This window comes from Microvirga massiliensis, from assembly GCF_001006805.1.
Classification (GTDB): Bacteria; Pseudomonadota; Alphaproteobacteria; order Rhizobiales; family Beijerinckiaceae; genus Microvirga; species Microvirga massiliensis.
Map to the genome: position 1 here is coordinate 363,769 of NZ_LN811351.1, position 55,146 is coordinate 418,914.

Below are 55,146 nucleotides of genomic sequence, written 5' to 3' on the forward strand. Positions count from 1 at the left end.
AAGCGCTCGAACATGAGCCTCGGCAGCGGGCTCGGACAGCTGGCCGATCGGGTATTCCGGATCGGGCATCTCGGGGATTTTCACGAGCTGATGGTCACGGGCACCCTGACCGGCATCGAGATGGGGCTCTCCGTCTGCGGCATCCCGCACCGGCCTGGCGGCGTCGACGCCGCCATGAGCTACCTCAGCGGAAGCGTAAGACCCCTCAAAGAAGCGGCCGAATAGACAGTTCGATCCTTACAAGAAGACCGGAGTTCATCCGGCGCTCGGTGACCTTCCAAGACACCTGTAGAACCAAGGGAGTGAAGCATGAGAAAGATTCTCGCCATTTCGATCGGCCTGGCGGTCGCCGGCAGCGCCTACGCAGCGGAGCCGATCAAGCTTCGCGTTGCCGGAAACCTGCTTGCGACCGGCCTCATCCAGCAGAAAAAGGAAGAGCCGTTCTTCGAAAATCTCGCCAAGACGACAGGGCTTCCGCTCGAAGTCGACTACAAACCGATGGATGTCATCGGCATCAAGGATGCCGAGGGACTTCGGGTTCTGAAATCCGGCCTGTTCGACATCGTGACGCTCCGCATCGCGCAGGTGTCGCGCGACGAGCCGTTCCTTCTCGGCGCCGATATCGTCGGGCTCAACCCGAACTACCAGGTCACCCGCAAAGTTGTAGACGCCTATCGGGAAGCTTTCGACAAGCGCCTTCAAGAGCGTTTCAATGGCAAGCTGCTCGGAATTTGGCCCTTTGGTCCACAGGTCGTGTTCTGCAACACGCCGATCCAGGGCCTGACTGACCTAAAGGGCAAGAAGGTTCGCGTATACGACCAGTCGCTGGCGCAGTTCATCGAACGGATCGGTGGTGTTCCCGTCACGATCTCATTCGGTGAGACGCAGCAATCGCTCCAGCGCGGCGTGGTGGATTGCGCGATCACTGGGCCGAGCTCTGCCAATTCCGCCGGCTGGCCCGAAGTTTCGACGCATTTCATGCCGATCGGCTTCCAGACTGCGCTCAACGCCTATGCGATCAATCTGAACACCTGGAAGAAGTTTACGCCGGAGCAGCAGGCGACGCTCACGGACGCCTTCAAGAAGCTCGAGAACGATATCTGGGCCTATTCGGAGGAACTGTTCGATGATGCCGTGCGCTGCAATGTCGGCAAGGAGCCGTGCACGACGGTCAAGAAATACAACATGACCGAGGTTCCCGTGCGCGAGACTGACCTCAAGCTGGTCCAGGATGCCGTCGCGAGCGTATCCTTCCCGGCTTGGTCCGAGGTCTGCAACAAGTCATATGCCGGCTGCGGTGAGACCTGGAAGAAACTCCTCGGCCCGATCGTCGGGATGAAGTGAGATTCAGCAAGCGGCCTCTCGAAACCAGGAGGCCGCATTTTTATCTCTCCAGACGGACCACCGCCATGCAGAACGCCCCGACGACAACCTTCAAGGATGTGACGCCCTTGCCTGCGCGGAAATCGAGCCTGCCGGATCATCTCCAGAGTGTCGGTGGCTTCTTCGCCATCATCACCGGCTATATCCTGCTCGCGCTCACTATACTGGTCACGATCGAAACGCTCGGCCGGAAGCTCTTTGACTTCTCGCTCCAGGGCGTCGACGAGCTCGGCGGATACGCGCTCGCGGTGGGCTCGGCGCTGGCTTTCACGACCGCGCTCGTGGATCGCGCCCATATCCGGATCGAGCTCTTCCATCTGATGCTACCGGTCCCCGTGCAGATGGCCTTGAACTGGCTCTCGATCGTGACGCTCGCTGCCTTTGGGGGGCTGCTGGCCTGGGTCTGCCTCACGATCCTCGAGGACTCGTTCGCCTATAACAGCACGGCGCCGACTCCCTGGGCCACCCCGCTGATCTATCCGCAGAGTCTCTGGTATGCGGGCATCGTCATCTTCGCCGTGGTCTCCGCCATCATGGCTCTCCACGCAACTTATCTGCTCGTGACCGGCAACGCCGCCGCGCTAAACCGCCTCTACGGTCCCAAGGAAGCCGTCGAAGAAATCAAGGACGAGCTCGACAACCTAGCCCGTCGCTGACGGTCGAGGCTTCGCGGGGAGAGAGCCCATGGCAATTTCAACGATCTCAATTTCATTCTTCGTCGCCCTGGTCATCCTCATGCTGGGTATCCCGGTCGCTGTCGTCATGGCCGGCATGGGCGTTGTCGGCGGGCTCGCCACGGCCGGTGCGCCGATGATCGAGTCGCTCGGCAGCGTGATCTGGAGCGTCCAGAACGAAAATCTGCTGACCGCAATCCCACTCTTCATCCTGCTCGGCGAGATCCTCTTGCGGAGCGGGCTCGCGGACAGGATGTACATCGCCCTCTCGGTCTGGCTTGGCCGGCTTCCAGGTGGATTGCTGCACGCCAACATGTCCTCCTGCGCCCTGTTCGCGGCGACCTGCGGCTCGTCGGTTGCAACGGCCGCCACGATCGGTACCGTCGCCCTGCCGGCCCTCAAGGATCGCGGCTATGATATCCGTCAGACGCTCGGGTCGCTGGCCGCCGGCGGCACGCTCGGCATTCTAATTCCGCCGAGTGTGGCCATGCTGGTCTATGGCTCGATCACCAACAACTCGATCGGCAAGCTTTTCATCGCAGGCGTCATTCCAGGCATTCTGCTCACACTTCTCTTCATGACGTACATCGCCTATGCGAACTGGCACCGCGGTGAGCTCGTGGAAGTGCGACTTCCGCTGAAAGCGCGTCTTTACGAGTCCCGGTATCTGATCCCGCCGTTCGTTATCTTCGGCGTGGTTATGGGCAGCCTCTACATGGGATGGGCGACCCCGACGGAATCGGCGTCGCTCGGCGTGATCATCGCGATCGGGTTCGCGCTCACCGTTGGGCGCTTCGATCTCGCGACCCTGCACCATTGCTTCCGACAGACGGCGACGATCACCGGCATGATCATCCTGATCATCTGTGGTTCGTTCATCCTCAACGTCACCCTGAACTTCCTGAGCATTCCGCAGGTGCTGACGAAATTCGTCACCTCGCTTGGAGTCGGGCCAACCGAGATAATCTTCCTCCTCATCGTGTTCTACCTGATCCTCGGCTGCTTCCTCGAAGTGCTGTCGATGCAGGTGACCACGATCCCGATCGCCTATCCGATCGTCACCCACCTCGGCGTAGATCCGATCTGGTTTGGGGTGTTCATCGTGCTGATGAGCGAGATTGCGATGATCACGCCTCCCGTCGGAATGAACCTCTACGTGGTGCAGAGCATCCGCCGCGACGGCGGCTCTATCAGTGACGTGATCGCAGGCGTGTGGCCCTATGTCGTGATGATGCTCGGCTTCACGGTGTTCCTGTGGTACGTGCCGCAGATCGTGCTCTGGCTTCCGCAGCAGATGTTCTGACGAGGATCGAATGTCGCTCTGGACTCTGTCGGCCTCCGAACTCGCCTCCGCCTATGCCGACCGGCAACTCTCTCCCGTGGAAGTCCTCGACGCCGTCCTCGCGCAGTCGGAGACGGTCAACCCGCGGATCAACGCCATCGTCACCTTCGATTTCGAAGGAGCCCGGCGGGCCGCACGGGACAGCGAAGCCCGGTGGCGTAGCGGGCAGGCCCGCGGCCCGCTCGATGGAATTCCGATCACGGTCAAGGACAACATCCCGGTCCGCGGCCTTCGCACAACCTGGGGCAGTCGCGTCCTCGGCGAATACGTGCCCGACGCAGATGAGCTGCCCGTGGCGCGCCTGCGTGCCGCGGGAGCCGTAATTTTCGGCAAGACCAACGTCCCCGAGTTCACGCTGCAGGGCTACACCGATAATTCTCTTTTCGGGACGACCCGCAATCCGTGGGACGCCCGTCTCACGCCGGGAGGCTCGAGCGGCGGCGCCGTCGCGGCCGTCGCTGCGGGCCTCGGCCCGCTCGCAATCGGAACGGATGGCGGCGGATCGATCCGCCGGCCGGCAGGGCATACGGGACTGGTAGGTCTCAAGCCCAGCACGGGCCGCGTGGCGCGCACGCATGGGCTTCCCGTCATCCTGCATGATTTCGAGGTCATCGGCCCGATTGCCCGCACAACGGCCGATGCTGCGATGCTGTTCGCGGCAATTGCGGGGCCGGATCCGCACGACCGCGCCTCGCTCGCATTTCCGGAGCGTCCGCGCTGCACCCTCGAGGATCCTCCGCCCCTACGAATCCTTTACGTCCCGCGGTTCGGCGGGGCGCCGGTCGATCCCGAGATCGCGGCCAATGTCGCCGAGGCGACACGTCGGCTCGAAGCCCTGGGGCATCGCATCGAGGAGGGCGACGCGCCTTTCGATCTCGCGGCGCTCGACCGGATCTGGGGCGTGGTCGGTGCGGCCGGCCTCGCGTGGTTCCTCGAGGGAAAGCCCGGCTGGGAGAGATTGATCGGCGAGAAGCTTCGGCCGCTCGCAGAGCACGGCGCGGCGTTGCGCGCGGCGGACTACGTAGATGCGCTCGACAAGGTCACCCAGATCCGTGCGCAACTCGCCGACGCATTCGAGCGCCACAACGCGATTCTGACACCGAGCTTCGCGGCGCTGCCCTGGACAGCCAATGTCACGCATCCGGAGACGATCGATGGTCAGCCGGTTGGGCCGCGGGGTCACGCCGTCTTCACCGCTTTCGCGAATGCCGGCGGCCTTCCGGGTATCAGCTTTCCCTGCCGTCCGTCGCGCAGCGGGTTGCCGGTCGGCGTTCAGGTCGTCGGCCCCTATGGTGGTGACGAAAGGCTGCTGCAGCTCGCAGCCCAGTACGAGCGGGCCCATCCCTGGGCCAATCGCTGGCCGGCGATTGATTGACTCTTCCAGAATAAGGTTTGTTCCCATGCGTTTCGATGTCGAACGGGCTGCTTCTCTACTGGCAGAAGGCCGTCGCCTGCGACGTCAGGTGCAGCCATTCCTGCCAGGGCCCTCGGGATCGGAGGAAGCCTATGCTGTCCAAGCCGCCGTTGCGAGGCAGTTTGGACCGATCGGCGGTTGGAAAGTTGGTGCAAAGTCTCCCAATGAAACCCCAAATGTCGCGCCGATGTTCGCAGAATTGATCCGGCCGAGCCCGATCGAATGGCCGAAGGAGACACTTCACATGCGTGGTGTCGAGGCCGAGATCGCGTTCCGCATCGGTCGGGACATTGCGCCGCGCGCGGAGCCGCTCAGCGAGGATGAAGTCTTTGCGGCAATCGACTCGGTCCATGTCGCAATCGAGGTCGTGGATACGAGGCTCGCCGACTGGAAGAATGCGGATCGCCTCTGGGTGCTCGCCGACAATCAGAGCAATGGCGGCTTCGTCTACGACCCGGTGGGTGTTCCATGGCGCGGGCAGGATTTCACCGATGCTCCGGTCAAACTCACGATCGACGGGCGCGTTGCGGTGGAGGGCAGGGGAGGCAATCCGGCTGGCGATCCGCGCTGGCTGCTGGTCTGGCTCATCAATCACTGCGCGCATCACCGTGGTGGTGTGAGCGCCGGTGCCTTCGTGACGACGGGCTCGTATACGGGCATGATCTTCGTAGATCCGGGCGCGACCGTCGAGGCCGAATTCCCGGGCTTGGGACGCGCTGCCGTCCATTTCGCGTGACGCGACCGTCGCGCTTTCTGCAGTCACAATGGGGGAGAAACGAACATGTCGAAGAGTTACAACATTCTGATTCTGGGCGCCTCGTATGGCTCGCTGCTCGGGACGAAGCTTTCGCTGGCGGGCCATGATGTGACGCTGGTCTGCCTGCCGGCTGAGGCCGAAGCGATCAACCGCGATGGCGCGCGGGTGCGCCTGCCGGTGCGCGGCCGCGATCCGGTCGAGCTCGACTCGCGCCAGGCCCCGGGCCGGCTCGTGGCGGCCGGGCCGTCTGCAGTCGATCCGAAGAGCTTCGATCTCGTGGCGCTCGCGATGCAGGAGCCGCAATACGGGTCGGCCGGGGTGCGCGAGCTCCTCGAGGCGGTGGCGCGCGCGCAGGTGCCGTGCATGTCGCTCATGAACATGCCGCCCCTGCCGTATCTGGCGCGCCTGCCCGGGCTCGACACGCGCGCCCTGACCGGAGCCTTCACGGACCCGAGCGTCTGGCAGCACTTCGACCCCGAGCTCATGACCCTGTGCAGCCCCGACCCGCAGGCGTTTCGGCCCCCCGAGGAGGCCGCCAATGTCCTGCAGGTGACGCTGCCGACCAACTTCAAGGTGGCGCGCTTTGCCGACGAGGCGCACACGGCCATGCTGCGCCGGCTGCAGGCCGACATCGAGGCGGTGCGCTTTGAAACCAGCTCCGGCCCGGTCGAGCTGCCCGTGAAGCTCAAGGTGCATGACTCCCTCTTCGTGCCGCTCGCGAAATGGGCGATGCTCTTGACCGGCAACTACCGCTGCGTGACCGCCTCCGGGCCGCGTTCGATCCAGGAGGCCGTGCACTCCGACCCCGAGGCGTCGCGGGCGGTCTATGACTTCGTCCGGGAGGTGTGCCTGAAGCTCGGAGCAGCCCCTGAGGATCTGGTGCCGTTCGAGAAATATGCGGCAGCGGCGCAGGGGCTGGTGCGGCCGTCTTCGGCAGCCCGCGCCCTGTTTGCCGGGGCGCAGGCCATCGAGCGGGTCGACCGGCTCGTGCAGGCGGTCGCGGCCCAGCAGAACATGCGCCACCCCGTGATCGACGAGACCGTCGCGCTCGTCGATGCCCGGCTCGCCGCAAACCGCAAGAAGGCCGCCTGAACGCAGCCGCTCATCTCAGCAGTAGGCCGCAGAACACGAGGGCCGGTTCCAACCGCCGAAAACGGCCCTCGTGTTCCGCCGACACGCGGCGAGGCCGAAGGGCAGGTCGTGCCCTGGTGGTCCTGTAGCCGACTTCGATGTCTTGGCAGTCTCGAACTCGTCGCCCGCCCACTCGGTCGATACGTGGATGCGCTCGGCGACGATGTCGGCGGCGAGCGCGCTGATCTGGGAACGCACGTCAGGCGGAATTCGATCGGAAACTGTCAGGCGAACCGCCTCGGGCTGCTCGAGTCCGATCTGCTTCGTCATGCCGGGCTTGAATGAGCCCTTCACCAAGTCCTCGGCAGCATTGAACAGTGCACGGCCGGAATCGGCGACGGCGGAGGCAATAGAGACGTCGGGCATGGTGGCCACCCAGTCGCCGATATTGCCGATCTGCGGCACGTTCCGCTCGCGGCAGGCGTCGATCGCGCCCGTTCGCCCGGCGTTGAGCATGGTGAAGATCGCATCGGAGCCGGCGTCGATCATTGCGTCTGCCACGCGCTTCGAGAGTGCATTGTCGTCCTGATTGCCCGAGAATCGCGCAGCGGCGTGGGGTCAGTCTCGCTCTGCAGCGGGAACACGAGGCGCCGGCCTGCCTCTGCGATGACCGGCTCGTCGCGGCGCTCTCAGCCTCCGCCGCGCGCCTCGGGCTGACCTTCCTGCGCCTGCCCTCGGGCGCCGGCCATGACGCGATGGTGCTCGGTGGCTTGTGCCCCACGGGCATGCTCTTTGTCCGCTGCGCCGGCGGGATCAGCCACAATCCCGCAGAGGCGATCACCGCCGAGGATGCCGAGGCTGCGGTGCGGGTCCTCCTGGACTTCGTGATGCACCTCGATCCGCGCACCCTGTCACTCAAATTTTGAAGAACGGACTCTCCTCATGAACATGATCACGCCGGTCTCCACGCTGCCGTCCATTGTCGATCGCTTCCACCCGAAGCAGGTCGCGTTCCTGGCCGAACTCGTGAAGGTTCCCTCCGATAATCCGCCCGGCGACTGCCGCCCGCATGCGGAAGCCGCAGCCGGGCTCCTGGAAGCGCTCGGCTTCACGGTCGAGCGTCACCCGGTCCCGGAGGAGGTTGTGCGGGCAAACGGCATGATCAGCGCCACTAACCTGATTGTGCGCCATCGTTTCGGGCCCGGGCCGACGGTGGCGCTCAACGCGCATGGCGACGTGGTGCCGCCCGGCGCGGGCTGGACCGCGGACCCGTATGGCGCCGAGATCCGCGACGGGGTGATGTATGGCCGCGGCGTGGCGGTCTCGAAGTCGGACTTTGCGGCCTACGCCTTCGCGCTCAAGGCCCTGATCGAGAGCAAGGCACGACTCGCGGGCACGGTCGAACTCCACCTGACCTATGACGAGGAGATCGGCGGACTCATCGGGCCCGGCTGGCTGCTCGATCAGAAGCTCACGAAACCCGACTACGTGCTGAGCGCCGGCTTTTCCTACAACATCGTGGTGGCGCATAACGGCTGCCTGCATCTCGAGGTCAGAGTCGAGGGCAAGTCCGCGCATGCGGCGCGCCCCGACACCGGGGTCGATGCGCTCGAGGCCGCGACGAAGCTGCTCGCTTCGCTCTACGAGCTGCGCGAGGCCTACAAGGCGATCCGCTCGCAGGTGCCCGGCATCGAGCACCCGACGCTGGTGGTCGGCCTCATCGAGGGTGGCATCAACACCAATGTCGTGCCGGATGTCGTGACGCTGCGGGTCGACCGGCGCATGATCCCCGAGGAGATGCCGGAAATCGTCGAGCGTGATCTCGTGGCGCAGATCGCGGCGGTGGCGGCGCGTCTGCCCGGCGTGACGGTCACGACGCAGCGCATTCTGCTCGCCCGGCCGTTGCAGCCGCAGCCCGGCCATGAGCGGCTCGTGTCGACGATTCAGCGTCATGCCAGCATGGTGCTCGGCGAGGACATTCCGGCCAACGGCGTGCCGCTCTACACGGATGCGCGGCTCTACAGCGCGGCCGGCATTCCGACGGTGCTCTACGGGGCCGGGCCGCGCTCGCTGCTCGAAGCCAACGGGCACCGGGCCGACGAAAAGCTGGCGCTCGAGGATCTCCGCAAGGCCACGAAGGTCGTCGCTCTCACGCTTGCGGACCTGCTCTCGACACCCCGGGCCTGAAGCTTGAAGGCGGCCCGGACGGACGGGTGCCATTCGCAGGCCGACGAGACTTTGGCGCTGGCCATCGACCAGCACGCACTCAATCGCAAGATGGCCGCTTGAGCGGCGCGCCGACCCCGTTTGCAGCACCGGCGAGGGCCGTTTCCGCCAGCCCGGAAACGGCCCTCTCGCATTGAGAGGCCGGTCCGGGCGGTGGGGCTCGCGCATACTCACTTTGCTCGGCTGCACGCAGAGGCCAGTCACGAAGTTGCCCGCCGCTGACCGCCAGCAAGCAACACCGGAAGCTGGCCGAAACGAGGTGATCTAGATGGCAAAACGATATTGCACACAGCTATTTATCGGGAAATTGCATGCAACATGCAAAAATTGCTTGCAATCGGTCGCATGCTTGGTCAAAAGTCCGAGCATCCCGGATGATCGCCCCGCTGGGGGAGGGGCTCGCATCCCAAGAAGAAAAACTTCGCTGCAAAGCTCTTTCGGAGGAGCCACATGAACGCTCACGCCCCAGCCATTCACGCGCCCACCACAGCGGGAACTTCCAACGTTCGCTGGAAGATTTTCCTGCTGATGCTGTTTCTGATCTCGATCAACTACATCGATCGAGCTTCCCTTTCCGTCGCGATGCCGCTCATTGCCAAGGAGTTCAACCTGGATCCTGCCATGCAGGGTCTGCTTCTGAGCTCGTTCTTCTGGACCTATGCCTTCATGCAGGTCCCGGGCGGCCTTCTTGCCGACCGCTACAAGCCGCGGATTGTCATCGCTGCCGCGACCGCTGGCTGGGGATTCTTCCAGGCCGTCGCCGCGCTCGCGCCGAACTGGATTGTGCTCCTGCTCACGCGTCTGGGACTCGGCGCCTCGGAGGCTCCGATCTACCCGGCCGGCGGCAAGCTCAACGCAATCTGGATGACCCAGAACGAGCGGGCGCGCGGTGCGACTCTGCTCGATGGTGGTGCGCCGCTCGGTGCTGCCCTCGGCGCGATCGTCATCGCTTGGCTCATCGCTGCATTCGAGTCGTGGCGCGCTGCCTTTGTGGTCGCGGGCGTTGGCACCATGCTGTGCGGCCTCTGGGCTTGGTGGTACATCCGCAATACGCCGCGTGAGCATCCCTCCGTCAGCGAAGCCGAAGCGCGCTATATCGAGGAGGCCCATGCCCGCGAGGACGCAGAAGGTCCCACCGGAGGAAAGGGTCGCTGGGCGGACTATTTCCGCTTCCGCTCGGTCTGGTGCATGTGCCTCGGCTGGATGTTCTTCAATACCGTGTTCTATGGTCTGCTGACCTGGATGCCGACCTACCTCTTCAAGGTGCACGGCTTCGACATCAAGACGCTAGGTGGCGCTTCCTTCGTGATCTTCTTTTCCGGGTTCGTGGGCGAGCTCGTCGGCGGCTGGATCGCGGATCTCTGGCGCGCTCGTGGCGGTCGTCCGAATACGATCTTCCGCACGCTGTTCGGAATCGCGGCGGTGTTCGCCACGGTCTCGATCTTCTCGGTCGCCTACGTGAAGGATCCGATTGTCGTTGTTGCGCTTCTGTCGACCACGCTGTTCTTCCTGCGCTGGTGCGGGATGTACTGGGCGATCCCGTCGATCCTGGCTGGACGCGAGCGGTCCGGTCTTCTCGGGGGCTGCATGAATCTCGGCGGCAACATCGCCGGAATCTCGGTGCCGATCATCGTCGGGCTCATCGTCCAGGCCACCGGCTCATACTTCCTGGCGCTGATGTTCTTCGCCGCCGCGGGCGTTGCGCTCCTCGCCTGCTCGACCGCGATCGACTACAGCCGCAGGCTGCCCGTCTGAGCACTCTCACGGGGCGGGGCCGTCGAAGTCCCGCCCTGCACCGAAACTTTCAGGATCGCGCCATGACCCGCACCATCCGACTCGGGATGCTGACCCCGTCCTCCAACACCGTGCTCGAGCCCGTGACGACGGCGATGATCGCGGAACTGCCCGATGTCAGCGCTCATTTCTCTCGCTTCAAGGTGACCGAAATCGCCTTGTCCGAGCAGGCGCTCGGACAGTTCGACGATACAGAGATCCTTCGCGCAGCGGAGCTTCTCGCTCACGCCCGGGTGGACGTGATCGCCTGGAACGGGACCTCTGCGAGCTGGCTCGGTTTCGACCGTGACGAGCGCCTGTGCGAGAGGATCCTGTCCGCAACCGGGATTCCGGCATGCACGTCAGTTCTGGCCTTCCGCGAGATCTTCGAACGAACGGGGAAGAAGAAGATCGGACTCGTCACGCCCTATCGCGGCGATGTGCAAGCCAAGATCATGGCGAACTGGAAAGAGTCGGGCTTCGTTTGCTCGGCCGAGCGTCATCTCGATCTTCAGGACAACTTCTCATTCGCCACTGTGGGTGAGGAGACGCTTGCCGGCCTGATCGGTGCCGTGGCCAGAGAGGGTTGCGATGCCGTTGCGATCGTGTGCACCAATTTGCGGGGCGCCTCCGTCGCCGCAGCCACGGAGCGCGAGCTTGGGCTTCCGATCTACGACTCGATCGCCACAACGGTCTGGAAGAGTCTCGGTCTTGCGGGTATCGACGGCTCGCGCGTGACGCAATGGGGCTCGCTCTTTCGCGACCTGCGTCCCACGCCTTGGTCTTCGGGACGACCGCCGCAGAATGATGCCGAAACCGCCTCTTCGACCAAGTTATCCGCCGAGGCACGGGGCTGACGATGCATGGGAGGTCTGAGCGCGATTTTCGCCGGACCGGAGGCGACAGGAGCACCAATCTCGGCGACATCGAGATATTCGCGCGCGTCGTTGCGGCCGGGAGCATGACTGCGGCCGCAGGCGAACTCGGGCTCGCGGTTGCTGCCGTCTCGAAGCGCATCCAGCGTCTCGAGGCGAAGCTCGGCGCACGGCTGATCGAGCGCACGACTCGTCGTCTGATCCTCACGGAAGCCGGTAAGGGATTCCACAACCGCATCGTCCGCGTGCTCGAAGCTTTCGAGGAGGCAGTCGGATTCGCCTCCGACAGCTCGATGTCGTTGACGGGAACCTTGCGCATCACGGCCCCGACGCTGTTCGGCCGGTTGCACGTTGTTCCGCACCTGCCGCGATTTCTCGAAACCCATTCATCGCTCGAGATCGAGCTCGATCTTTGCGACCACTATGTCGATATCGTCGAACACGGATTCCATCTGGCAATCCGCATCGGCGACCTCGCCGACTCGCCTCTGATTGCGCGCAAGCTGGCGCCCATGCATTGCATCCTGTGTGCAGCGCCCGACTATCTCACCCGGTTCGGTGATCCTCAGGATCTGGATGAGCTCTCGCGCCACCACCTGCTGGCTACCGAGGGCGAGGAGTCCTGGCACCTTCGAGGGCCGGACGGCGAGCGTCACCTGAAGGCGCGTGGGCGCCTGCGTACCAATTCGAGCGAGGCCATGCGCGAGGCCCTGCTGGCGGGCTTGGGGATTGCGCTGCGCCCAACATGGGAGGTGGGGCAGGATCTTGCCGCTGGTCGGCTGCGACGCGTGCTGCTGGGCTATAGTGCCCCCAGCCGTGCCGGCCTGTTCGCCATTTTTCCCAGCAAGGAGCTAATGCCCCTCAAGGTCCGGCACTTTATCGATTTCCTCTGCGAAACCCATGGTCCGAAGCCCTCTTGGGAGCGCGCTATATTGAAGATCGAGCCTCATGCAGTTGATGGTGCTCCGGCTCCGTCTCTGGACGCCTGCCGCGCTGATCTGGCGGCCCTCATGGAGTCTCCGGACACATGCGGGCGTTGAGGTGCAGAGCGGATGAAGCGGTCCTCGAGCGTGTACGATGGGAGGGACCGATATCGATCCGATCATTGATCGAGCGAGACCAACCATGACCCAAGCGAGAGCAAAGCCGAAGCTTCGGAGAGGAGGCAAGGTCCTCAACGGCCGGCGCCTGCGCGTCGCGCGTACAGGGCTGCACGAAGAGGCCGCAAGCCGGCTCCGCACCCTGATCGTGCGGGGGAGCCTCGCGCCTGGAGAGCAACTGAACGAGGTTGGGCTTTCGGAAGCTCTCGGCGTGTCACGGACGCCCTTACGCGAAGCGCTCAAGCTCCTTGCTGCCGAGGGCCTCGTCGAGCTCCGGCTCAACCGCTCTGCGATCGTGGCGTCGCTCCGACATGAGGAGATCGAGGAACTGTTCGAAGCGGTGAGCGGCATCGAGCGGATCTCGGCGGAACTCGCAGCGCTTCGCATGACCGGTCGGGACTTTCAGAAACTGAAGTCGCTCCAAGAGCGACTGGAGCGTCACCACGACCGCCGAGAGCTGCGCGAGTATTTCGAGCTTAACCAGCAGATCCACAGTTTCATCGTCGCTTGTGCCCGCAACGCGCCGCTCAAGGCGACGCACGAGGCGCTGCTGGCCCGAGTCGAGCGGGCACGGTTCTTTGCCCTCTCATCGCAAGGACGGTGGGAGGAGTCTGTCCGAGAGCATCGGGATGTGATTCGGGCGCTGGAGGAGCGCGATGCGGACAGGGCGGGCCGGCTCCTTGCGCACCATGTTTATCGCACAGGTGAGGTGGTCTCCGGGATCCTGCATAGCGAGACGGAGAAAACGCATGAAAGCGGATCCACCGATCGCGCGCTCGTCGAGGCATGAGCCGCGCCCGAAACACGTGAGGAACGAGCTGTGAAAATTCTTCTTCTCAACCCGAACACGTCGGCCGACGTGACGGACCTGCTGTGTGCTGCGGGTCAGCGGGCGGCGACGCCCGGAACGGAGCTGGTTCCCTGCACGGCGCCACGTGGCGTGCCGTATATTGCGACCCGCGCCGAGGCGCAGATCGGCGGCGCGATCGCCCTCGAGATGCTCGCCGGAGCGCATCGGAGCGTCGATGCCGCTGTGATCGCGGCCTTCGGGGATCCGGGGCTCTTGGGGGCGCGCGAGCTGTTCGACATTCCCGTGGTCGGCATGGCCGAGGCCGCGATGCTGACCGCCTGCATGCTCGGGCGCCGCTTCGCGATCGTGACCTTCGCGAGTGCGCTTGGGCCGTGGTATCAGGATTGCGTGGCGCTGCACGGGCTCGAGGGCCGCTGCGCAGGCGTGCGCACGCTCGATGGCGCGTTCCGCTCGATTGCGGACGTGCAGGCCGAGAAGGAGAGCCTGCTCGTCGAGCTCGCGAACCGCGCCGTCGCGGAGGACGCGGCCGACGTGGTCATTCTGTCGGGGGCGCCGCTTGCCGGGCTTGCCGGCAAGGTGCAGGACCGCATTCCGGTGCCGCTCGTCGATCCGATCGCAGCCGCGGTGCGCCAGGCCGAGACGCTCGTCGCGCTGGCGCCCCGCAAGGCCAGTGCCGGCACCTTCCGGCGTCCGGGCGCGAAATCGACCCACGGCTTGCCCGAGGCGCTGGCGCGCCGCATCGAGCACCGCGAGCTGCCCGTAAATGGAGCCGAAAACGAGGACCCACGTCATGCCCACCTTTGACACTCTCATCCGCGGCGGCACGGTCGCGACCGCCTCCGACACCTTCGCCTGTGACATCGGCATCTGCGATGGGCGGATCGTGGCGCTCGGGCAGGATCTCGGCGCGGCTGATACGGTAATCGATGCGACCGGCAAGCTCGTGCTGCCGGGCGGCATCGACAGCCATGTCCACCTCTCCCAGCCCTCGGGTGAGGGCATCGTCATGGCCGACAATTTCGCGAGCGGCACCCGCTCCGCCGCGATCGGCGGCAACACCACGGTGCTGCCGTTCTGCCTCCAGGAGAAGGGCCAGTCGCTGCGCGAGGCGCTCAAGCGCTATCATGCACTCGCCGAGGGCGAGTGCTATGTCGACGTCTCCTTCCACCTCATCATCGCCGATCCGAGCGAGCAGGTGCTCGGCCAGGAACTGCCGGCTCTGGTCGCGGACGGCTATACCTCGTTCAAGGTGTTCATGACCTATGAGGGCCTGGCGCTCTCCGACCGCGAGATGCTCGAGGTCATGGACACCGCCCGCGAGACCGGCGCGCTCGTCATGGTGCATGCCGAGAACTATGACGCGATCCGCTTCCTGACCGATCGCCTGGAGCGCGCCGGCAAGACGGCGCCGCATTTCCATGGGCGCTCGCGGCCGATCCCGGTCGAGCGCGAGGCGACGCACCGGGCGATCTCGCTCGCCGAGCTCGTCGACGTGCCGGTGATGATCGTGCACGTCTCGAACCGCGAGGCCCTGGAGGAGATCCGCCGCGCCCAGCAGAAGGGCCTCAAGGTCTATGGCGAGACCTGCCCGCAATACCTCGTGCTGACCGAGCGGGACCTCGAGGGCCTCAACATGGAGGGGGCGAAATATGTCTGCTCGCCGCCGCCGCGCGACAAGGCGAGCCAGGAGGCCTGCTGGGAGGGGCTGCAGCAGGGCGTGTTCTCGGTCTTCTCCTCCGACCATTGCCCGTTCCGCTACGACGACCCGCAGGGCAAGCTCGCCCCGAAGGGCCGCACCAGCTTCCGCTGGGTGCCGAATGGGATTCCGGGCGTCGCGACGCGGCTGCCGATCCTGTTCTCGGAAGGGGTCGTGAAGGGCCGCATCGACCTCAACCGGTTCGTGGCGCTGACCGCGACGAACCACGCCAGGACCTATGGCCTCTATCCCCGCAAGGGCACGATCGCGGTCGGCTCGGATGCCGACATCGTGCTCTGGGATCCGGAGCGGACGGTCACGATCACGCATGACCTCCTTCAGGACGGCTCGGATTACACGCCCTATCAGGGCCTGGAGGTGACGGGCTGGCCGGTGCTCACCATGGTGCGCGGGCGGGTCGTGGCGCAGGAGGGCGAACTCGTCGGCGAGAAGGGCTACGGTACCTACCTGACCCGTGAAAAGTCACCGCTCGCGCGAAGCAGCGGGCCATCCGCGAGTGCCTTCACGGCATAGGGCTATCTGCAGCGCCATTCACAGGCTGGTTGACGCTGCCCGGACCATGCGCTTGGAGGAATCCGTCTGTCCTGCGAAGAGGCTGGACCACTATCGTGCCGGCTGCTGAACGAGGCTCCCCATGCATGGCTCACCCCGTGAACTCCTGAGAGCGATGTTCGACGCCGCCGTGGCGGCTGCCGCGCCGGCGCTTCGGATCCCGGAATTCCTGCCCGCGCCTCCGAAGGGGCGTACCATCGTGATCGGCGCCGGCAAGGCCTCGGCCGCAATGGCGAAAGCGGTCGAGGATCATTGGGACGGACCCCTCGAAGGGCTGGTCGTGACCCGCTACGGGCACGGCGTGCCGTGCTCGCGCATCGAGATTATCGAGGCGGCGCACCCGGTTCCGGATGCGCGCGGCCGGGACGCGGCGCGGCGCATCCTCAACATGGTGCAAGGTCTGACCGAGGACGATCTCGTTCTGGCACTGATCTCGGGCGGCGGCTCGGCGCTGCTCAGCCTGCCGGCGCCGCCTCTCGCCTTCGAGGACAAGCAGGAGGTCAACCGGGCGCTCCTCGCCTCGGGCGCCTCGATCGACGAGATGAACTGCGTGCGCAAGCATTTCTCGGCCATCAAGGGTGGGCGGCTCGCTGCCGCCGCCTGGCCTGCGCGCGTGCTCACGCTGCTCATTTCGGACGTGCCTGGGGACGATCCCTCGACCATCGCCTCGGGGCCCACCGTCGCCGACGCGACCACTTACGCGCAAGCGCGCGCGATCCTGCGCAAATACGGCATTGAAGAGCCGAAAGCCGTTATCGAGCACCTCGAGCGCGCCGTGGACGAAACCCCGAAGCCGGGCGATCCGCGGCTCGCCCGGGCCGAGACGGTGATGATCGCCACGCCGCAGATGTCGCTTGAAGCAGCGGCAAGGGTTGCGGTGGAAGCCGGCCTGAAGCCGCTGATTTTGGGCGACGCGATCGAAGGCGAGGCGCGGGAGGTCGGGCGCGTGATGGCCGGGATCGCCCGGCAGGTCGCCCTGCATGGCCAGCCCGCCGAGCCGCCCTGCGTGCTGATCTCCGGCGGCGAGACCACCGTGACCTTGCGCGGGAAGGGCAGGGGAGGGCGGAATGTCGAATACCTGCTCTCCCTGGCCGTGGCCCTCGATGGGCTGCCGGCCATCTGGGCGATCGCCGGCGACACCGATGGCGTCGATGGCGCGGAAGAGGTCGCCGGCGCGATCGTGACGCCGGATTCCCTGGCGCGCGCTGCCGCGCTCGGCATCAACGCGAAAGAGGCTCTCGCCGAGAATGACGGCCACCGCTTCTTCGGGGCGCTCGGAGACCAGGTCGTCACCGGCCCGACGCTGACAAACGTTAACGACTTCCGGGCGATCCTGATCCAAGAAGACTGACGGCCACACGCGGGGCCCTCTGTCGATCAGAGCGACGTCTCGGCTCCCAGCCAGTGTGATGTTGTAGCGTCACGCTCCGTTGCCGAGCCATCAATTCTGCCCGAATCGACGCAAGCTCCGTGCGGAACTCCTCTCGGCGCACACGAGCAAAGTGGTTTTCGGCCTCGCTCTCCCACGATGCTTGCTGTGAACGATGTTATCCGAGGTAGGTCGACCAGGGCAGACTGGGGCAATGCGACCCGGTGCTATTCCCTTTGTCAGGGTCTGCTCTATTCCTTGGGGCCGCATCCGTCTTTCGTCGCTTACCAGTCGCTGCGTCGTCCGTTGGCCTGGAGCACTTTGGCTTCGGCCACGGCTTCAAGGGAGATAGCCATGGCAAAGAACAGCAACGGATCCCGCTCGGGCAAGGGATCGTCTTCAGGAACGTCGGATCGCACCCTGACGAACCGGCAGGGGCATCCGATCAGCAACAACCAATCGCAGCGCACCATCGGCAGCCGCGGTCCGGCCACCCTGGAGAACTACCACTTCCTGGAGAAAATCACCCATTTCGATCGCGAGCGTATTCCTGAGCGGGTCGTGCATGCGCGCGGTTTCGTGTGTTACGGCGAGTTCGAAGCGACCGGCAAGATCGGCGACGAGCCGGCCTCCAAATACACCCGCGCCAAGCTGTTCCAGCAGGCTGGCAAGAAGACGCCCTTGGCGATCCGCTTCTCGACCGTGATCGGCGGGCGCGACTCGTCCGAAGTCGCGCGTGACCCGCGCGGCTTCGCGGTGAAGTTCTACACCGAGGATGGCAACTGGGATCTAGTCGGCAACAATCTCGCGATCTTCTTCATCCGCGACGCGATCAAGTTTCCGGACGTCATCCATTCCCTCAAGCCGGACCCGGTCACGTTCCGCCAGGAGCCGAACCGGATCTTCGACTTCATGAGCCAGACGCCCGAATCCATGCACATGCTGACGCACCTGTTCAGCCCGCGTGGCATTCCGGCCAACTACCGGCACATGGAGGGCTTCGGCGTCAACACCTACAAGATGGTCAATGCCCAGGGCGAGACCGTGCTGGTCAAATACCACTTCCATCCGCGCTGCGGCGTCGCGAGCCTGACCGCGGAGGAAGCCGCCAGGGTGCAGGGCCGGGATCTCGGCTCCGCCTCCAAGGACCTCTACGAGGCCATCGAGCGGGGCGAGTATCCCCAATGGGATCTCTACGTCCAGATCATGGAGGATCACGAGCATCCCGAGCTCGACTGGGATCCGCTCGACGACACGAAGATCTGGCCCGAGAAGGATTTTCCGCTGCGCCATGTCGGCGTCATGACGCTGAACCGCAACGTGGAGGACGTCTTCAACGAGAACGAGCAGATCGCCATGGGCACGGGCGTGCTCGTCGACGGGCTCGACTTCTCGGATGACAAGATGCTGGTCGGCCGAACCTTCTCCTACTCGGATACCCAGCGTTACCGCGTCGGACCGAACTACCTGCAACTGCCGGTCAACCAGGCCAAGAGTTCCCGCGTCGCGACGAACCAGTCCGGCGGGCAGATGTCGTTCTACCGCGATCTGGCACCGGGTCAGAACCCGCATGTGAACTACGAACCGTCCATCCACAACGGCCTGCACGAGGCGCAGCACGAAGCGCCGAACAATCCCCCCGAGATCCGCGGGCGATTGACCCGCAGCGTGATCGAGCGCCGCAACGACTACGTCCAGGCTCGCGGCCGCTACTGCACGATGATGGACTGGGAGCGCGACGACCTAGTCCACAACATGGGCACGCTGCTCGGGCAATGCGAGCGCGACGTACAGGAGCGCATGCTGTGGCACTTCTTCCTGATCCATGACGATTACGGCAACCGGGTCGGGAAGATGCTCGGCATGACGGCGGACGACGTGCGCCATCTCGAGCCGCTGCCGAAGCAGGTGCTGACCGACGAGGACAAGCGCCGGCGCGAGAAGCTCGGCAACAACGGCGACAAGATCGATCCGACCGTCTGGGGACAATGGACGAGCTCGGTGAAGAACCACAAGGCGACGGCCGAGGAGGTTTTGAGCGGTATGAGGAACAGCCCTGCCGCCCAAAGGAAGCAGCAGGCCGCCGAGTAAGCCCCGGCGAATACTGCTCTACGGGGCGGCGAAAGAAGCGCCGCCCCGATCTGTTGTAAGGGCATCGCTAGGCTGGCAGATGGATCTGGCCGGTGGTTCGAGCTGTGAGGCGCCGGTGGTGACCAGGGTCGGTATTGGCACATATGGGCCTATTTAGAGAGCCAAGTGGAGAGGCGTGGCTGTCGTCTGCCGGTCGCGCCCGACTGGACGTTGGTCGCGAGGCTGGCGAAGCGTAAGAAGAGGTCGCTAAAAGGCTGGTGGGCTGGACCGAGACAAAACCGGACACTGGAATCTGGCCATCCCCATACCGTCGTGGCAATTTGGTCTTCAGCAACGAGGACTAAAACAGAGGCGCGTTCCTCCTGGCTCCTCTCCACGCTCGGAGAGAGGCGAAGTCGCTCGGACAATGCGCCCCAACCCGTGCCGAAAAGATCATCCTGGTCGCGTTGGGCGAGCTCATGCGGACACCCCCTGTCAGCTACAATTCATTGCAATTGCAAGACACGGGTGCTTTGATGAACGGTCTGGCGCCTATTCCTTGTGCGATGTCACATTGACAGAATTCCGCTGCTGGTAGAGCTTGAACGCGTCTTCTCGAGAAAGAAGCCGGTCATGGGCTCAGATGCCCGTTGGGTTGTGAGGCTGCGGCCGACGAGCGGATGCTCGGTGGACGATCTGCTCAGGCTACCCATGGCTTTAGATGTCTGGCAGCGCGAGACTGATGCGCTGGTCGCAGCGATTTCAGAATCTACATTGCAGGAATTGGAGCGTCGACGGTTGGCGCATATCGAACGCATCCGGCTCACCTCGGATTACAAGTAGGCCCGATCAGCAGCCTTGGCGTACGAAACCGGAGATTGATGCACGGAGGTATCCAATGGAACTTATCGTCGAGGTTACATCGGATGAGCCGACGCACCCTCTTTCCAAGCTGTTGACGATTCCACTAGGGCTGGATGTCTGGGAAGCGAATGCCAACCGGCTGGTTGTGCGCGCAGGCGAGCCACAGATCGATCGCATCACGAAGATGGGCTATCGGATCCGGCAGATCGTACCAGTCGAGAAGCACATTTCGACTTTTGCCGCCGATGATGCACAGAAGGGCTATCACTCCGCGGCAAGTCTCGAGGAGGGCATGCGGCAGCTCGCGGAGACGCGGCCTGATCTATGCGCTCTGCATGAAATCGGGCGTAGTGTCGAAGGCCGCCCCATCTGGGGCCTGCAGATCGGCGAGCGGAATGGCGACCGACGCAAGCTGCTGTTCATGGGGTGCCATCACGCGCGCGAATGGACTGCCGTCGAAGTTCCATTTCTGCTTGCCCGCGATCTCATTGAAAACGCAGACACACCCGATATGAGCAGACGCCTCACGCAGGCGGAGATCTGGGTTGTGCCGATGGTCAATCCCGATGGGCACGAGTTCTCCCGCACCGACGACCGGCTATGGCGCAAGAATCGGCGTCGTAACGCCGATGGATCCATCGGTGTCGATCCGAACCGGAACTATGGCTATATGTGGGGCATTCTCGACGTGCCGACATCGAGCCACGTGCCGAGCGACGAAACCTATGTTGGCCCGCGCGCCTTCTCCGAGCCCGAGACCCGGGCAGTGCGCGATCTCGTTTCGACCCGGAAGTTTGATGGGCTGATTACCTACCATAGCTTCTCGCAACTCGTGCTTTACCCGTGGGGCTATACGGCCGAGGAGATCAAGGATCCTGTCGATCGAGCCACTCATTCCGACCTAGCGCGCGGGATGAGTGAGTGCATCTGCGCAGTGCACGGCAAGATCTACACCCCACAGCCTTCCTCGAAGTTATACCCGACGGCAGGCGACACCACGGATTGGACTTACGGCGAGTACGGCATTTCCTCATTCACAATCGAGCTGCGTCCGAAGACCGTAGAGGAGGGCGGCTTTATCCTGCCGGCCAGCGAAATTCGTCCGGCCTGGGAGGAGAACCGCGCAGCAGCCCTCCACTTAATAGACCGAATGCTGCAGGCTCCTGCAGATGCTGCAGCGGCCGTGTAGACTTTATAATTTCACCTCTCCAGATGCTGCCCAGCAATGTCACAATTTCGGCGAGGCTGGATCGGCGGGTTAACCAGAAGGGATGGAAGCTCAGCTCTGTGCACTGAGGCCGGCTCCCGGCACAATGATTTTCAGATCGGAGATCGAGCTATGAAAGCGCTGGTGCTTGAACGCAAGGATGAACTCAGCCTGCGGAATTTTGCCGTCGAGGAAAAGCTTGGCCCGCGCGATGTCCGTATCGCTTTGCGGACAGTCGGCGTCTGCGGCAGCGACGTACATTACTACACGCACGGGGCAATTGGCCCGTTCGTGGTCAAGGAACCCATGATTCTCGGTCACGAGGCAGCGGGCGAGGTCATTGAAGTCGGCTCAGCGATAACGGAATTCAAGGCCGGAGACCGGGTCTGCATGGAACCGGGCATTCCTGATCCGACGAGCAAAGCCACCCGACTCGGCAAATACAATCTCGATCCGGCGGTGCGGTTCTGGGCTACTCCGCCGGTGCATGGGGTGCTCAGACCAACCGTCGTTCACCCGGCCGACTTTACCTTCAAGCTGCCGGACCACGTCAGCTTTGCGGAAGGCGCCATGGTCGAGCCCCTAGCTGTGGGCGTGCATGCTGCCACCAAGGCGAGGGTACAGCCGGGCGATCTGGCGGTGGTCATCGGTGCGGGACCAATCGGCATGGTCACGGTGCTGGCGGCTCTCGCCGCCGGTTGCTCGCGCGTCATCGTAAGCGATATTCACGAACCAAAGTTGGCACTCGCACGAAAGCTCGGCCCGGTGCTTCCGGTGAATGTGAGAAGCCAAAAGCTGACCGAGGTCGTCAAGCGCGAGAGCGATGGCTGGGGAGCCGATCTGATCTTCGAGTGCTCGGGCTATGCACCCGCCATGGCAGAGATGTTCGACCTGGTCTGTCCTGGCGGCACGGTCGCGCTCGTTGGAATTCCCCTCGAACCCTTCGCCTATGACGTTAGCAAGGCCCAGGTGAAGGAGGTCAGTGTTGAGAACATATTCCGCTACGCTCACGTGTATCCGCGTGCGGTCGCGATGCTGGCATCGGGCAAGATCGACGTGAAACCGCTGATTACCGACCGCTTCGCATTCGACGACAGTGTGGAGGCCTTCGATTTTGCAAAGGCAATGCCACCTGCCTCGGTCAAGGTGCAGATTGAAATGCCGGCTTGAGCTGACTGCAGCAGTGACGGTCACGGAAGGCATGGCTTTGACTGACCGGGAGGTCGGAGCGGCATTGGTGCCGCTATGCAGCATGTCACGTGAGCTGACGCTCGAGAGCTTGACGTCGCAAGCAGCCGTTCACGGAATCGAACCGGCGAAGGTCGCTTTGAGATCGAAATAGAGACGACCGAACAGAGGTCGACGTGGCTTGAGTGATTCCACCAAGGCCGGCTCCGGCTCGATAATCCGGGCGAGCGGAGGTGGTGGGCAAGCTTCGTCCGGGGTGGCGCCTCCTGCTGCAATCCGGGCGAGGCGAGCCGCGCCCAGGGCCGGTCCCACTTCGCCCCCGGAATGGTACTTGAGGGGGCGCTCCAGCGCCGCTGCCAGTATTCGTCCCCAGATCTTCGAGCGTGCGCCTCCACCAATGACCGAAAGTGTCTCGACCGGCCCGCCTCTCGCCTCGAGCGCATCGAGGCCTTCAGCGAGTGCGAAGGCAACGCCTTCGAGCACAGCCCGGCCAAGATCCGCACGTGTCGTTGTTCCATCGAGGCCGAAGACGACACCCGCGGCTGCAGGATCGTTGTGGGGCGTCCGCTCACCTGTCAGGTAAGGCAGGAAGACAAGACGACTGCTCGGACGCGCTTCGGCTCCCGCCGCCTCGATTTCGGCAAGGAGTTCTGCCTCGTCAGCAGTGCCGACGAGGCGAGCCGCAAAGGTCAGGGCGCTCGCTGCCGACAGGATCACTGCCATGCGATGCCACAGGCCCGGGAGGCAATGGCAGAACGCGTGGACCGCGCGATCCGGATCGGTCTTGACGGTCTCGTCGGCCACGAAGATGACCCCGGATGTGCCGAGCGACAGGAATGCCATCCCGGGATGCACGACGCCAATGCCGACAGCGCCAGCCGCATTGTCGCCTCCTCCTCCGGCGACAGGGATTCCGGGCCTGAGTCCGAGCGCGTTTGCTGCCTTGGTGGAGAGCTGCCCCGAGATCTCGGTCCCCTCGACGAGGCGGGGCATATGGCGCTCCTCGAGACCGGTGGCCGCAAGCATTGCGGGCGACCAATTGCGCGTCGAGACATCGAGCCAGAGTGTGCCTGCAGCATCGGACGGCTCACTCACGGCTTCACCCGTCAGTCGAAGGCGAATCCAGTCCTTCGGGAGCAGCACGCGTGCCGTGCGCGCGAAAATCTCGGGCTCGTTTCTCGCGACCCAGATGAGCTTCGGTGCCGTGAAGCCCGGCATCGCGAGATTGCCGGTGATCCTTCGGCTAGCCGACTCCCGCTGCTCGAGTTCGACGCAAGCTGCACCGGCACGGCCATCGTTCCACAGAATGGCGGGGCGCAGCACCTCGTCGTTGTCATCGAGAAGGACTGCACCGTGCATCTGCCCGGACAGGCCGATTCCGGCGATAGCCTCGAGAGAATGTCGGGACTTGAGTGCACCGACCGCGCTCGCCGTCGCGCTCCACCAGGCAGCGGGATCCTGCTCCGACCAGAGCGGCCGCGGCCTCGACAGAGTGAGCGGCGCCGAGGCCTCGCCGACGATCGCACCATTCGAATCGATGAGGATGGCTTTGACGCCGGAAGTGCCGAGATCGATCCCAAGATACATCTGCTGTCCGCGCTCCTCGAAACTCCCGCCCGGCGATCAATGATGCGTGCTCACACGAGGCGATTGTTCAGGTACATTTGCAGGGTCGCGCGGGTGCCGTCGCGCCACAGAGTTTGGACTGCCTTCGAGAAGGACGAGCGGAAGGCTGGCGCATGGGCAACATCGCCGAAGATCTCCTGAAGCTCGAGGAAAGCGGCCGGATCATTTCGCGCGGCACGAGCCGCAGCCATCAGGCGTTCTGCGTTCTCGTCCTGAAGATTGATAGGCGCCCCCACATCGTCGGTTCCCGCGCAGTAGCGGCACCACAGGGCGGATTCCAACGCGAGTCCCGTCACGTCCGCTCCAGTTCTCAAGCGGTCACGGGTCGAGGGAAGGATGAATTTCGGCTGCCGGTTGGATCCGTCCAGGCACAGGCGGGCAACCGTGTCGCCGACATCCGGATTGGTGAAGCGCCTGGCGATGAGCTTGTAGTATTCACCGAGATCGACTCCCGGCACCGGAGGGACGCAGGGAATGATCTCCTCGGTCTCGAGCTTGTCGAGGAAGCCGCGCACGAGCGGGTCTGCCATCGCATCATGGACGAAGTGAATGCCGAGGAGCCCCGCCGGGTAGGCGATTGCAGCGTGCCCGCCATTGAGGATGCGAATTTTCATCAACTCGAACGCGGCGACCTCGGGCGTGAACGTGACGCCCACATCCACCAAGGCCGGGCGGCCCGTTGGGAACGAGTCCTCGAGCACCCATTGCCGGAACGGCTCGCAGAAGACGGGCCAATTGTCCTGAATGCCGAAGCGCTCGGCCAGCATGGTGCGCTCACGGTCAGTCGTCGCCGGCGTGATGCGGTCCACCATGCTGTTGGGAAAGGCCACTGTCTCGCGCACGTAGGCGGCAAGCCGGGAATCGACCAGTTCGGCAAGACCGGCGACTGCATCCATAGTCACATGGCCGTTGCCGGGGATGTTATCGCACGACATCACGGTGAAGGGGGCAGCTCCCGAGTCGCGGCGACGCTTCAGGGCCGCCAGGATTACCCCGAACACACCTTTCGGAGCGTCGAGATGAGCCACATCATACCGGATTTCCGGATGCTCGGGATTGAAGGCGCCGGTGGCTGGGTCGATGCAATAGCCACCTTCGGTGATGGTCAACGATACGATCCTGATCGCCCGATCATCGAGCGCATCGACAATCGCCCGGCCCGTGTCGCCGACCGGGATAAACCCCGTCATCGAGCCGCACACCCGCGCGGCGTTGGCGCCCGGCTCGAGTTCGACGACGGTGGTCAGCCAGTCCTGGGGTTCGAGCGCACGGCGCATGGCCGCGTCGCCGGGCCGGAGTCCCGCACCGAGAATGGCCCAGTCCAGGTCCTTGCCGGTATTGAAGAGATCATCCAGGTAGATTGCCTGGTGCGCACGGTGGAAGTTCCCGACGCCAATGTGAAGGATGCCAGGGCGCAGCATCTCACGGGCATAGGTGGGTACGGCGATGGCCGGCGGCAGTGATGCGAGGGTCGCAAGGTTCAGGTGCTGGCTCATGGCGGCATGACCCATGTGCAAGAGGACTGACCGAAACACGTAACAAGACTCTTGAGCCGTTCAGGCAGGCGCTCCTTCTGGCGCAAGGTGCGTTCCCGGTTCACGAGACCGGCAACGCAGCGCGCATCGCGCGCGAGCGGGCGCCTGCTATGATATCGACCGCCTTGTCGGCGATGGCGAGCACCGGGGCATTCGTGTTGCCGCTCGGGATCGTCGGCATGATCGAAGCGTCGACGATCCGGAGTCGATCGATCCCGCGGACTTTAAGGTCCGGTGTCACCACGGCGTCTTGATCGGATTCACGGCCCATTCGACAGGTGCCGACCGGATGGTAGTTCGTCTTGACGGTTCTTTTGCAGTGCGCCGCAAGATCGTCGTCTGATACCGTGCCGGATCCGGGCAGGAGTTCCTTCTCGATCTTGTCCTTGACTGGCGTAGTCGCCAGCACATCCCGGGCATAGCGTAGCCCTGCAATCGTCAAGCGTAGGTCGTCAGGATGTCCGAAGAATTGCGGATCGACCTGCGGTGGTGCGAAAGGATCGGCCGAAGCAAGGCGCACGGAACCACGGGCCTTCGGGCGCAACAGACAGGGATCCAATGTCACCCCGTGGGTCGGCTCGATCCCTGTGACATCGCGGTCCAGGTAGACGCTCGGCACGCAGTAGAGCTGGATCGTCGGACGCTCGCGTCCGTCCGGATCGATGAAGGCGCATGCCTCGACACCCGTCGTCGTGACGGCACCCGACCTGAACAAGAGGTATTGCAGGCCATGACTAATTATGGCGATACCGCGATCCTGGCCGAAATAGCCAAAAGCTCCTCTCGTTATCGCAACCAGCGGCACTTCGTGATGGTCCTGGAGATTGCGGCCGATACCCGGAAGATTCATCTGAGCGGAGATTCCATGGCGAGCGAGGTCGTCTGCTGGTCCGATTCCGGAGAGCATCAGGAGCTTCGGCGTTGCGTAAGTACCGGCTGCGCGAATCACCTCAGCCTCCGCGTGAGCGGTACTAAGCCCGGTTCGATCCTGCAGGTCGACACCGACAGCACGGCTCTTCTCGATCCGGATTCGCGTTACCGTCGTGTCGGTCATGATGGTCAATCGCGGCTCGGAAAGAACGGGGCGGAGAAATGCGTCGACAGCGCTGCAGCGACGGCGACGCGACCAGTCGATCGTGTGCTGCATGAAACCGACGCCGGACTGCGAGGACCCGTTGAAGTCGGGTGTATAGGGGATGCCCATTTCCTGCAGGGTTTGCACGAATGCCCGGCTCATGGCGGAATGCTGTCCGAGATGTGAAATCTTCAGAGGACCGCTGACGCCATGATACGGCGCGCCGAGGTGATCGTTTTCTTCCTGTCTGATGAAGTGCGGAAGGAGGTCGGCATAGCTCCAGCCTGCACCGCCGAGCGCCTCGTCCCACCCGTCGTAATCCGCAGCCTGACCTCGGATATAGACCATGGCGTTGACGGCGCTTCCTCCTCCGAGCACCTTGGCTTGCGGCACTATTAGCGAGCGGCCGTCGAGTTGTGGCTGCGGCAGAACACGATGAAACGTCAGGTAAGTGTCGCGCGCCAGATATTTCATATATCCCGCAGGCATGGCGAGGATCGGGCTTGTTCTGCGCGGCCCGGCCTCCACGAGCAGGACCCGAGCGCCATGCTCGGCGACGAGACGGCCGGCAACAACGCATCCCGAGCTTCCGCCACCGACGACGATGTAGTCAAACGACGGCATCGCGCTCCCTCGGGAGCGACGTCATATCCCTGAGCGGAACGTTCGCGGTCGCAGTTCGGAATGACTGCCAGCCATTGTGCGCAAACGCTCCAGGCGAGAAACTATCCGCGCCCATGTTATCTGACCGAACGACCCGCATCGGCTTGCCGGGCGGGTGGCGGGGAGCGCCGAAGGTTGGCCAGCGGATGCCGATGAATGCGCTCGATTGCAAGACCGTCGCTGTCGAACAAATGACAGGTTGCCGGATCGAGCTTGACCGTAATGCGCTCGTGCACGCTCGTCGAGATCTCGCCATCGGCCTGGATGATGAGCATCGAGCCGTCCGTCAGCTGGGTATAGATGAAAGTCTCGCCACCGAGCCGCTCGACGACCATCACTTCCCCGGTGATCTCGCCCGACTCGGCCGGCCGCATATGTTCGGGCCGAACACCGAGCGTCACTGCGTCACCAACCTTCAGCCGGCCAGGCTTTACGGCAATGGCCACGCTTGCGCCATTGGTCAACTGCACCGTGGTGCTGGCAGCATCGATCGCGGTCACCTTCGCAGGAAGGAAGTTCATCTTCGGGCTGCCTATGAAACCGGCCACGAAGATGTTGCGGGGGTGGTGGTAGAGCTCGAGGGGCGAGCCGGCCTGCTCGACGATACCACCCTGCAGCACGACGATCTTGTCGGCCATCGTCATCGCTTCCACCTGATCATGCGTGACGTAGATCATCGTGGCTGCGAGCTCGTCATGCAGCCGGGCGAGCTCTATGCGCATCTGCACGCGTAACGCAGCGTCCAGGTTCGAAAGCGGCTCATCGAACAGGAATACCTTGGGCTTGCGCACGATTGCCCGCCCGATGGCAACACGCTGGCGTTGACCTCCTGAAAGTTCCTTGGGCTTGCGCTCGAGCAATTTATCGAGGTGGAGGATACGGGCTGCCTCCGTGACCTTCGCGCGGCGCTCTTCCTTGGGAACGCCCGCCAGCCGGAGAGAGAAGCCCATATTGTCGGCCACGGACATGTGGGGATAGAGCGCGTAAGACTGGAACACCATGGCGAGTCCGCGCTCTGATGGCGGCACGTCATTGACCCGCTGACCATCGATTATGAGGTCGCCGGACGAGATCTCCTCGAGGCCGGCGATCATGCGCAGCAATGTGGATTTACCACATCCGGAAGGCCCAACGAACACGCAGAACTCGCGATCATCGACCGATAGGTCGACGCCTTTGATGACCTGCGCGGCGCCGTAGCTCTTCTGAACGTCTTTGAGGGTGACGGTGGCCATTGCCGGACTCCCGATTACTTGACGGCGCCGAAGGTAAGACCGCGCACGAGCTGGCGCTGGCTGAACCAGCCAAAGACGAGAATTGGCGCGATCGCGATCGTCGAGGCAGCGGAGAGCTTGGCCCAGAAGAGACCCTCCGGCGCGGAGAACGACGCAATGAACGTCGTCAGCGGTGCCGCATTCGAGGTCGTGAGATTGAGGCTCCAGAAAGCCTCGTTCCAGCACAGGATGATGGACAGCAATGCCGTCGATGCAATTCCGGGCAGCGATAGCGGCAGAAGCAGCATCCATACCTCCTGCTTCGGCTTGGCCCCATCCATCCGCCCGGCCTCGAGGATGTCTTTCGGTACCTCCTTGAAGAATGTATAGAGCATCCACACCACGATCGGCAGGTTCATCAGGGTGTAAACCACGATCAAGCCCCACCGCGTGTCGATGGCACCGGTATCCCGAAACAACAGGTAGATCGGGATCAGGACGCCGACCGCGGGCATCATTTTGGTCGACAGCATCCAGAGCAGCAGATCCTTGGTACGTTTTCCGGGAAAGAAAGCCATCGCATAGGCGGCGGGCACGGCGATCAGCGTCGCCAACAGCGTAGCCCCGACGGAGATGATCACGCTGTTGAGCGCGAAATGCACGTAGTCCGCCCGCTCCCTGACCGTGACATAGTTCTCGAGCGTCGGCTGGAAAAACAGCTTGGGCGGGGTTGCGACTGCCTCGACCTCGGTCTTGAAGCTGGTCAGGACCATCCAGAAGATCGGGAAGAAGATGACGGCAGCCGCAAGCCATCCCACGAATGTGAGGATCGTTTTTTCGCGAGTCTTGGGGTGCATGGCTTGCCCCTAGTCGGCAATGTTCTTCGCAATCGAGCGGACGAGGAAGACGGCGACGATGTTGGCCAAGATGACCGCAATCACTCCGGCTGCCGAAGCGCCACCGACATCATACTCACGCAACGCCCGCAGGTAGATCAGGAAGGCGAGGTTGGTGGAGGCCAGGCCAGGTCCCCCCGACGTGGTGACATAGATCTCGGCAAAGACCGAGAGAAGGAAAATGGTCTCGATCATGATCACGACGCTGATCGCGCGACCGAGATGCGGCAGGATGATGAAAAAGAACATCGAAAACGGCCCGGCGCCGTCCATGCGCGCTGCCTCCTTCTGCTCGCTATCGAGCGATTGGATGGCGGTGAGCAGGATCAACAGCGCGAAGGGCAGCCACTGCCAGGCAACGATGATGATGACGGATGTCAGCGGGAAGCTGCCGAAGAAGTCGATGGGTGGCAGACCAAGCGACCGGGCGAAATAGGCGAACAGCCCGTTGACCGGGTGCATCAGCATGTTCTTCCAGATCAGTGCGCTGACGGTCGGCATGACGAAGAAGGGAGCTATCGCGAGTAGCCGCGCGATGCTCCTGCCGTAGAACTCCTGATCGAACAGGACCGCGAGCAGCGTTCCGAGGCCAACGGTGATCACCAGCACCCAGAAGACGAGAAAAAGGGTATTGGCCATCGCCGTCCATAAGGACGGGTCTGTCAGGAGGAAGGTGTAGTTTTCGAATCCGGCAAAGCCGCCGACGGCGGGGTCCAGGAGATTGTAGTACTGGAACGAGAACCAGAGAGTCATCGCCAGCGGCACAATCATCCATAAGAACAGGAGGATGACCGATGGTGCGACGAGTGGCGCGGTATTCACGTTTCGCCGACTGCGCGCCCCGAGCTTCTCCTCGGCGGTCGGGACAGTGGCAGTGGCTGTTGTCGTGCTCGCCATCTCGAGAACCCGCTTCTGGAATGAACAGCTGGCGAAACCACGCGTTCGCCAGCTGCAGGATGGTTAGCCCCGATAGTGCGGCCTATTTGGGGTACCCCGCCTGCTTCATGGTCCGCTCGACCGACCGCTGCGCGGTTTCCAAGGCCTGTTCGACCTTCACCTGACCGGAAAGTGCTGCAGCAATCTGCTGTCCGACCACTGTGCCAATCCCCTGAAATTCCGGAATCGCGACGTACTGGATGCCGACGTAGGGTACAGGATCCTTTGTTGGCTTTGTAATATCGGCATTGGAGACCGCCTCGTAGACCGTTTTCGCAAACGGAGCCGCCTTCTGGTATTCGGGGTTGTCATAAGTCGACTTGCGTGTGCCCGGAGGAGCAGATACCCATCCGACCTCACTGCCGACCAGCGTGATGTAATCCTTCGACGTAGCCCACTTCACGAACGATTTGGCGGCATCGACCTTCTTCGATGAAGTGGGGATGCCCAGTGACCACGCCCAGAACCATCCCGAGCCGTTGCTGGTCACCTCCGAGGGCGCTGCAGCGAAGGCGGTCTTGTCGGCTACCTGGCTCTCTTTCGGATTGTAGATATAGCCCGCAGCGGAGGTCGCATCGACCCACATCGCGCAATGGCCGGTGGCGAAGAGGGCTCGATTTTCGTTATGTCCATTCGCAGTCGCACCGGGAGGGCCATAAGCATTCATGTTCTTCACATAGTAGTTTATGGCATTCCGCCACGGCTCGGTGGTGAGTTGTGGCTCCCACTTCTCGTTGAACCAGCGGCCACCGAAAGCATTCACCATCGGCCCGACGAAGGCCATGTTCTCACCCCAGCCAGGTTTACCCCTCTGACAGAAGCCGTACTGCTCCTTTGATTTATCTGTCAACTTGGCGGCAAATTCGGCGATCTGGTCGTAAGTCGGCTTCTCCGGCATCTTGATGCCGGCCTGATCGAACAGATCCTTTCGATAAAAGGTGAACGAACTCTCGGCATAGAATGGCACTGCATAGAGCTTGCCATTGTAAGACAAGCCATTCTTGACCGATGGTATAATGTCGGCATAGTCGTAATCGTCGCCGAGATCATCCAGCGGGATCAGCCAATTCTGCTTGCCCCATATTGGCGCTTCATATGAGCCGATCGTGATGATGTCGAACTGACCTCCCTTCGTTGCGATGTCGGTCGTGGCGCGCTGCCGCAGCACATTCTCTTCGAGCACCACCCAATTCAGCTTGTTTCCCGTCGCTTGTTCCCACCTCGGAGACAATCTCTGCATGATGATCATGTCAGCATTGTTGACCGTTGCGATGGTAAGGGTCTGACCCTGCGCGAGTGCACATGCTGTACCCGCGAGCAAAGTGGCCAAGGACAACAAAAGGTACCTGGGTTTCATTTCCTTCCTCCCAGCGAGATACGCTTCGGGTACTTGATTTTGCGAGATAAACACTCTCACGGGCAACATGGGTCGTCAATCACGAGCTGGGGAACTGGACATCTTCCTCTGCGGCAGCAATGCCGGGATGCTGAGGCTGGTGGCCTGGCTGCTTGAGTTCAGCATCGCGGGCTTCTTGTCGGCGCTGTTTGGTGCCCTCGTGGTCAGCATCACAAGCTGGCCTCCTGGTTCATCGGCCAGCGCGGGCGTGTTGTGGTCATAGTCACGCGCCAGCGCTCTGACGGGAGGTCCTGACGCCGACCAGGACGCCTCGATGCAGCGCCGGCATGGGCCGGATCATGTCTCGGTGCTCTCGTGCAACCGGCTTCCGCCAAGGAAACTGCTCAAGCTGAACCAGGCTGGCGTATAGGCCTCCGCCTCCGCATGGCTCTCCACGTCCATCGGGAGACAAAGTGTCCCTCCCGCTACACCCCGGCCGAGCCTGTAGAGGTGCTGGTCCGAGAGGATCTGTGCCGGTTGCTGAACGAACCGGAGGCGATCCGCTTGGGCCTCGAGCGGGCGCAGTGGCCATTTTGGGAGCTATGGCGGAATGTGGGCGATAACGGTGTGAAGAGGGCGGCGTCTCGCGGCGGGTGACGAGCCTGCCAGAACCTCTCGAGGAGAGCGATACGCCATGACCGAGACTACCAATGTTGTCTGGCTGCGTCAGCCAGGCGCGATCGACGATCCCCTGACCGAGAGTCTGCGCGCCGGTGCCCGCCAGCTGCCCGGGCAGGCGATCGAGATCGGGGAAGAGGCTATCTCGCCAGTCTGCGCGCCCTGAAGCTGCCGGACGGACGCGAGCGTCTGGTCCGGTACTGGCATGGTCCCGCCCACACGATCCAGACAGCGCCGCCTGATTGGCTCGTCACCCGAAATCCGCCATAGCTCCTGAAACTGTGCCTTTGATCGTGCTATTCACGGATGACACTTTCCTGGATTGACTCCAAAAGCGCAGCCAGGATCGGAAGAGCCCGTCACCAGCATTTGCCAATTTCGAACACCCGCAGCTGTGGAGCACGCCTTGGATTGGGATAGGTTGAGGATCTTTTATGTGGTCGCGGAAGCAGGCAGCTTCACACGTGCTGGCGATGCTCTAAGCCTGAGCCAGTCCGCTGTAAGCCGGCAAATCCAAGCTCTTGAGAATGAACTTAAGGTCCCGCTCTTCCACCGCCATGCCAGAGGACTCATTCTCACTGAGCAAGGGGACATCCTCTACCGCGCTGCTCGCGACATCCACCAGCGGCTTGCCACGACCCGAGCCCGACTGATCGAGACCAGCGAACGCCCTTCAGGCCCCCTCAAGGTGACGGCCAGCGTGGGTTTGGGCGCAACATGGGTAGCACGGCGGATTTCGGAGTTCCTGGACCTTTATCCTGAGGTCCAGGTTGAGCTGATCCTGACAAGCGAAGCGCTCGATCTGGCCATGCGTGAAGCTGACGTCGCGATCCGCCTGCACTGGCCTTATGAAGCAGACCTCATCCAGCGTCGGCTCTTCACCGTGCACTATCATGCCTGCGCCTCGACGGAATACATCAAACGCTTTGGTGAGCCGCGGACGCTGGATGACCTCGAGAACCACCGCCTGATCACGCTCTCAGACGACCAGCCTGCGCATTTCCTTAAAGTGCACCGGTTTTTGACCCGCTTTCCGGACCTCGCGGAGCCACGGCAGGTTCATCTCTGTGTCAATGACGCGCAGGCGCTGAGAGCGGCAGTTGTCTCAGGCGCGGGGATCGGCATGGTGCCTGATCATGCCTCGGAGGGGCATCCCGAGCTCGTCCAGCTGCTGCGGGATTACGAGGCGCCGTCGCTGGACTGCTACTTCGTTTACCCGGAGGAGATGAGATCGGTCGCCCGACTGCAGGTATTCCGTGACTTTCTCCTCCAGAAGGCCCAGCGCTGGGCCCACTGAGGTGGGTGGAATCCAAGCGGCGATCAGCACGAGGTCTGCTTTCTGTCCGGATGCGAGACGTCCTTGGCGGCTGCGATGACCCTGAGGGGGTCTGTCGCAATCTGGAGCAGGGCGGGAAACTTGCGGACACTCGTGACGCTCTCATGAAGCGAGCAGGTCGAACTCCTTCGCACGAGAAGGTTGTCGATTGCAGGCATACTACCCGGGCCCTTTCGCATCATGTGCACCATCTCGATGCCACTCAGGATTACGCGAGCGCTGAGCATGCCCCTTAATAGCGCAGTGATCCTGCTCAATCCGAGTATTGAGATAGCGGCTTTGACGAATCGGGATCGGCTTCATCTTGCGCCTTGATCTATCCCGGAGCCGGTCTGTCGCATTAGGTGACAGGATCGCCTTGCGATTGATTTGGCTGCCGTCGATGACATTCCGTTCCGGATGGCCATGTCGCTTGAGGGCCTTGCGCAGGAACCGCTTGGCGGCCTCGCACAGCAGCCGGCCAGAGGACGTCCGACCTGAAATCAGTCGATCGCAATCTGCGTTTTGACACGGCCCTAAGCACTGGTGGAGCGGGTATGCCGTGTGACTGCCCATCGGAGCAGAGCCGCCGACGAGGCCGGGCGGTTTTCATGTTCTCGCGCGCAGATGGGTGATTAAGCGAATATTCGCCTGGCTCACCACCAACTGACGGCTGGCCAAGGACTAAGAGCGTCTGGTCGAGACCGTCGAGGCGCTGCTCTATCTCGCCAAGAGCCGCATTCTCCTCCGGCATCTCGTCCGAAAAAACGAAAGATAATTGCTCACCCGCCTCTAAGTCGTTCATTACCGTGGCTTTGTGGCAGAAACCATTGCGGCGCCAGGCATCGTCCTGAGCCAGATGGGCCGGCGAGTGACCAGGCCGGCTGCCTGCTGCCAGTCCTGGATGGCAGGGAAGGACCAAGTGCCCGCTCGGCTTGTTAGCGCGAAATAGACATCCAGCACTGCACCAAGGCGATTGCCCGGTCGGTGGGCTTCGGCAGGGGACGAGATCCGTATTGCGTCCAGGACGATATAGATCCCGCCCGGGCGCAGAGCACGGGCGACTTTCGATGCAAGCTGGTTGTTCTGCTCCTCGTCGAAATGGTGCACCAGGTTTGCGATCAGAACGACATCGTAAACAGCTGTTCCTAGATCGGCGTTCACCACGTTGCCAGCCATATGCGCGACCCGGTCTGCCATGTTCTCTCGTGCCAGGATCTCGGCCGCCGCCGGCAGGGCCTCCGGCAATTCAAGAACAGTCGCCTTCAGCTCGGGATATCTGCGGCACAAGGCTACAGAATAGAAGCCGTGGGACCTGCCAACATCAAGGAGGGTTCGCGCGTGCCTCGGAAGGCGAGCGCGCCACGCAAGCTCGCGAGCCGGTGCTGTCGAAAAATCGCGCATCCCCCATTGGTAGCGGCGCCACTCATTGCCGGTCAGTGTTTCGTGCATGTTGCGCGGGGTACCATCCCGAAGCAACCGATCGAACTCCTCGGTCCACCGCCATTCAATTTCCTGGAAATCGAGCTTATGAACTACGGTGCTCGGGCTGTCCGATAGCAACCATTTCCGCGATAGTCGATTAAGTTCGTAGTGACCTCGACGGAAACCCAAGTAGTCGTTCGCCAGAAGCGCATCGAGCATCTTCGACGTTGCGACCGGGTGAGTACCGCACAAGCGCGACACCTCTTCAGCCGTGCGCCCGCTGTCGCGCAAAGCTTCGAACAGACCCGCTCTCGCAGAAGCCATGACAATCCGGGCGAATTGAAAAGCAATCTGCGTGTCCGCCAGAGGTTTAGGCCCAAGATTGAACTTGAGGGCCAACCACTCCAAGACGGTCTCCGGTCCAGCGCCAATTCTCATCCGCGCCTCACACGACCTCTCGGCCGAGTCAATCGGGCCCGAGGCGGTACAAATAGCGGAAAATCGTTCGCGGCAGAAGTTGCACTGCCGTGATTGCCCGGTTTCGATAGGAAGTTCGGCATAGAGTCGTGAGGCACCCCGTTTGCATACCGCGGTCAACCTGAGAAGCATCGTTCCAATGCGATTGCCGGCCCACCAATCGCGCTCATGCTCGTTTCCGAAAAGCCCAGCTTCGCGGGCACACTGCTCACTGCTGTGACCCGATTAGGAAGGTGGCTTCGCACCGCTTCCTTGCCCATCATTTAGGGACCGGCCCGCGATGGCCCTGGTCAGCATCACCGTCCGGGGCGCTACCCGCGTGAGGGAGGTGAGCAGGCCCATTGCCGAGGGCCAAGACTGGCAGGTGCTAATCAGCACACGTTGACCTCCGGGCCAGCGGTTCACACGGTTGAGAAAGCTTGCCAGGCTGATCGAAACCCGGATGTCGCTTCGAACGATCTTGTGGAAAAGCCGGCTTGTTCCGCTTTGGAGAAGGACCGTAGCGGCGAGAGTTCCGGTATGCAGCGCTATTGCGACACCGTTACCGGTGAAGGACGGGATTACACCAACCTGGTCTCCAATTCGAAACAGACCATCGGGGTCTGACGGCCCCGGCCGATGCAGAAAACCGTATGGAACTTGAAAGACTGACAGCGGGCGATCCGCAAGTCCGACGGATCCTTCGAGCCGCTCTTCCAGGACAGGGCAGGTTACCCATAAATAGGCCAATAGGGTTGGCCAGGTTTTCCCGATTTGCTCGAAACGGCCCCGGCTAACGACCAGGCATAACCCGGCACGGCCCCCGTCGATCATTTGGAGGCCCGCATACCCTCCTGGGAAAAGATGGATCTCGACCGCTCCATCCAGTGCCGATTGCTGTGACGATTTCAGCACGACGTAAGACTTGAACCCAATGAGGTCGTTCAAGGTCCCGCACCGCGGACGATTGACGCCGCGTACATCGTGCTTTCCGGTCGCCAAGAACAAAGTCCCCGCCTCGATACGATGATCGCCGTCAGTCGTCGCGCTCATGCCGCCAGGACTCGGCTCAATCGTTCGGACGCGAACGCCGCGATCGATGCGGCAGTTCTCCGTCAAAGCCCTTTCCAAGAGAGCCTCGTCGAGCGTCCTGCGAGAAAGGCCGCGCGCGGTGAACGGGAGGTCACACTGTGCTTTCTTGTTGTCGTGGAAGAGACGCACCGAGACTATCCGACTTGCACCCATGGCTTCGAGATCAACCCCGAGATCGTCCAAGTACTGTTGAGCCTCAGCGCTGAGAAACTCACCACAGACCTTATCGTGTGGTGCCGCTTCTCGCTCGATTAGTAAAGGGATTCGACCGCGCGCACCGAGCATGCATGCCGCAGCAGACCCAGCTGGGCCGCCTCCGACGATCAGAACCTCTTCACGCGAGCGCTCTATCATGGCGGATGGCTCAGTGAACGTTCCGCAGTAGGTCGCCGCAGCCATAAACAACGTCCAGAACTGTGATCGACCGCTCCCGCTGCTGGTCTGCGACAGCCCCGTCTAGAAAGCTCAGAATCGGGCGGTCTCTTAAGGTAAGAGCATCAACGGGTGCTAGGCCGTAAAGACAGGATTGATGATCCTCTCGGCTCACTGGCTCCGAGTCCATGAACTCAGTTGCTGTTAAGCGGGACGATAGGTCTAAAGGCATTTTCACTTAGCCCGGCAAGCTGAAGCAGAAAGTCTCTGCTACGAGACCGGGACCGAACGCAATTGCCATTCCGTTTGCCGGTCCGCTTGCAGCCCCCATCATACGTTGGAGCACGAACATCAGTGTTGCGGAGGACATATTCCCAAAATCCCGCAAGACGCCGCGGGACCAGGATAGTACCTCCGGGCCGAGTGCCAAGCCGTGTTCAACAGCGTCGAGGATCGTCCGACCTCCGGCGTGTACGGCCCACCGCTCGAAGTCGCTCGGGCGCTGCCCGCGAAGGAGTCCCTGATCGTCATTGCGCGTTGCCTCCTGCCGCAATGCCCCAGCGATCCGGGCGGGAACTTCTCCGGAGAGGGTCATCTCAAACCCGCGGTCGCCAACTCGCCAAGTGATGAGATCTCGGGAGTTCGGAATCGTGATCGTGCGGAAGTTCTCGATGGCTGCACCGGCAGGCTCTGTCGAAACGAGAGCCGCGGCACAGCCGTCACCAAACAGGAGAGCAGTCAGAAGAGACTCGAGATCAGCAGTCTCGTGCAGATGCAATGTGCACAGTTCTACGTTCAGGACCAAAACCTTTGACGAAGGCTCCGATCGAACGATGTGGTGTGCCACCTTCAATGCGTTGACCGCGGCTGCGCAACCCATAAAGCCGACCATAGTGCGCTCAATTATTGGATTGAGCCCGAGGCGCTCAACGAGGATCTGGTCGAGCCCGGGCGCCGCGAAGCCGGTGCAGGAAGCCACGATCAGGTGGGTGATTGAGGATCGCTCGCCATTGAGCCCGAGCGCAGTGATAGTCCTTTCAGCGAGATCGGCCGCTTTGGTCTCGAACTGGGCCATGCGAGCGGCCGTGCCGGCAAAATGGCCCATCTGGTATAATCCGTCGCGATCCAACGCCGGCGCAAGTGAATCATTCGGCTCGAGCACTGAGTAGCGGTGTTCTATTCCTGCGCGTTGCGACATGCGTTTGAATAGCAGCTTGGCTTTGCGGTCCGGCAAGAGCCGATCGACGAAGTGTATGAACCTCTCATGGACATCGTTTGGGGGAACCGCAGTTCCAATTCGGTTGATAAATGCTGTTGTCACGGGTGGTGCGCTCCGGCGCGTGTACCTGGGGCCGAATGGACGCTGGGGCTGCCTCCTCTATTCCGACGAGCCCGCTCGACCATCATCACGGTGGAGTGACCGGAGCCGGCGGGGTGACGGAATAAGTTGCGACGGAAAGCGTCTATGCCATTGGCATACGTCGGGTGAGTGACTGACCCCGCAATTCACCAAGCTTTGCCATATGAGCGAGATTGGCCCGCTAGTGGAGCCTCACATTCCGGCCTTGCGTCGGTACGCGAGATCCTTGATTCATGACACGGACGCGGCGGACGATCTTGTTCAGGATTGTCTGGAGCACGCAATCGCGAGGTGGCATTTACGGCGGCGGGACGGGAATTTGCGAGGATGGCTCTTTGCCATCCTCCACAACCTCTTCGTGTCCTCCTTGCGCCAACGCTCACGTCGTGGCGGACAGGTCAGCCTCGATGTAGGTCAGGCCATGCCCGCTTCGGGTGGAGGACAGGAAGAGCAGTTAGCGGTTCGGGATCTCCTCACTGGGTTACAGCTTCTGCCTCCCGATCAGCGCGCGGTTCTCCTGCTAGTTGCCGTTGAAGAGATGACGTATGCGGAAGCAGCTCAGGTGTTAAGTGTGCCCATCGGGACCGTGATGTCGCGCTTGAGCCGGGGACGGGAGAGCCTGCGGCAGTATATGGAGACGGGCCAGCCAATCACGGCCAAACGGTGCAAGCTGAGGAGGGTTAAGTGACGAGGCCACCACGCCCCATCGGCGAGGACGACCTCCAGGCCTATGTCGACGACCGGCTAGCCTCCGATCGCTTGCCGGACGTAGAGGCTCACATTCGTGATAACCCTGCTACCGCGGAGCGGGTAGCATCCTATCGTGCACAACGGCAGGAACTCCGAGAGCGGTTATGTCCGATAGCGCTGGAGCCCTTGCCGGCGCGGTTGCGGATCTCTTCGCTAGTCGCGGAGCGGCGCGCCGCTCTGCGTAGCCGAATGAGGTCTGCCGTAGCCGCATGCCTGTGGTTGTCCGTCGGCGTTAGTGTGGGCTGGATCGGGAACGTGATTTACGAAGATGTGGCTGAATCACGACTGTCGACTCGGCTGAGTGCCGTAACGCGGGAAGCCATCTCAGCCCATAGGCTGTTTGCAAACGACACGTCATACCCTGTGGAAGTCCTCAGTGACCGCGATAAACATCTTGCCGCCTGGCTCTCAAAGCGGCTTGGTCACACGCTCGTTGTGCCGGATCTGTCGGGCCATGGCCTCCGGCTCGTAGGCGGTCGGATTCTGCCGGCTGGACAAGATGCTGCAGCGCAGCTCATGTATCAGGATGTGCAGGGCAGTCGCGTTACGTTCTATATCAGAACTGGCGAGGTCGGCGAGGCGCCGCTTCGCGCTGCCCGGCACGACGATGTCCAAGCATTCGTATGGATTGATGACGGCTGCGGCTATGTCGTTGCAGCCGCGCTAGATCGGGATCAGCTCTTCAAAATTGCGCAGGCGATCCACGAGCAGCTGGAACGTGCGGCCTAGGCCAAGTCGACTCTATAATGTCCCGTTCAGCAATTGGGCTCGCCAGCGGTCTGAGCTATTGAGGTTCTAATGCTGCGACGGCTGCAGCCGCTAAGAACTCGGAGGTGATTATGAGGTTTCTACTAAGCAGAATTGCATGGCCAGTCCCACGAATGCCACCGTGCCCGACAAGGCACAGGAGCACATTATCCTTAGGCCAGCCAAGAGAGCTCTGCCTAGTTATAGCTGCCGTGGCAATTTGTGCCGGTTCGAGCGCATCGGCGGCAACCCGCGCTGCTTCGCAAGGTCGTACGCAGCCGGTCACTATCGTCCTGACTGAGTTCGCATTCACGCCACAGACGCTGCGCCTGCATCATGGCCAAGCTTATCAGCTGCGGCTTGTGAATAAAGGGTCGGGCGATCACAACCTTTCGGCTCCGGAGTTCTTTCGGACCGCGCAGATCAGCTCTGGCGACGCAAGTTTCGTTTCAGGCGGTAAGGTCGAAGTCAGCAAGGGACAGACCCGAACTGTGCGCCTTGTCCCCGCGACTGGGCAATACGGGATGATGTGTACGCACCTTCTGCACGCCAGCTTCGGAATGACGGGGCGTATCGATGTAGATTGAGGACGAGCGGTGTCTTGTGGGATACTAAATCTCCAATTTTTTACATCCATGTGAGGCTGCCTAGAACGGCGCCGTTGAAGACCTGACCCACGAGGCGTTGTCAGCGGAGTGGGATGTCCGTAGTTGGAGCCCATGAAGCCGGGCGAATCGAAGCGAACTGACCGCAGAGGCCGTCATTTCCGAGGCTATGCGGGGATGAGTGTAGGGCCGGAGCGGTAGACGTGCAGAAGACCGGAAGCCCAGCCATCTGCAATTCGACGATCGCCGCCTAGCGGCAGTGACCAGTGAGGAACGGCGATGCCAGGAACCGAGGGCCAGGGCCGGTTTGATCGCCTCCCAGCGTTCGCATAGAACGCAGCGGATATCATGGCGCGTAACCTACGGTCCTACGCGCTGTCCCGGGAGCGCTGCAAGTGCACCGCCAGGGAGTGCAAGGCGGTCTTCACTGTCCCCTCCGGAACAGGCTTCGCCTAGCGCAAATTGCCGTTCAAGAAAGTGCTGCTCAGGCTCTGGTGGGCAGCAAGCAGCATCGAAAAAGGCCGTTATCCGGACCGCACTGGCTCGGCACGACAACCGCGATAGGTCCAGCAGTCTCGCAAGGGACTCTGGCGGGATGGTCGAACTCCCACCTCCAGGCCGCCTGGCTGCCGAGAATTCTGGAAAGCCAACCTCCTGATCTGAGCACCATCCGTATGGCTGCACACGGCTTGAGGCAAGACCGACGACACACCGCGCGAAAGTGCCCACGGCTCTTGCCATGGGCAGTCTCACGCGCCTCGACCGCGCCAGGAATCCTGAACCTGGTTCTCACACAGGCTCTTCGGGGCGCCCCATCTGATTTCAGGGGGCGTCATGGGCGTAGTCTCACAGCGACATCGCGCAGCCGCTCGATCGTGTAGCCAAGCACCGTCCGCGGACGATCGCACGAGCTCGGGATCAGCCGGCTCCAAACCGACGACGCGTCGGATCACGGCTGCGAGCTGCAGGTGCTCCCGAAAAGCTGACACGCCGAGGTCTGCGAACAGGTCCCCCGTGCCGCCGAAGGTCAATCAATGGATTTCGCGATTGATCTCGAGGTAGGTCGTCATGACCTAGTAATAACCTGGCCGCAACCTGCTGGTGATTTGTGTGTAGGTCGCCGTGATCTACTGGTAGGATTCCATGACCTACAGCGAAAGAGATTAGGTGTCGGGATGTCGCAGCTTGACCAAGGTATTTTACCGGGACAAATTCGACCGCAATCTGTCTCAATTTCTGTCCCGATAAGGCCAAACGGCGTCGCGAGTAACGCCTAAATTCTTGAGAACATTGGTGGGCCCGGCAGGACTCGAACCTGCAACCAGACCGTTATGAGCGGCCGGCTCTAACCATTGAGCTACGGGCCCTTCCTTGAAAATCAAGGACTTGGGCAGGGCGAGAGGTGGTTACACATCTCGATGTTCTTCCTCTGTACACCCCAATCACTTCCCCTAGAACGGAGCGTGATCAGGAAATGGGAACGGCCGAGGTCGCCCCCGGCCGCCATGTTCGTGTCCCAGATCAATCGTGGGGTCAAGCGGCCTTTGCCTTCCCGGACGCTTTGCGGGTCATGCGCCGCTCGTCCTGAGTCTTCCGGTCCGCCTCCGGCAGGTAGTAGGTCGACCAGATGTCCGCGAACACCGGCGGGGCGGATGTCGCCCGCTTGCTGGCCCCCGCTTGGTAGTCGGGGTGTGATGACCATAATGCTTCTCAAGGATCGCTGGCGTCATGGAGAGGTAGCCAGCCGCATCCCAAATGGCGGCCCCACGCTACATCAGCCACGTCGCACATGTATGCCTGAGCACGTGCGGGGTGACATCGGGCCCGAGCCCGGCTTTGGTCACGATGACCCCGAAGCCCTTGTTCACCTCACCCACCAGCTTTCCGTTATGCTCGACGACATATGTCTTCGAGATTCCTAGCCTCTTCCAACGTCGCAGATGCGTGAGGAGGCGGGCCGGCAAGCGGACTGGATCCGCGCTTGTTCTCCTCTTCCGCCTTGCCAATCGGCTTGCGATAGAACAATCCCCTATCAAGGTCGACCCAGGCCACTCCGGGCTTGTCCTCAAAGGATACGGCCGCGACCGAGGCAGCCCTCGTCCCCGCGTAGAGACCTAGGATGTTGAAACTCGCGAGATGGCGCGAGGGTTGCTTTCTCGACAACACCTTCTCGCCGGCGCGCGCCGAGCCCTTGCGAACCGTCATCACCTCACGGTCCCGCCACATCGCATGCAGGAGTTCGGCCGCGACCCATCGCTTCCTGCTCTCCCCTTTGGGGGCAGCCAGACCTTCACGGTCTCCCGGCGGTAGCCTTCCGACTGATGATGATTGATCGCTGCCCGGAGGTCCTCGATCTCACGGCGAACCCCCTGCGGCGTCACCATTCGGGGCCAATTTCCAGTCTGCTCCGGCTTTGCAGATTTCCATGGCTGTGCGATTCGCTAAGCCAAATACTCACAGCATCTCTTTCCGGTGACTTGAGCGAGCGTCTTCCCCTGCCACCACTGTGAGAGCTGGACGACCCGCTCTGCGGCCTTCTTCGGGCGCGCGAGATCCGGTACGACCTCGTCGAGGTAAACCTCGAGTACTTCTGTCACGAGAACATCATCGATCAACGAGTTCCTGATGCGGTTGGGCTCATGTTTGTCGGCAATGTAGTCTGCGAGCCGCTTCTTGGCCTCGGGCGGCGCTATCGCTGTTTTATGGCTTTCGCCTTCGCTAAGAGTGACGCCAGTGACCGTCCACTCCTTTCCGTCAACGATGACCCACGCGGCCCGCTCCCGGAGCTTTCCGGTCTTTTTGTCGAACGCGGGCGGCTTGCACCAGAGCCTTGGCATTCGGTAGCAAAAACCACCAGATTTGATTCGGCTCGTCTGCCACTCTCCGCTTCAATCGCTGGGGTGGTCGAGATGAGCGTTGAAGACGAACTGAAGCGCAAGCGCGCCGAATTGCTGGCCGAGATCGACGGGTTGGCGCTCAGGACCGAGACGGTCACGATGCAAGTGTCGGCGATCGATCAGGTGATCGCACAGCCGATCCCGCGCACCCCGCCCGTGACCAGAGCAAAATGTGTGTGCGATGGCATTGTGATCTCCCGAGCCGATCGCGTAGTCTAGCCTCTCCTGAAGGCGCTGCCTATAACATCCGTCACGGAAGAGGTGCTTAGGTCAGGACGCGATCAAACACGCCCTCATTCGATCACCTCGTCGGCGCCAGCCAGGAGTGCAAATGGGATATCCAGACCGAGCGCTGTAGCGGACTTGCGGTTGATCACCAGCAACAATTGCGTGGGCTGCTCCACCGGCAGCTCGGCCGGATTTGCACCCCTGAATATCTTGTCCACGTAGGACGCCGCGCGGCGGTGAAAGTCAAAAAGACTTTCGCCGTAGCTCATCAGCCCGCCGGCCACGACGAATTCGCGCAGGGAAAACATCGACGGGAGCCGATCCCTGAGCGCGAGCTCTGCAATCCGCTCTCTGTGGAAGAAAGTAACGGACCCGGTCACAACCATCACCGCCACAGCGCGTGCCCCACTCAGCGTCGCAAATGTGCTTCCGATTTCCTCAACGTTCCGGACCTCCATTCTCACGAGATCAAGACCCGCGTTCTGCGCTGCTTCTTGAGCGTTCTTGATGATCGGAAGCGAATTCGGGCTGCTCGGATCCACGAGAAGGATCACGCGAGAGAGGTTGGGCACCGCCATCGTCAGCAGTTCCAACTGCTTTGGCGCGGCATCATCCTGCGAACTCGCCAGTCCGGTAATGTTGCCGCCCGGATGCGCAAGGCTCGCGATGAAGCCACTGCCGACGGGATCGGTCGAGTAGCCCATCACGACGGGAATGGTGTTGGTCGCCTGCCGCACTGCCGGCACGGCGGTCGGAGTCCCGAGCACGAAGACGTTGACCTTCAGGCGCACCAGCTCGGTGGCAAAGTCGGCGAAGCGTTCGAGCCTGCCGTCCGCGAAGCGCCACTCAATGACGTAGTCTCTTCCCTCCACATACCCGCGCTCCCGCATCCCGTGCGGGAAGCCACTGAGGTAGCTTGCTTCGATTGAGCTTGGGCGGGCGGCGCTGGTGAGAAATCCGATCCGCCGGAGCTTCGCGGTTCGCTGCGCGCGCGCAGCAAGCGGCCGTGCCGCGGCTGTCCCAGCGAGTAACGCGATGAACTCCCGCCGCCTCACTCGATCACCCCACCGGTCCGGCGTGGACGTCTGCCCCGGTCGGATGATCTCGGAAGCGCCGGTTCGCCACCGACCAGCGCAGGCCAAACAGGATCAGAGCGGGTTCCGCGCAAGAGGAGCCCACTCGAGCATTTCCACGTCGAGTAAGGGCCTGCATCTGCCGACAGGGCACTGCCGGCTTGGTGCAGGAGCTCTGCACGGTGTCCCGCGTACAGGGCCAGCAGGGGCGCGAGTGGGTCGGGATCGGTAACGGTAGACACAACGACCTCGGAACGGCTCAGACGGGAAGCGTAGCACCACTTTGGCGACTCAGGTGGAAAACGCCGACAAACCAAAGACTTGGGATTCCCCGGCATTTCCGACTAGATGCCTGATCTCACCGGAAGTTTGCTCCCGTTCGCCAAAGTAGTGTTAGGCCGCATGGACAAACCGGAGGGGAGCCTCCGGGCCTGCTTCTGGAAGGGCTGGCCGATAGCGCTGCTGCGCCCAGAGGCGTTGCCCTGGCCTGCCGTTGCAATGGACGGGTGGTGCTGGCCTGTTATCATGGCAATGGAAATGCGCTTGAACTGGAGGAGGAAATGGTCCGCGCGAAATCGCTTGCCAGATCCGCATCCCTTGTTGGCATGGCGCTCAGTCTTTGGTGGCCGGTCACAGTGAACGGGCAGGATTCTCCAAGCGATGAGGCTGAAATCCGGAGACTTGTCAGTGAGATGACGGACCGCTTCAACCACCATGATGCGGCCGCGTATATGCGGCTCTACACCCCAGACGCTGATTTTGTGAGTGCCAGGGGCGAAGAGACCAGCCTCCGGGTATTCGTGAAGAACGACGGCAGGTGGCAGGTCACAGCGTTCCAGAACACGCTTGTTGCACCCCTCACCGCAACCTCCACTCGCTAGCTACCCGGATGCAGGACGTCCTTGGCGGCTGCGGCGAACTTGAGGGCTGGGGCAGCGCGCATGGATCGGGAGGCTTGTAGTGCGGGTTTACGGTCGAATGGACAGCATCGGATCCTCCTTCTGGGAGCCAATGAGCCAAAAGGCCGCTCGAAGCGCCCAGCGTATTCCTCAATCGCCCACTGCACATTGCATCAGGGGGCTGACCACCGCGCCCCAGGCGTAACTCAGCGTGCCCGCCGCAACCGCGCCGAAGCCGAGGACGGCCAAGCGGCTGCCCGTGCGCCCAAGAGGAAACCCGCCCTCGGAGCGACCGGGCGGGGTAGTTTCTGTATGCAAGAGGTTGAGGCGGGTCCCTTGCACGCAGGGACCGAGCGGAACGCGTTCCTCGAGGAACGAGCCGGGAAGGACAGAGCGATCGCTTCCTGACCGCAGACCTCCTCCCCCAACTGCTATAGGTCGCTGAGCAGTAGCGCAACAGGTCAAAGCCTCCCCGGGCCTAGCTGACTTCTCCGGAAGTCTTGGCAGGACTTACCCTCGGAGGGGATGAGATCTAATTTGTTCCTCATGAAGCCGTTCTGAATGGAGGGTTGAGGTTCGTTCAGGTCGCCCACGGCAAGCGCGATCACCCTGGATGGGCACCGGGATTCGGCTGCCCTGATCCGCTGAACTTCCCGGCAGAGTGAGCTTCGGGGGCGGGCTTACCGAAGAAATGGGTTCCTTCTTGTCAGGTTCGGCATCCCTCCTCCAGCGAAGGAGGTTGGACGGGGCAGCCCTTGAATCCGTGAAGAGTTCGCCTCAGATCTCGACCGAGCTGCCGATCTCGACCACCTGGGGCGCGGGAATGCAGAAGTAATCGGCGGTGAGCTCCGCGTTCCGGTTGAGCATCGCGAACACCATCTCGCGCCAGAGAGCCATGCCGGCCTGGGCCCGGGCGGCCACCACGGTCTGCCGCCCAACATAGTAGGTCGCGGTGTCGGGATCGAGCGCCAGGGCCCCATGGCGGTGGGCTACCGAGCGGAGCGCCGCCGGGACGTTAGGCTTCTCGGTGAAGCCGAACCGCAGGATTACGCGGGTAATGCCCGCACCGATCGGAACCAGCTCGAGGCGCTTGTCGTCCGGTATGGTGGGCACATCGAGGACCTGCACGGAAACCAGGAAGACCCGCTCGTGCAGCACCCGGTTGTGTTTCAGGTGATGCAGCAGCGTGGCCGGGATGCCCGACGCGGAAGCCGACATGACGATCGCGACGCCCGGGATGCGGATCGGCGGATTCGCCTGAAGCTGTTGCAGGAAGTCCTTCGGTGAGATCCGCAGGTGCGAGCGTACCTGGTTCACGAGCTGCTGGCCGCGGCGCCACGTCAGCATCATGAACGCGGTGGCGATCGCAATCAGCAGAGGGAACCAGCCGCCCTGGAACAGATTGGTCGTGTTCGCGGCGAAGAAGATGAGGTCGACCACGAGCAGGAAGCCGTTCAGCAGGTAGACCAGGATTGGCCTGTGGCCCCAATGGAGCGCCACGAAGGTCGCGAGAATAGTGGTGATCGCCATGTCGAACGACACCGCCAGCCCATATGCGCCGGCCAGCCTGCTCGATGAGCCGAAGCCCAGAACTGCTCCGAGCGTCAGCGCCGCCAGAGCCCAGTTCACGAATGGTACGTAGATCTGACCCCGCTCGTGGCTGGACGTGTGGATCACTCGCAGCCGTGGCAACAACCCGAGCTGGATCGCCTGCTGGGTCAGGGAGAACGAGCCGGTGATCACCGCTTGCGACGCGATCACGGTCGCCATTGTAGCCAGCGCGACGAGTGGGTAATGCGCCCAGTCAGGGGCCAGGTGATAGAAGGGGCTTTCCGCTGCCGTCGGATCCGTCAGGAGAAGGGCACCCTGCCCGAAATAGTTCAGCATCAGGCCCGGCATCACGACCAGGAACCACGCCGCTCGGATCGGGGAGCGGCCGAAATGCCCCATGTCGGCGTAGAGCGCCTCGCCACCGGTCACGGCCAGGAACACTGCCGCCAGGACGGCCAGCGTGACGGAGAGGTTCGCGCTCACGACGTAGGCCACCGCGTAGGACGGATTGATCGCGGCGAGGACGTCCGGCGCCGCCAGGATGCCCCGCAGGCCGAGAATTCCCAGGATGGCGAACCAGACCAGCATAAAGGGGCCGAAGATCCCGCCGATCCAGCCGGTGCCCATGCGCTGGACGGAGAACAAGGCGGCCAGGATGACGAGCGTGATCGGAACCACGTAGGTCTCGTACTGGGGTGAGTCGACCGTGAGTCCCTCGACCGCGCTGAGGACCGAGATCGCGGGCGTGATCGTGCCGTCGGCGTAGAGCAGGGCGGTCCCGACCAGCCCAAGCAGGACGAGATGGATGCGCCATGAGCCGGGCTGGACCCTTCGCACGCCGAGAAGGGCGAGCAGGGCGATGATTCCGCCCTCGCCGCGATTGTCGGCACGCAGGATGAAGATGCAGTACTTGATCGAGATGACGACGATCAGGGACCACAGGATGAGAGACAGGACGCCGAGCAGCGCGTCCGGGGAGGGTGCGCTGCCACGTCCGGCCGCATGCGCGGCTTCCTTCAAGGCGTAGAAGGGGCTGGTCCCGATGTCGCCGAACACGACCCCGAGGGCACCGAGCACGAGCGCTCGGGACGGTCCTTCGGAACGCGTACCATGGGCAGGGGCATCGATCGTGGCAACCATGGCGGTCCGGGGTTCGGGACGGTTCTGGCGACCGAACGTGAGAACAACCGGTGCGGAACCGCTGAGTTCCGCCGAAGATGCCTGCCGATCGTTGCTGCCGGAACGCGGCCCCCGCGACCGCACCGAGGAGATGCTCGTTATCGAGAGCGGAAGGAGGCCCGCTACCCGCCTCTCCCGGATGCCAGTTGTCCGGCGGCAAGCGTGGCCCGCCGTTGTGAGGGCGAGCCATGTTCGTCTGCTCTAAGCGCAAGTACTGACCTCGGACGAAGGAATTGCGTCGCCAGTCCACGGCCGTGACCAAGCGTCGTCCGTGCCTGCCTGTTCAGGCGATCCCGATCGCATGGGGGCCGAGAGCCTCCGAAACCAAGGTAAGGCTTCAGGGTTGAACCGTGACGGTTTGCGTGTGTGGAGACGGCGGATGAAACGGTTCCTGCGGAACAATGGCCTCTCGCTCACCCTGTTTGCCCTGTTCCTGCTCGCCCTCGTCGGCCAGGCGATCACGGGCTGGAGAGCCCAAATCGAGGAGCTGCGCCTGCATGGCAGTCCCCCGGTCGGCTTCCTCGCTTACCTGACCACGGGCCAGTTCATCTCGGCGACCTTCGAGAACTGGGAGAGCGAGTTCCTCCAGATGGCGGTCTACGTGCTCTTGACCGTCTTCCTGTTCCAGAAGGGATCCGCCGAATCCAAGAAGCCCGACGAGGCCAATCCCGAGGACGAACCCCCGCACGCCCGGCGCGGCAATCCGGACGCGCCCTGGCCGGTCCAGCGCGGCGGCCTGATCCTGAAGTTCTACTCGCATTCCCTGAGCATCGCGCTCGTCGGGCTGTTCCTGCTGTCGTTCGGATTGCATCTGGCGGGCAGCACGCGCCGGGCGAACGAGGCGGCGCTCCTGCATCACGAGCCGGCCCAGAGCATGGTCGAGACGCTCGCGGATGCGGAGTTCTGGTATGAGAGCTTCCAGAACTGGCAGAGCGAGTTCCTGTCGATGGCCGTGCTCATCGTGCTCGGCATCTTCCTGCGCGAGCGCGGCTCGCCGGAGTCGAAGCCCGTGGCGGCCCCGCACGCCGCCACCGGACACTGACTCGAGACCCCTTCGATCCGGCAGCCTCGCCGTCGCGTGTCGGCCACGCTCATGACCGGATCGCAATCAGCCCTATGTCAGCGACATTCCAGCATAAGGCGTCAGGCGGCTTGGGCAGGCGACATGCTGACCATCTATCGCGATGCGGCGGGAACGGTACGCGAGAGCGCCTCGCTCGACCTGCCCCAGGAAGTGATCTGGATCGACCTGCTCGAGCCGACCGCCGACGAAAAGGCCTTCGTCGAAAGCCGGACCCACATCCAGGTGCCGTCCATTGAGGCCCTCAGTGAGATTGAGGCCTCAAGCCGGCTACAGGTCAGCCGGGGCATCATCTATCTCAGCACGCCTACTCTCGCCCGCAGCGACACGACCGAAGCCTTCCTGTCGCCGGTCGGGTTCATTCTGACACCAACCGTGCTGGTGACGGTGAGGTTCGCGAAGCTGGCCACGTTCGATCAGGTCGCGGACCAGATCCACAATGACCCGTCCCTCGCCACCAATGTGGGGGTGTTCACCGCCTTGCTCGAGGCGATCGTGGACCGGGGGGCCGACGTGCTGGAGGGGCTGCGGGGCGAACTCGACCGAATCTCCCACAGGGTGTTCCACGGCAACCCGATCCACCTGAGCCATGCCGTCCGGTCCACCAATACCTTGCGCACGACGCTCAGTGCCGTGGGAGCCATCGGCGAGCGGGTCTCGCAGGCCCGCGACGTGATGCTGGGCGTCGGGCGGATTGCCTCGTTTGCCCGCGACATCGGTGAAGAATGGATCACGCCGGAGTTCCGGGTGCGGCTCAGGGCCGTCCTGAAGGACGTCGCCTCGCTCAACGAGTACGAGGCGCATCTCTCGGGCAAGGTGCAGTTCCTGTTGGATGCGGTCCTGGGCTACATCACGATCGAGCAGAACGACCTGTTCAAGGTCCTGACCATTGCCTCGGTGGTGGGCATCCCGCCGACGCTGATGGCCGGCATCTACGGCATGAACTTCAAGTTCATGCCCGAACTCGATTGGGCATGGGGCTACCCGTTCGGGCTGGCGGTGATCCTGGTCAGCGCCGTCATTCCGCTGCTCTGGTTCAAGTGGCGCGGCTGGTTCTAGTACCTCTGCACTGAGGTTCTGACGACATTAATGTGCATTGCCACTGTGCAACCCGCATTTCATTCCCGATAGCGCTTCAGTTCAGAGCCTGTCTTGAAATGGCGGGATCGAGTAAGCTGGCATCGCACAGCTCGCCCTGCCTGGAAGGCGTTCACGCCGACGAGGTGATCCAATGAGGCGGCGGGAGTTCATCGCCCTTCTCGGCGGCATGGCAGTCGCTCGGCCGCTCGTGACGCGTGCGCAGCAGATGGCAATGCCTGTGGTGGGGTTCCTCAGTGGGGCCTCATCCCAGCGGTTTTGGCACCTCGTGGCAGCCTTTCGCAGCGGACTCAGCGAGCAAGGCTTTGTGGAGGGCCAGAACGTCCGAGTTGAGTACCGCTGGGCGGACGGCGACTACGATCGGCTGCCGGCACTCGCGACCGAGCTGGTCAGCCGACCGGTCTCCGCCCTGGTCGCAACGGGTGGTTCCGCTTTGGCCGCCAAAGCGGCGTCCTCGACCATTCCGATTGTCGCCATCACCACCGATCCAGTTCGATCCGGCCTTGTCGCGAACCTCGGCCGGCCCGAGGGTAACCTGACCGGAGTGGCTTTCCTCACCGGATCGATGGAGCCGAAGCGGCTGGAGATCCTGCAAGAGCTGATGCCGGCCGCAACCCGTGTCGCCGCCCTCATCAACCCCCACAGCCATCTTGCCTCATCCCAGACAAGGGACCTGCTGGAGGCGGGCCTGCGCATCGGACGACAGATCGACATCCTGAATGCCGCGACGGCGCCCGAACTCGAGACTGCATTCGCCACCCTCGGTCAAACACGATCCGATGCGCTCCTGGTCACCGCCGACCCGTTCTTCAACAGCCGTCGCGAGCAGATCGTGAAGCTGGCCGCCCGCGATTCCATTCCTGCGATCTACGAATGGCGCGAGTTCGTCGAGGTGGGCGGCCTGATGAGCTATGGGCCGAGCGTCACCGACGTCTATCGCCAGGTGGGCGTTTACATGGGTCGCATCTTGAAAGGGGCCAAGCCCGCCGACCTGCCGATCTTGCAGCCAACCAGGTTCGAGCTCGTGATCAATCTGAAGGCTGCGAAGGCACTCGGCCTTCAGGTTCCGATTACTCTCCTCGCTCGAGCCGACCAGGTGATCGAATGAGAGCAGGAGCGCTCAACCGTAAGCCGCTCCCCTGAACAAGTATCTGGTTCCGCTCAGGCCTATCGGGGAGCCTTATCCGTTGGGGGCCGGGGCATGGGAACCCGAGCGGATTTGTCCGAGAATGGCACGACCAATCCTGCCTTTGGATGCGGAGCAAAAACTGAAATTTCCTTATGCCCGCCGGCGATGTCACGGGATCAGGTCCCGACGGCGTCACTCAAGGCTTCTTCGTGAAACTCGCCTTCACGGTCCCAGCTCGCTTCTTGTCGGCCCCCTGCATCGTGCAGGAGTTGCTAGCCCCGCCGGAGGGATCGCCGGCTGCTGCGTCGGGCCAATGCCATGAATGCGAAACCACCGATGCAGGTTTGCCCCTTTCGCATCCAGGTGTGACGCGTGTCACGTCGCCCTCGGCCGAGAAGGAGCAGACTGGTGCGTTGATGGTCCGAGCCATCATTCATGGAAGTCCCTGGAATGAGGGAAGCGATGACAATCTCGGAATCGAAACTGCTCGGTGCCATGCTGACAACAATCGCGCTGACTGTCGCCTCCAGCATTCCGGCGAGCGCCAGGATTGTCACGAACAGGCTTGCTGCGAACAGGGTCGTCGCGAACAGGATCGTGCTGAACGCGGTCACCGACAAGGCGCGGTTCGGATTCGAGGCAGTGACGATCAGCAAGATCACGCTGCCCGACGGAACCGTCATGATGGCTCATTGAAGCCATCGGCGATGTGGGTGCGCTCTTGCCTTGCACTCGTGGCTCCCTGGGGCGGGCTGGCTCTTGCGGCAGCCGCCGCAGGGCAGGCGCGGTTGGAGGGCGTCCAGGTCATCGGCACCGAGTTTCCGGATTGCATTGCCGGACGGGCGTATCCTGACGGATGCCGACCTCGTGGGTGCCATCCTGTCCGTCGCCGACCGGCGGCGCGGACAGCAGTCAGTTCGCATCGAGGCCGTTGAGTCGGATCCGACCGACCCGGGTGGTGACATTCACTTGTATACCCTGTCGGTCCAGGACCCGGCCGACGGCTCGTGGAGCAACCTGTGCCAACCCGGCCCCGACGGAGTAGCCAAGGCCTTTCCGCTGAGTGGGACGTGGACCGAGGCCGGTCGCCATCTGGCGGATGACCGGGCGTTTTCACTCATCTGCACAGGCGGAGCGATCGGGAAGTGTGTGCGCTGGGGTTACAAGCCCTGGCGAACGGCTGCCAATGGCAAGTCGCTCTGGGACTATCATCAGGCCTGCGTACGGATGGTGCGGGCCGACCATGGCGGGGACGGTGTCGGGCATACCCGCGATGACACGCCGATCGACGTCTTTGACCGACTCGGGATCCTCAAACCCGCCGTGGATCCGGGAGGGCTGAGCTTCGAAGCCGCTTGGGGCGTGGACGGCGCGATCTGCATCCGCAAACCGCGAATTGCGCAGATTGTTTCGCTTAATGAGCTGGAGCGGACTTACCCTCGCTTGCGCGGTCGGACCGGGGAGATCTGCCAGGAAAATGAAAGCCGCGATGGGGTGCTCATCCTGAATCGCTCCTGACACCGACGACACCCGCGGCGCCTCCGCGCAGGCTTGGATCCACTCGCTGCCAAGCACTTGCCTGCTAGAACGTGTTCGCCCGGCCAGGTATCGGGCGGTGGATCCCTTGATCCCTGCGCCCACGGCGCGGAGATGCTGCTGTCGATGCTTCCCGAGCGCCTCAAATGCCCGCGCTGCGGCTCCCGCAAGGTGTCGCTGATTTATAAACCACCGTCCGAACGGGCCCGGGCCATGGGATGAGGCATGCGATGGCTGCGGGAGCCACACCCACCGTGCCGGATGCACGGGGATCAACGCGTTCGTGAACAGGCCCGTTTGCATCACCTTGATCGATGAGACCTGCGGGATGCCTGACCGCGATAGCTTGTGTGAGTCCTTCATGCCCCCGCCTTGATGCCCCTTTCGCCGTTGCCCGGCAGAACCCGGCGGGATGCCCCTCCGAATCCAACTTCATCTGGATTGGCATGCCCCGCATGCCCTGGCTGCATTTCTTCAGGCGAATCCTTAAGACATTTCACCGCCGGGAGGTGAATCGTGCTTCGCCAGCAGGCATCGGAAACGCGAACGGGCGGCCCATGTGGGCCGCCCGTTCCGTTCATGGCAGGTCGCGAGGCTTTCCCGTCGGTTCGCCAGACGACGTCAGCGGAGCCGTGCAAGCGCTGTCGAGATCAGCTCCGCACGGTCGGGAGTCAGGCTTCCCTGCAATCAGAGGCACTTTACCCGCGGTTTGAGCCAGACTTTGGCACCCGGTGACGTGAGTCCAGAGCCTAACCGTCCATTTACCTAAACGGCGCACAACCGTTAACGAGTGGTCAGCATTCGCTGGCCTGGGTTCCTCCTGCTTGTTAGCGACCATGCACCCAGATCGCCGTCTACCGTTTTGTCCGCTCCCTGGCTCAATCGAGAGCGAATTGCACGGCTCTCCGGAGAGCCACACGGGCGTTCCCTTTCGCAGCGCCGTCGCAGAGTCCGGGTCCAACTCCCATTTCGATCCCGCGCATGAACCGCCATGGCGCCAGGCCTTCGTGCTCGGCGACGGTGTCATCGCAACCCGGACACCCGATCGCGTCATTCGCGCCCGCAATGGCATTCCGGAACCCGAGCCGTCGCCGCCCAGGCGGCCTCCGGCCCGCCCCGCACTGCCTGAATCCCGCATCTCCCCAGCCGATGAGCAACAGCCGCGGCCGGACCTCGAATCGGCCGTCAGGAGACAGATCGCGACCCTGCGCTCGACATTTGCGCCCGAAGACCACGATTCCCTGGAAGACTCGATCCTCGCTCAGGAGGGAGCGACCTCTCACGCCGCCCTGCCGCAGGACGACTGCGAAACACTGCCACAGGATGACGAGGAACTCGCCGCTTGCCCTGAACCGGACGTTACGCCCGACACCGAAGAAGCCCGCCTCGAACCAGAGGCAGAACCGATCGATTTTATGCGCAACGAGACCCAGCCGATTTCCGTCTCCCCCGCCTTCACCATCAATAGCAGTTTCTCCGCACTCACCTGGCTGAACGGCCTCACGGCGAGCCAGGTCAGCTTTGCCCGGCAAGCCCGAGCGGAATTACCGCCGGCGGCGGTGGTCGCACCCCAGACATCTCCAGACCAGGAGGTTGTCGAGGGCAGTGAATCCGTGGCGATCGCCGAAGCATCCGTTCACGAGGACGTCTGGACGCACGACGAGGCCGAGGAGACGGCTCTCCCGCAGGACGCTCATGCAGAGCAACCCTTCTCCGCCGAGGCGGAAGAGATCGACTACGGGTATCTCTCGCTTTACGCGGAGGAGTTGACCCAGATCGCTCCACGGTCCGATGAGGCCACCCCGCAGCAGAGTGTCGGCTCGCCTGTTGCCGAAGTTGTCGCCCCGGCTGCGACTGAGGCCGTCGAACCGCAGGCCGAGCCCCAGACACCCTCATCTGCCAACGTGATCGAGTTCGCTCCCCGGACGGTTGCAAGGGTCGATCCTCCCGCTCGCGTGACCGAATGCGAGATAGCGCTCAACGAGGCCTTCGAGCCCGAGG

Annotated in this window: 46 protein-coding genes, 1 tRNA gene and 3 pseudogenes; 33 read left to right on the forward strand and 17 right to left on the reverse strand. The window is 62.7% G+C overall.

Going from position 1 to position 55,146, the window contains the following annotated elements; all coding sequences use genetic code 11:
- From BN1233_RS06850 to BN1233_RS06880, 7 genes and pseudogenes are all read left to right on the forward strand, one after another.
- A pseudogene (locus BN1233_RS06850) lies at positions 1 to 225 on the forward strand (serine--glyoxylate aminotransferase); the annotation flags it as partial.
- Between the two features lie 84 nt (positions 226 to 309).
- On the forward strand, positions 310 to 1,344 hold the full coding sequence (locus tag BN1233_RS06855) for a TRAP transporter substrate-binding protein (protein ID WP_046862775.1): 1,035 nt from the start codon (positions 310 to 312) through the stop codon (positions 1,342 to 1,344).
- Between the two features lie 65 nt (positions 1,345 to 1,409).
- Positions 1,410 to 2,039, forward strand: coding sequence for a TRAP transporter small permease subunit (locus BN1233_RS06860; RefSeq protein WP_082145233.1), 630 nt, complete (start codon positions 1,410 to 1,412; stop codon positions 2,037 to 2,039).
- 28 nt (positions 2,040 to 2,067) lie between these two features.
- Entirely contained in the window at positions 2,068 to 3,360 is a 1,293-nt protein-coding gene (locus BN1233_RS06865) for a TRAP transporter large permease (RefSeq protein ID WP_046862776.1), read from the forward strand.
- A gap of 10 nt (positions 3,361 to 3,370) precedes the next feature.
- Positions 3,371 to 4,774, forward strand: a complete 1,404-nt coding sequence (locus tag BN1233_RS06870; protein WP_046862777.1) for an amidase — start codon at positions 3,371 to 3,373, stop codon at positions 4,772 to 4,774.
- A gap of 226 nt (positions 4,775 to 5,000) precedes the next feature.
- On the forward strand, positions 5,001 to 5,549 hold the full coding sequence (locus BN1233_RS48235) for a 2-keto-4-pentenoate hydratase (protein WP_280139467.1): 549 nt from the start codon (positions 5,001 to 5,003) through the stop codon (positions 5,547 to 5,549).
- Between the two features lie 45 nt (positions 5,550 to 5,594).
- Positions 5,595 to 6,662: a ketopantoate reductase family protein gene (locus BN1233_RS06880; protein ID WP_046862778.1), complete on the forward strand. Its 1,068-nt coding sequence runs from the start codon at positions 5,595 to 5,597 to the stop codon at positions 6,660 to 6,662.
- Positions 6,663 to 6,677: 15 nt separating this feature from the next.
- On the opposite strand, the gene BN1233_RS06885 is transcribed toward BN1233_RS06880, so the two are convergent.
- Positions 6,678 to 7,190: a type 1 periplasmic-binding domain-containing protein gene (locus BN1233_RS06885; protein WP_052763719.1), complete on the reverse strand. Its 513-nt coding sequence runs from the start codon at positions 7,188 to 7,190 to the stop codon at positions 6,678 to 6,680.
- Between the two features lie 23 nt (positions 7,191 to 7,213).
- Here BN1233_RS06885 and BN1233_RS06890 point away from each other — a divergent pair, with 23 nt between their 5' ends.
- The 13 genes from BN1233_RS06890 (at position 7,214) to BN1233_RS06950 (ending at position 22,375) form a co-directional block, all read left to right on the forward strand.
- Positions 7,214 to 7,567 (forward strand): M20/M25/M40 family metallo-hydrolase, encoded by a 354-nt coding sequence (locus BN1233_RS06890; RefSeq protein WP_046862779.1) that lies wholly within the window; start codon positions 7,214 to 7,216, stop codon positions 7,565 to 7,567.
- Between the two features lie 22 nt (positions 7,568 to 7,589).
- On the forward strand, positions 7,590 to 8,828 hold the full coding sequence (locus BN1233_RS06895; RefSeq protein WP_147707068.1) for an ArgE/DapE family deacylase: 1,239 nt from the start codon (positions 7,590 to 7,592) through the stop codon (positions 8,826 to 8,828).
- A gap of 489 nt (positions 8,829 to 9,317) precedes the next feature.
- The gene (locus BN1233_RS06900) at positions 9,318 to 10,622 is read left to right on the forward strand and encodes an MFS transporter (protein WP_046862781.1); all 1,305 of its coding nucleotides are present in this window, start codon (positions 9,318 to 9,320) and stop codon (positions 10,620 to 10,622) included.
- A gap of 62 nt (positions 10,623 to 10,684) precedes the next feature.
- Positions 10,685 to 11,497 carry a maleate cis-trans isomerase family protein gene (locus BN1233_RS06905; RefSeq protein WP_063776720.1) on the forward strand — a complete coding sequence of 271 codons (813 nt, stop codon included), beginning with the start codon at positions 10,685 to 10,687 and terminating at the stop codon, positions 11,495 to 11,497.
- A gap of 2 nt (positions 11,498 to 11,499) precedes the next feature.
- Complete coding sequence (locus BN1233_RS06910) at positions 11,500 to 12,555, forward strand: LysR family transcriptional regulator (protein WP_063776721.1); 1,056 nt, start codon at positions 11,500 to 11,502, stop codon at positions 12,553 to 12,555.
- Between the two features lie 85 nt (positions 12,556 to 12,640).
- Positions 12,641 to 13,405 (forward strand): GntR family transcriptional regulator, encoded by a 765-nt coding sequence (locus tag BN1233_RS06915; protein ID WP_046863165.1) that lies wholly within the window; start codon positions 12,641 to 12,643, stop codon positions 13,403 to 13,405.
- A 30-nt stretch (positions 13,406 to 13,435) separates the two neighbouring features.
- Positions 13,436 to 14,230, forward strand: coding sequence for an aspartate/glutamate racemase family protein (locus tag BN1233_RS06920; RefSeq protein ID WP_046862782.1), 795 nt, complete (start codon positions 13,436 to 13,438; stop codon positions 14,228 to 14,230).
- Positions 14,217 to 15,656 carry a dihydropyrimidinase gene (gene hydA, locus BN1233_RS06925; RefSeq protein WP_046862783.1) on the forward strand — a complete coding sequence of 480 codons (1,440 nt, stop codon included), beginning with the start codon at positions 14,217 to 14,219 and terminating at the stop codon, positions 15,654 to 15,656. Before BN1233_RS06920 ends, hydA begins: the two co-directional genes overlap by 14 nt.
- Positions 15,657 to 15,777: 121 nt before the next feature.
- A complete protein-coding gene (locus tag BN1233_RS06930; RefSeq protein ID WP_046862784.1) occupies positions 15,778 to 17,046 on the forward strand; it encodes a glycerate kinase type-2 family protein in 1,269 nt (422 codons plus the stop codon).
- Between the two features lie 372 nt (positions 17,047 to 17,418).
- Positions 17,419 to 19,155, forward strand: coding sequence for a catalase (locus BN1233_RS06935; protein WP_046862785.1), 1,737 nt, complete (start codon positions 17,419 to 17,421; stop codon positions 19,153 to 19,155).
- Positions 19,156 to 19,821: 666 nt separating this feature from the next.
- Positions 19,822 to 19,977: a hypothetical protein gene (locus tag BN1233_RS06940; RefSeq protein ID WP_244470957.1), complete on the forward strand. Its 156-nt coding sequence runs from the start codon at positions 19,822 to 19,824 to the stop codon at positions 19,975 to 19,977.
- 55 nt (positions 19,978 to 20,032) lie between these two features.
- Positions 20,033 to 21,187: a M14 family metallopeptidase gene (locus BN1233_RS06945; protein ID WP_046862787.1), complete on the forward strand. Its 1,155-nt coding sequence runs from the start codon at positions 20,033 to 20,035 to the stop codon at positions 21,185 to 21,187.
- 150 nt (positions 21,188 to 21,337) lie between these two features.
- Positions 21,338 to 22,375 (forward strand): NAD(P)-dependent alcohol dehydrogenase, encoded by a 1,038-nt coding sequence (locus tag BN1233_RS06950; RefSeq protein ID WP_046862788.1) that lies wholly within the window; start codon positions 21,338 to 21,340, stop codon positions 22,373 to 22,375.
- Positions 22,376 to 22,504: 129 nt separating this feature from the next.
- Here the strand turns inward: BN1233_RS06950 and xylB are convergent, their stop codons facing one another.
- The 7 genes from xylB to BN1233_RS06985 form a co-directional block, all read right to left on the reverse strand.
- Entirely contained in the window at positions 22,505 to 23,980 is a 1,476-nt protein-coding gene (gene xylB, locus BN1233_RS06955; RefSeq protein ID WP_046862789.1) for a xylulokinase, read from the reverse strand.
- Positions 23,981 to 24,030: 50 nt separating this feature from the next.
- Positions 24,031 to 25,515, reverse strand: a complete 1,485-nt coding sequence (locus BN1233_RS06960) for a mannitol dehydrogenase family protein (RefSeq protein WP_046863166.1) — start codon at positions 25,513 to 25,515, stop codon at positions 24,031 to 24,033.
- 100 nt (positions 25,516 to 25,615) lie between these two features.
- Entirely contained in the window at positions 25,616 to 27,253 is a 1,638-nt protein-coding gene (locus BN1233_RS06965) for a GMC family oxidoreductase (protein ID WP_046862790.1), read from the reverse strand.
- A 116-nt stretch (positions 27,254 to 27,369) separates the two neighbouring features.
- Complete coding sequence (locus BN1233_RS06970) at positions 27,370 to 28,527, reverse strand: ABC transporter ATP-binding protein (protein ID WP_046862791.1); 1,158 nt, start codon at positions 28,525 to 28,527, stop codon at positions 27,370 to 27,372.
- A 14-nt stretch (positions 28,528 to 28,541) separates the two neighbouring features.
- Positions 28,542 to 29,363 (reverse strand): carbohydrate ABC transporter permease, encoded by an 822-nt coding sequence (locus BN1233_RS06975; protein WP_046862792.1) that lies wholly within the window; start codon positions 29,361 to 29,363, stop codon positions 28,542 to 28,544.
- A 9-nt stretch (positions 29,364 to 29,372) separates the two neighbouring features.
- Positions 29,373 to 30,299, reverse strand: a complete 927-nt coding sequence (locus BN1233_RS06980) for a carbohydrate ABC transporter permease (RefSeq protein WP_046862793.1) — start codon at positions 30,297 to 30,299, stop codon at positions 29,373 to 29,375.
- Positions 30,300 to 30,381: 82 nt separating this feature from the next.
- Positions 30,382 to 31,695 carry an ABC transporter substrate-binding protein gene (locus tag BN1233_RS06985; RefSeq protein ID WP_046862794.1) on the reverse strand — a complete coding sequence of 438 codons (1,314 nt, stop codon included), beginning with the start codon at positions 31,693 to 31,695 and terminating at the stop codon, positions 30,382 to 30,384.
- A gap of 673 nt (positions 31,696 to 32,368) precedes the next feature.
- Between BN1233_RS06985 and BN1233_RS46670 the strand changes: the two are divergent.
- Both BN1233_RS46670 and BN1233_RS06995 read left to right on the forward strand, forming a co-directional pair.
- Positions 32,369 to 32,583, forward strand: a pseudogene (locus BN1233_RS46670) (IS256 family transposase); the annotation flags it as partial.
- A 175-nt stretch (positions 32,584 to 32,758) separates the two neighbouring features.
- Positions 32,759 to 33,649 (forward strand): LysR family transcriptional regulator, encoded by an 891-nt coding sequence (locus BN1233_RS06995; RefSeq protein ID WP_046862796.1) that lies wholly within the window; start codon positions 32,759 to 32,761, stop codon positions 33,647 to 33,649.
- 141 nt (positions 33,650 to 33,790) lie between these two features.
- Here the strand turns inward: BN1233_RS06995 and BN1233_RS44465 are convergent.
- The 4 genes and pseudogenes from BN1233_RS44465 to BN1233_RS07015 form a co-directional block, all read right to left on the reverse strand.
- Positions 33,791 to 34,132, reverse strand: a pseudogene (locus tag BN1233_RS44465) (DDE-type integrase/transposase/recombinase); the annotation flags it as partial.
- Between the two features lie 339 nt (positions 34,133 to 34,471).
- Positions 34,472 to 35,500: a class I SAM-dependent methyltransferase gene (locus tag BN1233_RS07005; RefSeq protein WP_187144256.1), complete on the reverse strand. Its 1,029-nt coding sequence runs from the start codon at positions 35,498 to 35,500 to the stop codon at positions 34,472 to 34,474.
- A gap of 294 nt (positions 35,501 to 35,794) precedes the next feature.
- A complete protein-coding gene (locus tag BN1233_RS07010) occupies positions 35,795 to 37,039 on the reverse strand; it encodes an FAD-dependent monooxygenase (RefSeq protein ID WP_048709467.1) in 1,245 nt (414 codons plus the stop codon).
- A 211-nt stretch (positions 37,040 to 37,250) separates the two neighbouring features.
- Complete coding sequence (locus tag BN1233_RS07015) at positions 37,251 to 38,333, reverse strand: type III polyketide synthase (RefSeq protein ID WP_046862799.1); 1,083 nt, start codon at positions 38,331 to 38,333, stop codon at positions 37,251 to 37,253.
- A gap of 202 nt (positions 38,334 to 38,535) precedes the next feature.
- On the opposite strand from BN1233_RS07015, the gene BN1233_RS07020 reads away from it, so the two are divergent.
- The 3 genes from BN1233_RS07020 to BN1233_RS50970 all read left to right on the forward strand — a co-directional run bounded on the left by BN1233_RS07020 (position 38,536) and on the right by BN1233_RS50970 (position 40,456).
- Positions 38,536 to 39,060, forward strand: a complete 525-nt coding sequence (locus BN1233_RS07020; RefSeq protein ID WP_046862800.1) for a sigma-70 family RNA polymerase sigma factor — start codon at positions 38,536 to 38,538, stop codon at positions 39,058 to 39,060.
- Positions 39,057 to 39,851, forward strand: a complete 795-nt coding sequence (locus tag BN1233_RS46675) for an anti-sigma factor family protein (RefSeq protein WP_046862801.1) — start codon at positions 39,057 to 39,059, stop codon at positions 39,849 to 39,851. The genes BN1233_RS07020 and BN1233_RS46675 overlap by 4 nt, the downstream gene beginning before the upstream one ends.
- A 152-nt stretch (positions 39,852 to 40,003) precedes the next feature.
- Positions 40,004 to 40,456 carry a cupredoxin domain-containing protein gene (locus tag BN1233_RS50970; RefSeq protein ID WP_425311684.1) on the forward strand — a complete coding sequence of 151 codons (453 nt, stop codon included), beginning with the start codon at positions 40,004 to 40,006 and terminating at the stop codon, positions 40,454 to 40,456.
- A 1,309-nt stretch (positions 40,457 to 41,765) separates the two neighbouring features.
- Here BN1233_RS50970 and BN1233_RS07030 read toward each other — a convergent pair.
- The 3 genes from BN1233_RS07030 to BN1233_RS42655 form a co-directional block, all read right to left on the reverse strand.
- Positions 41,766 to 41,841: transfer RNA gene (locus BN1233_RS07030), tRNA-Ile, on the reverse strand.
- Positions 41,842 to 42,243: 402 nt separating this feature from the next.
- The gene (locus BN1233_RS46680) at positions 42,244 to 42,438 is read right to left on the reverse strand and encodes a site-specific integrase (RefSeq protein ID WP_147707025.1); all 195 of its coding nucleotides are present in this window, start codon (positions 42,436 to 42,438) and stop codon (positions 42,244 to 42,246) included.
- A gap of 477 nt (positions 42,439 to 42,915) precedes the next feature.
- Positions 42,916 to 43,311 carry a hypothetical protein gene (locus BN1233_RS42655; RefSeq protein ID WP_048709480.1) on the reverse strand — a complete coding sequence of 132 codons (396 nt, stop codon included), beginning with the start codon at positions 43,309 to 43,311 and terminating at the stop codon, positions 42,916 to 42,918.
- A 72-nt stretch (positions 43,312 to 43,383) separates the two neighbouring features.
- Between BN1233_RS42655 and BN1233_RS07040 the strand changes: the two genes are divergently transcribed.
- On the forward strand, positions 43,384 to 43,590 hold the full coding sequence (locus BN1233_RS07040) for a hypothetical protein (RefSeq protein ID WP_147707026.1): 207 nt from the start codon (positions 43,384 to 43,386) through the stop codon (positions 43,588 to 43,590).
- A gap of 74 nt (positions 43,591 to 43,664) precedes the next feature.
- Here the strand turns inward: BN1233_RS07040 and BN1233_RS07045 are convergent, their stop codons facing one another.
- The gene (locus BN1233_RS07045) at positions 43,665 to 44,654 is read right to left on the reverse strand and encodes an ABC transporter substrate-binding protein (protein ID WP_046862803.1); all 990 of its coding nucleotides are present in this window, start codon (positions 44,652 to 44,654) and stop codon (positions 43,665 to 43,667) included.
- 578 nt (positions 44,655 to 45,232) lie between these two features.
- On the opposite strand from BN1233_RS07045, the gene BN1233_RS07050 reads away from it, so the two are divergent.
- Positions 45,233 to 45,553, forward strand: a complete 321-nt coding sequence (locus tag BN1233_RS07050) for a Cif family virulence factor (RefSeq protein WP_046862804.1) — start codon at positions 45,233 to 45,235, stop codon at positions 45,551 to 45,553.
- A gap of 795 nt (positions 45,554 to 46,348) precedes the next feature.
- On the opposite strand, the gene BN1233_RS07055 is transcribed toward BN1233_RS07050, so the two are convergent.
- Entirely contained in the window at positions 46,349 to 48,262 is a 1,914-nt protein-coding gene (locus BN1233_RS07055) for a potassium transporter Kup (protein WP_046863168.1), read from the reverse strand.
- Positions 48,263 to 48,680: 418 nt separating this feature from the next.
- Here BN1233_RS07055 and BN1233_RS07060 point away from each other — a divergent pair, with 418 nt between their 5' ends.
- The 6 genes from BN1233_RS07060 to BN1233_RS48240 all read left to right on the forward strand — a co-directional run.
- Positions 48,681 to 49,343: a DUF6766 family protein gene (locus BN1233_RS07060; RefSeq protein WP_046862805.1), complete on the forward strand. Its 663-nt coding sequence runs from the start codon at positions 48,681 to 48,683 to the stop codon at positions 49,341 to 49,343.
- Positions 49,344 to 49,466: 123 nt separating this feature from the next.
- Positions 49,467 to 50,441, forward strand: coding sequence for a magnesium transporter CorA family protein (locus tag BN1233_RS07065; protein WP_046862806.1), 975 nt, complete (start codon positions 49,467 to 49,469; stop codon positions 50,439 to 50,441).
- A gap of 172 nt (positions 50,442 to 50,613) precedes the next feature.
- The gene (locus BN1233_RS07070) at positions 50,614 to 51,588 is read left to right on the forward strand and encodes an ABC transporter substrate-binding protein (protein ID WP_046862807.1); all 975 of its coding nucleotides are present in this window, start codon (positions 50,614 to 50,616) and stop codon (positions 51,586 to 51,588) included.
- Between the two features lie 483 nt (positions 51,589 to 52,071).
- Positions 52,072 to 52,305 carry a hypothetical protein gene (locus BN1233_RS07075; RefSeq protein ID WP_147707028.1) on the forward strand — a complete coding sequence of 78 codons (234 nt, stop codon included), beginning with the start codon at positions 52,072 to 52,074 and terminating at the stop codon, positions 52,303 to 52,305.
- Positions 52,306 to 52,440: 135 nt separating this feature from the next.
- On the forward strand, positions 52,441 to 53,127 hold the full coding sequence (locus BN1233_RS07080; protein ID WP_048709482.1) for an ADYC domain-containing protein: 687 nt from the start codon (positions 52,441 to 52,443) through the stop codon (positions 53,125 to 53,127).
- Positions 53,128 to 54,038: 911 nt separating this feature from the next.
- Positions 54,039 to 55,146: hypothetical protein (locus BN1233_RS48240; protein WP_046862809.1), on the forward strand; the 1,108-nt coding region annotated here is incomplete at its 3' end.

Coding starts and splice junctions, on each gene's coding strand:
- BN1233_RS07060 (WP_046862805.1), top strand. CDS start 48,681: ATGAAACGGTTCCTGCGGAACAATGGCCTCTCGCTCACCCTGTTTGCC.
- BN1233_RS06975 (WP_046862792.1), bottom strand. CDS start 29,363: ATGCACCCCAAGACTCGCGAAAAAACGATCCTCACATTCGTGGGATGG.
- BN1233_RS06915 (WP_046863165.1), top strand. CDS start 12,641: ATGACCCAAGCGAGAGCAAAGCCGAAGCTTCGGAGAGGAGGCAAGGTC.
- BN1233_RS07055 (WP_046863168.1), bottom strand. CDS start 48,262: ATGGTTGCCACGATCGATGCCCCTGCCCATGGTACGCGTTCCGAAGGA.
- BN1233_RS06930 (WP_046862784.1), top strand. CDS start 15,778: ATGCATGGCTCACCCCGTGAACTCCTGAGAGCGATGTTCGACGCCGCC.
- BN1233_RS06950 (WP_046862788.1), top strand. CDS start 21,338: ATGAAAGCGCTGGTGCTTGAACGCAAGGATGAACTCAGCCTGCGGAAT.
- BN1233_RS06945 (WP_046862787.1), top strand. CDS start 20,033: ATGGAACTTATCGTCGAGGTTACATCGGATGAGCCGACGCACCCTCTT.
- BN1233_RS06965 (WP_046862790.1), bottom strand. CDS start 27,253: ATGCCGTCGTTTGACTACATCGTCGTCGGTGGCGGAAGCTCGGGATGC.
- BN1233_RS06885 (WP_052763719.1), bottom strand. CDS start 7,190: ATGATCGACGCCGGCTCCGATGCGATCTTCACCATGCTCAACGCCGGG.
- BN1233_RS07050 (WP_046862804.1), top strand. CDS start 45,233: ATGGTCCGCGCGAAATCGCTTGCCAGATCCGCATCCCTTGTTGGCATG.
- BN1233_RS07040 (WP_147707026.1), top strand. CDS start 43,384: ATGAGCGTTGAAGACGAACTGAAGCGCAAGCGCGCCGAATTGCTGGCC.
- BN1233_RS48235 (WP_280139467.1), top strand. CDS start 5,001: ATGTTCGCAGAATTGATCCGGCCGAGCCCGATCGAATGGCCGAAGGAG.
- xylB (WP_046862789.1), bottom strand. CDS start 23,980: ATGTATCTTGGGATCGATCTCGGCACTTCCGGCGTCAAAGCCATCCTC.
- BN1233_RS07070 (WP_046862807.1), top strand. CDS start 50,614: ATGAGGCGGCGGGAGTTCATCGCCCTTCTCGGCGGCATGGCAGTCGCT.
- BN1233_RS06980 (WP_046862793.1), bottom strand. CDS start 30,299: ATGGCGAGCACGACAACAGCCACTGCCACTGTCCCGACCGCCGAGGAG.
- BN1233_RS06870 (WP_046862777.1), top strand. CDS start 3,371: ATGTCGCTCTGGACTCTGTCGGCCTCCGAACTCGCCTCCGCCTATGCC.
- BN1233_RS06935 (WP_046862785.1), top strand. CDS start 17,419: ATGGCAAAGAACAGCAACGGATCCCGCTCGGGCAAGGGATCGTCTTCA.
- hydA (WP_046862783.1), top strand. CDS start 14,217: ATGCCCACCTTTGACACTCTCATCCGCGGCGGCACGGTCGCGACCGCC.
- BN1233_RS06880 (WP_046862778.1), top strand. CDS start 5,595: ATGTCGAAGAGTTACAACATTCTGATTCTGGGCGCCTCGTATGGCTCG.
- BN1233_RS07065 (WP_046862806.1), top strand. CDS start 49,467: ATGCTGACCATCTATCGCGATGCGGCGGGAACGGTACGCGAGAGCGCC.
- BN1233_RS06960 (WP_046863166.1), bottom strand. CDS start 25,515: ATGAGCCAGCACCTGAACCTTGCGACCCTCGCATCACTGCCGCCGGCC.
- BN1233_RS06970 (WP_046862791.1), bottom strand. CDS start 28,527: ATGGCCACCGTCACCCTCAAAGACGTTCAGAAGAGCTACGGCGCCGCG.
- BN1233_RS06985 (WP_046862794.1), bottom strand. CDS start 31,695: ATGAAACCCAGGTACCTTTTGTTGTCCTTGGCCACTTTGCTCGCGGGT.
- BN1233_RS06855 (WP_046862775.1), top strand. CDS start 310: ATGAGAAAGATTCTCGCCATTTCGATCGGCCTGGCGGTCGCCGGCAGC.
- BN1233_RS06900 (WP_046862781.1), top strand. CDS start 9,318: ATGAACGCTCACGCCCCAGCCATTCACGCGCCCACCACAGCGGGAACT.
- BN1233_RS06905 (WP_063776720.1), top strand. CDS start 10,685: ATGACCCGCACCATCCGACTCGGGATGCTGACCCCGTCCTCCAACACC.
- BN1233_RS06910 (WP_063776721.1), top strand. CDS start 11,500: ATGCATGGGAGGTCTGAGCGCGATTTTCGCCGGACCGGAGGCGACAGG.
- BN1233_RS50970 (WP_425311684.1), top strand. CDS start 40,004: ATGCCACCGTGCCCGACAAGGCACAGGAGCACATTATCCTTAGGCCAG.
- BN1233_RS06895 (WP_147707068.1), top strand. CDS start 7,590: ATGATCACGCCGGTCTCCACGCTGCCGTCCATTGTCGATCGCTTCCAC.
- BN1233_RS07020 (WP_046862800.1), top strand. CDS start 38,536: ATGAGCGAGATTGGCCCGCTAGTGGAGCCTCACATTCCGGCCTTGCGT.
- BN1233_RS07010 (WP_048709467.1), bottom strand. CDS start 37,039: ATGGCTGCGGCGACCTACTGCGGAACGTTCACTGAGCCATCCGCCATG.
- BN1233_RS42655 (WP_048709480.1), bottom strand. CDS start 43,311: ATGCCAAGGCTCTGGTGCAAGCCGCCCGCGTTCGACAAAAAGACCGGA.
- BN1233_RS06860 (WP_082145233.1), top strand. CDS start 1,410: ATGCAGAACGCCCCGACGACAACCTTCAAGGATGTGACGCCCTTGCCT.
- BN1233_RS07075 (WP_147707028.1), top strand. CDS start 52,072: ATGACAATCTCGGAATCGAAACTGCTCGGTGCCATGCTGACAACAATC.
- BN1233_RS06865 (WP_046862776.1), top strand. CDS start 2,068: ATGGCAATTTCAACGATCTCAATTTCATTCTTCGTCGCCCTGGTCATC.